We start from the raw sequence: 57,671 nt of genomic DNA on the forward strand, positions 1-57,671 counted from the left end.
AACGATTTATTTGCTCTTGATAACTACGATCCATTCAGTCAAGCCAATGTATTGTCTCGAGGGTTGATTGGTGGCACCACGATTACAGATGATACAGGAACAGCAAAAGAAGTGCTTTATGTGGCCTCGCCCATCTATAAGCAACGCTTTAACCTAGCTACTGGTCAATGTCTAGATGACGACAGTATTGTGCTAAATACTTATAAATTCAAACTTGATGGAAATAATGTGGTGGCAAACTACGAATAATAAGCGACGTTATCTCTAATTTGATATGTTATTCATAATTGCTATCTCAAAAATAAAAAACCCTTTGAATCTCAGATTCAAAGGGTTTTTTATTTTTGACAATTACGCTGAAATACCATGCATTAAACGTTTCAACATATCTAACAAAACTAAAAAGCGGCCAACTGTGTTTTTAGTTTTATTAGAAGTAGACTTTATGTCTTATGTCAATCCTCATGCATACATGGCTATCATAAGCGGCTGTTATGATAGCTCATGCCGCGTATAGATCTTTATACATGTGAGTTGCGCTTCAGGCCATATACTTGAAATTATCGTTTTAGAACGAATAATTTTTCCATAATACTCTAACGTCTCGCTCAGGGTCGTTAACAATTTTAGAATCAGTATCAAATACCATCGTTGCCCGATCTGCTAGTCGATAGTTATCCCATGGTGCTTGTCCAGAACGAGCAAACTCGATCCAGTTTCGATGCATGGTATCGGCAAGCTTTTGCGATGGTTGATCGCCAATAAAGCTTTTGGCTTGTTCACTATCAAGAGCGTTAAAGGTAAAAGGCACATCCACAAAATGCGCGGCGCCTAACTTTCCATCAAAGGCTGGTGAAAACCACGAAAAGTTATAATGCCAGACTTTATTGCCATTATTAACCAAGTGCTCAGCAATATGGACTGCAGGCATCCGAAAGGTATAATCAGACTGAATGTCAGCAAAGCTATCGCCAATAGATTTTTTATTCTTAATTGGCGCGTAAACATCACGCGATGCCCCACTCAAAGATAAATCACTCAACAACTGCGATCTTTGTGTTGCAGGAATTTGGTCGATAGCACCGCCTGGAACATAATACAGTCTAGCTTCTTCATCCGTACTACCCACGATAACGGGAATGGCTGGATCTGTATTGTTCGCCAAATCTCTCATAGGTGACTCTTTGATGACATCTCCATCAGCAACAGGCAAAAACGCTGTTCCACCCCAAGACATCATACCCCACTGGTCTCGATTCTTTATAGTGTTGCCGATATCAATAACTTCAGTGACTAACGTTTCAAGAGGAATTTGAGAGATATCGCTTATTGTTGCTGATACACCCAGCTCTTTAGCAAAAGTTTGGCTAACTCGATCTGCTTGCTCCATGGTCATAAATTGCATTGGTGGACTTTGCATGATTGCTTGTTGAAAGAGACCTTTTGCCTTATCTGTACCCAACAGTATGGCGACGCTTTCAGCACCTGCTGATTGACCGAACAAAGTAACGTTCTCTGGATTACCGCCAAAATTGGCAATGTTTTTCTGTACCCATTGTAATGCCGCAATTTGATCGAGAATACCTCTATTATCTGGCGCACCATCTAAATGCATAAACCCATCAACACCAACTCGATAATTCACAGTGACGACAATCGCGTCGTTTCTTGCAAAGCTAGTACCGTTGTACGCCTCTTCTCCTGCATCTGCCCGAATAAAAGCGCCGCCAGGTATCCACACCATCACAGGTAGCTGCTTATTTGATTTTAGAGCAGCCGTTGGTGCTCATATATTTAAGGTAAGGTCTCCTGCAGCACCGACAAGCTCAACTGTCTGCTCTCTTCCTGGCTGTGGAACTGGCGCTGTTTTTTTTGTGGCGTCCAAGACTCCCTCCCACTTTTCATAAGCCTGAGGAGCTTTAAACCTACGCGCTTTTGTAAAAGGATCATGAGCATAAGGAATACCATAAAATGACGTCACGTCGGCATTCACTTTACCTTGAACGTCGCCTTGATGAACAGAAACCGTCATCTGTTGTCCTTCTATATCGTTATTCGCTGCAAATGAAGATGCCATATTAACGCTTAAAATTATGACTGTCGCTTTGCAAAGCCTTTTTACCATATGGTTCAAAGCCATCATTATGATTCCTTTTTTTGTTTACTTGTCTTTCTTATGAGAGTGGTAATAGTGGATACCCAACCTGAAGCTTACTGTTCCTTAGAATAATACCGTGCTCTGATCAAAATTTTTATAAGATAAACGTAAGGGTTTGATAACGTGATGGTGAGCTCATATACGTCTAGGAAATGAAGACTAACGATTTGAGATGAAATTAAAAAGTAATATCTAGCCAAACTGAAAAGCTGACAACTGTGTTTTTAGCACTTGCTGGGAGTAAATCTTTTGGCCTTTGTCACATCCTGCTGCACCCACCGCTATCATAAGCGGTAACAAATGCTCTTCTGCGCCTAACGGATGTGAGTCAAGCGCGTGAGGAGCATTTTTCCAATTGGCCAAGGCCGTGAGTCGTTCATCCGAATCTGCTGATTCCACAGTATTCGTTAGCCATTCATCAAAACGCTCTGATGGTTCAGTAAAACTGATATCGCCATAACCGCGCATATTATGAAAGCTCATGCCGCTACCGACGATTAGCACACCCTCTGTACGCAGTGATGCCAGCGCTTGACCAGCAGCTAAATGCACTTGTGGATCTAAATCATGACGCAAAGATAGTTGGACCACTGGAATATCCGCCTCAGGGAACATTAGCTTAAGCGGTATAAATACCCCATGATCAAAACCGCGCTCCGCATCTTGTTTATTACCTACCCCTGCCTCTGTCAGTAGCCTACTGACTTGCTCCGCCAATGCTGGCGCGCCTAAGGCTGGATAAGCCAAACTATAAGTATGCTCAGGAAAGCCATAATAATCATAAATGAGATCAGGTTGCTTGCCAGCGGTAATACTAAATTCAGCCGTTTGCCAATGCGCACTAATGATTAAGATAGCCTTTGGTCGCTCAGGCAAACGAGCAGAAATGCTCTTTAAAAATGTTGCCATCTCATACCACGTATCTGCTGGTTGCCAATCCATAAAAAAACAAGGTCCTGCACCATGCGGTATAAACAGTACAGGCTGGCTGACTGGCTCATTAGATAAAAGTGTTGTCATGGCTTTCCCCTTGTTGCTTGTCTTAAATGGCTATTTTCAAATGGCTTTATTCACTAATAATTGAATAATCCCATTTACAATTATAAAACCTAGCCTAATTTTTCTGATAATACTTTATCCATACTGAGGGAGCCGCCACCTTGAATAGCTAAAGCAAGCGTAGCTACCATCAATGTTAGCGCGTATTCATAACCGCCATTATCAGCAAACAGCCCATTGCTAATATGGACAGAAAAAATAGCAACCAACATGGTAAAGGCTGCGGCTAAAGCAGCTGGTCTGGTTAGCAAACCTAATACCAGAGCCAGACCACCGAAGAATTCAGCACCGCCTGCTAGTATTGCCATTAAGTAGCCAGGCTCCATACCCATACTGCTTAACCATTGAGCCGTACCTGCTAGCCCATTACCACCGAACCAACCAAATAGCTTCTGGGCGCCATGGGCTGCTAAAATTAAGCCAACGGGTACACGAAGCACTAAAGCCGCCACTCCAGCTTTTGATGTCAAAATAGTATTTAATAGTGATGATTTCATTGATGCTTACTCCATAAGGTATGATTAGAATAAATAGTGTCGAAAATGATATAAGCACACTTTACTATCAACGCTATAAAAGAGTAAGCTCAGTTATATTGAATAATTATCAACATACTGTTTATAATTGATTTGATATTGAGAGAAATATAGGAATAAATATGGATAGAATCGATGCCATGCGCGCTTTTGTGGCGGTAGTGACAGAAGGTAGCTTTAGTAAAGCGGCTATTACGATGCAGCTCTCGCCGCAGCTAGTAAGCAAGTATGTGGCAAAGCTAGAGGAGGAACTGCATACTCGCCTGCTCAACCGCACTACGCGCAAAGTCAGCCTAACAGAAGCTGGCAGTCAATACTTTACACACGCGCAGCAGGTTTTATTGAGTATTGATGAGATGGCATCGCAGTTAGGCGGCTTACAGCAGCATCCCAAAGGCGTCTTGCGAATCAGTGCGCCCGTCTCCTTTGCCTTAAAGCATATGGCAAAACTCATCACTGATTTTCAGGATCGCTATCCGTCAGTTACCGTTGATCTGCAGTTGAGTGATCGAAAAGTAGATATCGTTGAAGAAGGCTTTGATATTGCCCTGCGTATTGGACAGCTCCAAAGCTCGTCGCTTATCGCTAAGCAGATTGCTCCGATTCGCGTGGTATTATGCGCCTCGCCCGAGTACCTCAAAGCTCATGGCACACCTAAGCAACTTGAGGATTTAGAATCGCATCGCTATTTGCATTATAGCTATATGAATGTCGAAACTAAGGGTCAAATCTACAAATACCTAAAGACCAAACAATTCAAAGAACGTAGCGTTTTCCATAGTAATAATGGCGACGTACTCGTTGAAGCAGCTATTGCAGGCGGAGGATTGATATTACAGCCGACTTTTATTGCTAGCGAAGCATTAAGTACTGGCAAGTTGGTTGTAGTGTTGCCAGAATATGAACCTAGCCCTTTAGGCTTGTATGCGGTCTATGCCCATAGAAAACTACTACCTCACAAAGTCAGATGCTTTATCGATTTTATGACCGACTACTATGGCATCCCGCCGTATTGGGATGAGAATATAGCGCACGCACCAAACGACTAATTACTCATCATATAGAAATCTGTTTCGTAGCATAACTGACGTAATTAACGTAATTAACAGGTTTGGTTTTATACTCCGCCCGCGCCGCGACTGGATGCTTCACTATTTTCAACCAATATAGCCGCTGCCGTTTTTTTGAGTATCGCCCATTGTTTGTCATCGACATAGATGCCCTCTTTCCATGCGCGCTGATGAGTTTCAAACAGCTCGTCTGTCGATATTTTACGATCGAAATGCTGGATATCATGTTCGATATCGAAGTTTTGAGTCGCAATCTCAATAACCATATCATTGGTATTATAATTTGACTGTGCCTTGTCAAAAAAGTAAAGGTCAGGATAGACAAACCCTTGATTCAATGTAAATAACGTGTGCTTGGGCACAGAGCCATTATCCCATTTGGCCAAACAAGCATAGCCTTTGGCCGCCAGCCCTACCAGCTCACTATAGGCCAGCCAGCGGTTATGACAATTCTGCAAGTAAATATAAAAATGTGCTGAATCACCCATTTTTTCAAGCGCGTAATCGATGATCGTCGGTAAGTGACACGCCAAGCTACTACCGTGCAAATCTAAACGCATCGCCTTAGCATCTTGATGGACGATATCAATTGGCGTATCGCTCTCGATTAGAATATATGGGCTAGCATTGTTAAAGTGTCTGACGCCATCCAAACCTGCCATCTGCAATTCAGCAACCATCGTAGCGATTACATCAGCCTCCCCAACTTCTCGATGCATCCCAGTAAAGGCTTTATACACCATTGCTACGATTTCATTATGCGATACGATCATGAGTCAAACCTCCCTGCTCTGTCGACAAATCTGGTAATAAAGGAAACAGCCATTCATCACTATGCACTTCTGCAAATAAAGGTGCGCCTTGAAACAAGGTGATTCGCACCCAGCGATCTGACCTCGGATCAAATTTGGTCGCACCAAACATCGACAATTTACACCGTAACAGATGCATAGGTAACGCGTCTTTGTGTAAGACATTCATCTGAATATCACCCAGCTGTTTATGCCCCATTGTCCAAACACGACGCGCGATTGAGCGATACTTTGGTTGGTTTAGAATAAACTCAGATATCAGTTGTTGAGCATTGACTTGTTTGAGCGCGAAGTACAGCTTGTTTGCTTGCCTTGCGATATCTAATGCAAGCTCACGATCTGCGCCTATCTCTTGCCCGCGCACACCTAGGCGTGGCTCTTCTTTATCCACCGAACGATACCAAAACCAATGACTATTCTCAGGCTGGCTAAAATCAATATTAATCGCCCATTGATAGTGGTGCTCCAGTACATCAATCAAATCTTGAATCACCTTGCCCTTCGGTAGCGACAAGGTTTCATCGGCATTTATTTTCTCTTGAAACGCATCAACACGCTCAGGATATAGCTCCATCAAGCAAGAAATGATGACCTCTTGGCTCTCAAGACTCAAATCATGGTGCGCTTGCAAGAACTCCGCCCATGTCACATAGTGATTGATAGTAGTCATCAAATTGTTTCGTAGTACCATTAATTCTGTGACGACCGTTTCATTGAGTTCTATTTGCTGCTCATTGATGGTAACAATCTCGCCAAAATGCTGAATAGCACGTTTGATTAAACTGGCAAAATGCGCCGTTTCTTTGGGTTCAATCTGACAAGTCAATGTCGCTTGCAGTGCTTCCTCACGGGTGGTCAACCATTGATCAACCACACAAGGATGATTAATCAAATACGGCGCCATACCCAAACCAGTGGCATTACCAATCCCCAAATAACGTTTAATCTCTGGATGCAGCGCAACCGCTTTACTACCGCCCTTTTTCTGTGCCAAATAATCGACCCAGTCTAGGCTAAACTCACGTAGTAGATACACAGCACACATCTGCGCGCGAAACGATTGGTCAAAGTCTTCACTATGCTCCAACGGCTTAAAATCATAAATACCAAACTTACCGTTGCCATAGACCGCCGTGGTACGCAAAATATAACCGACTTGCGCTAACACCTCTAAATCTGGTTGCTGACCGGCAGCGAGTGAGCTCACAATATGATCAAAGACTCGTACGCTCTTATTTGCGCGTGCCAGCACCATCAACATGTTAGAATTGCGACCTGCTTCTTGCAACGGCACATTGGCTTGTAAATTATCCAGTAACTCTCCGCTTATCTCGCCAAACACCAGACCAAATGTCACATCCCATTTTTGGGCAATGACTCTATCGTTACGCTCTTCATCAGCCAGCTCGTTGCAGAACACCACCAGATGATATAGATGCTCTGGCGTATGTAGACGATAGATAACTTTGCCATAACCGTGCTCATCTAAATCCCACAAATGAGTACTGAGCGTCCATTTTTCTTTATCAATCTTGCGTAGTAATGTACGCACAAAGCTAATACGGGTTTGATGCATCGCACCCAATCTTTGGGCATCCATAATCACATCACGAGTACGCAAACCTGTACCCAGTGAAGGCGGTTTGACATCGATACTTTTATTATTCACATTATTTGTATAAACCATATTCATAATTTCACTACCTTACCTAATATATCGAGCCAGCAGCTTCGTTAACAATGTCAATGATAATATCTATCGGTAAATAAGAAATCAGCAGTATAGATAGTGACCAATTTAGTATTTACCGTTTAGTAATCTAGAACATCACACAGTTTTTTACATCATGCTTTTTTATAAGCTTTTTTCTGCAGAGATTTTGTTTTCTGTAGACGCTTTAGCGAGTTTTTCTTCGCTGATTTTATGTCTTACCTCTACTTTGTTAGGACGATACAAGTCTTGCTCTCGTGCCATTTTTTGTGCGATTTGTGGACCATTCCACAATGAAGGCAGCAGCACAAAAGAAACTGGCACTGCCGTAATGACGATAAAGGACTGCAATGCTGTCACGCCACCTGAACCAAGCGAGATTAAAACAATCGCTGTCACACCCATCATGATGCCCCAAAAGGTACGAATCATGGCGTTTGGTTCACGCTCGCCACTGATGACCACGCTGATGGTATAAGTCATCGAATCGCCCGTAGTAACGATAAACACTGTGGTTAAAATTAAGAACAATATCGAGGTAATCAAAGGGAACGGCAGTTGCTGCGTGACGGCTAATAGCGCACCTGGCAAATTAAAACCCTCAAAGGCACTACTCACACTACCTGGATTGGCAATCTCAAAAGCCAGACCAGAGCCACCAACGACGGTGAACCAGAAGCAAGTCACAAGCGGCGCAATAATACAGACGGTGGTAATCAACTGGCGAATAGTGCGGCCACGTGAAATGCGAGCGATAAATATCGCCATCATCGGACCGTAACCCAAGAACCAACCCCAAAAGAATACCGTCCACCAGCTCAGCCATCCTTCATCACCGCGAAAGGTCGCCATTGGAACGAAGTTGTCGATCATCGTACCCACACCTTGGATATAACCATTGACAATAAAATTGGTCGGTCCGAAGAGTAAGATAAATACCATCAGTGCAAACGCCAACATAACGTTAAAGCGGCTAAGTAGCTGCATACCGCGCGTCAGTCCACTGATCGCAGACAACGTATAGAGCGCGATAGCAAAGACAATGATAATGAGCTGGGTAGTGAAGGTATCAGGAATGCCAAACAGGGTGTTCAGCGCATAACTGGTCTGCAAGCCTAAAAAACCAATGGGGCCGATAGTACCGGCGGCAACGGCAACGATACAGCAAGCATCGATGATTGCGCCTGTTTGACCTGTCAGCACACGCTCACCAAATACTGGATACAGCAACGTACGCGGCTTTAACGGCAAGCCCTTGTCATAATGCAGATGCATGATCACAATCGCGGTCAAACTGCCAACGATGGACCACGCCAAAAACCCCCAATGCATAAATGATTGAGACAATGCGTTAAAAGCGCGCTGTTGTAGATCGGCTGACTCACCGTATAAAGGAGGTGCTGAGACGAAATGTGCAATGGGCTCGGCGGCAGCCCAAAAAACCCCGCCCCCAGCCAATAGGGTGCAGAAAAGAATGGCCATCCATTTAAAACTGTCTATCTCAGGTACGGGTAAGTTACCCAATATCACACGTCCTGTACGACCAGCACCGACGGCCAAAGCAATGACAAAGGTCGCTAGTAGCAATATCTGCCAAAAAGGTCCAAATATTTTGACGGACCACGAGAAGCCCACTTCGACTATTTTTGCTAAGCGCGCTTCTGCAAAAATCGCCATCAAAACAAAGGCTACAATGAATCCGCCACTGTACCAAAATGCGGGGTTTTTAAGGCCTAACGTGTCGGTAGAAATAGTGGCGGCTTCGGACTCACTTATTCCTTGATTAATAGGAGTTGAGCGTCCTTGCTCACCTTGATTAAATCCCTTTAAATCGGCCATGATGTGGCTCCATATACTATGCTAACGTTGCGTTTTAGATCAGAGTGGTAGCAATGAGCGTGCGATAAAACAACCTCACTATACATACCTATCTAATTTAAATTACCTACTTCAAACAGATATACGCTATAACACGACTGTCGTCTTATAGCGATTTCGAGCAACCATTGACTAAAATGACTCTTTAAATAGCTAGTTAAGCTAAAGGCTTTAAACCTTGCTCTAAAAAATCGAACCAGTTTTGACCGATGACTTTCCCAGCATCACTTTCGTTAAAACCATGCTTTAGTAGACCGTTATAGATATTTTCCATACCGTCTTTGCCAGCGAACCATGGCAAGGTATCTGGCCAACCTGAATTACTGGCATTGCCTTCGCCATAGTCCATCGCTTTTGACCAACGTCCATTACGCATCCACTCAAGTACAGCTTGCGGTTGATTAAGACATAAATCACTGCCAATCGCCAAATGCTCCACACCATACTTATCAGCGCAATTGGCAATCATGGTACAGAAGTCATCGAGCGTACAGTCACTACCATTTGGCAAATGAAACGGGTATAAACTAAACCCTAACAATCCGCCTGCTTGGGTCAAGGCACTAATGACCGTGTCCGATTTATTACGCAGCGCATCATGAGCCGTGGTTGGATTGGCATGGCTGATACATATCGGACGCGATGACACTTCTATCGACTCAAGCGTTGAACGCTCAGCGCTGTGTGACATGTCAATAATCATACCGACACGATTCATCTCAGCGATGGCTTGCTGACCAAATCGGGTGATGCCACTGTCATTCTGCTCATAACAACCTGTCGCTAGTAAGCTCTGGTTATTGTAAGTCAGCTGCATAATCAATAGACCCAGACGACGCATCACACTAATCAAACCAATTTCATCGTCGATTGGTGAGCAGTTCTGCGCGCCAAAGAAGATGCCAACTTTACCCTGCTCTTTTGCCATTTTAATATCAGCCACTGAGTACACGGGTAATATAAGATCTGAGTTTTGCTCAAAGCGTGCATGCCATTCGCTAAAGCGGGTCATGGTTTGGCGAGCGTCTTCGTGATAGACCAAGGTGGCGTGTACTGCATTGATACCACTGGCTTGTAGCATCTTGAAGTAGTCACGATCCCAATGGCTATACTGTAATCCATCAATGACGATATGGTCTTGGTACATATCAATTCCTTTTAATACTTTTATCGATAGCCACTATCTTTAGCAAGTAAGCACCTTTTGGTACAGCACGTTCAGATAGCGACGAGTATTCTTGTTAAGACATCCCTAGTACGCTTTTTGATAAGCGGTCTTGACGATGGTATAGAACTCTTTGGCATATTGACCTTGCTCACGTGGACCAAAGCTTGACTGTTTACGACCACCAAATGGCACGTGATAGTCCGTACCTGCAGTTGCCAGATTGACCATGACACAGCCTGCTTGTACTTGCTCTTTGAACATCGCACTGCTGCGTAAACTTTGGGTTATGATGCCGCCCGTCAGACCAAATCGCGTATCATTGGTCATGGCAATCGCTTCTTCTAGGTTTTTGACACGCAAGACACACGCCAGCGGTGCAAACACTTCTTCTTGGTTGATATCCCAGCTGTTATCCGTCTCAGTAAATAACGTCGGCGACATATAGTAGCCGTCATGCGGCATCTCTAAACGCTCACCACCAAAGGCTAAATTGGCACCAGACTGTTTGGCTTTTTCGATCCAGTCCATGTTTGATGCCAGCTGCTTATCATCGACGACAGGACCCATAAAAATACCGTCATCAAGCGCATGGCCAACCTTTAAGGTTTTCATTTTGGCAATCACACCCTCTACAAACGCATCATGAATACCGTCCATCACGATGAGGCGTGATGAAGCCGTACATTTCTGTCCCGAACCGCCAAACGCACCAGCCACTGCTGCATCAATAGCAACTTGCAAATCAGCATCGTCAGCGATAACCAAAGCATTTTTGCTGCCCATCTCAAGCTGACAACGGATAAATTTTGGAGCAGTAGCAGCAGCGACTTTGCGACCTGTTGGTACAGAGCCGGTAAAGCTCACCGCATCAATATCTGTAGAATTAATAAGCGCATTACCGACTGACGAGCCGCCGCCCAATAGTAAGTTAAACGTGCCTTCTGGCAGGCCTTGACGATGAATAATTTCAGCCAACGCGACCGCGCTAGCTGGCGTTAAATTGGCAGGCTTCCAAATGACACTGTTACCAAAAGCCAAAGCTGGCGCGATCTTCCACACAGCAGTGGCAGTTGGAAAGTTCCAAGGCGAAATAATCGCGACCACACCGACTGCTTCGCGGGTAACTTCGACCTTGACACCAGGACGCACTGAATCAGCATTATCACCAATTTGACGCAGTACCTCAGCGGCATAGTAATGAAAGAATTGACCTGCGCGATAAATTTCACCACGACCTTCGGCGAACGGCTTGCCTTCTTCAAGAGACAATAGCGTACCTAGCTCATCACAGCGAGCAATCATTTCATCGCCAATGGCTTGTAGGATAGACTGCTTCTTTTCTAAAGAAGTCGCTTCCCACTTTGGCTGGGCATGGCGTGCCGCCGCGATGGCATCTTTGACTTGATCGCTACTGGCTTGCGCAAACTCACCGATAGTGTCAGTGATATCAGATGGGTTAATATTGGCAACGGTATTTACGCCTGCCTGCCATTCACCATTGATATAAAGTGATTTGGTTGGGTCTTGTTGCAATATCTTTTGAGTCGTTTGGGCTGACATAAGAGCTTCCTTGATAAAGTATTAAAAGATGGAATATTAAGATTAGATTTAAGGCACAGCGGCATATACGACCAGCTCAACCAGCATCTCTTCACGAGCCAATCCAGCTATCACCAGTGCTGCCCGATTTGGATAAGGTGCTTCAAAATATTCAGCATAAACTTGATTGACAGTTTTTAGATAGTCGCGGTCGGTTACGTAGATCATTACCTGTAGTACAGCGTCCATGCCAACATTGGCACATTCTAGCGTGTGCTTAAGATTGTCTAGCGTTTGGCGAGTTTGCGCTTCTATACCGCCTGCAACCACATCACCATTTTCATCGATAGGAATTTGAGCGGTGTATAAGGTTCCATTATTAGTGATGGCCCACTCCAAAGGTGCTTTAGACGCATAAAGCGAGGTTTTAACGGCCTGTTTGTTTGAGTGAGTCATCATATTGTCATGTCCTTTGATAAGTGGTTTCAGCAGTAAGTGATTTGAAATTTATTTAATCGCTGCCAATTGCTACATGACTTATCCTACTCAATTAGTAACGATAAATCTAACTAATTAAATTTGAATTTTGATAGATTTAACCTATCATTTAAGATAGATTATTAGAGAATAGTTTTAGATGGCCTGAATATGAAGCTACAGCAATTGCGTCATTTCTTATTTGTCGTGGAAGAAGGAGGATTTCGTGCGGCGGCTGATCGTGCCAATCGCTCGCAAGCTGCTTTGTCAGCCTCGATAAAGGAATTAGAAAAAACCTTAGGACAGCGATTATTTGAAGTAGGAAACAAAGCTCTACTCACGCCTTTCGGTGAAACCTGCTTACCAAAGATTGAGCAGTTTCTTAGCGTTTATCAAGCGCTAGAAGATGACTTAAAAGCCTCTGCATCCGGCGAAAAAGGTAAAATTAGGATTGCAAGCGTACCGTCGCTAGTGACTAAATTGTTACCTAGCGTATTGGTTGAATACTCAAAAAAATATCCTGATATTGAGATTGTACTGATAGATGATAATTCTGTCGGTGTGGCCAATCGATTATTGGCCGGAGAAATTGATTTGGCACTGGGCAATTGCACCAGTATTGATCAAACGAATATAGATTTTACTTTACTCATATCAGACCCAATTGGCGTGGTCTGTCTGAAAAGTAATGAGCTAAACAACCAGTTAAATCAGGCGCAAGGGGTGACATGGCAGCAACTCATGGCGCAGCCGTTTATTTATAATGGTACTTGTAGATTGCTCGAAAACACGCCAGCCGAAGCGACCAATCGCAGGGCAAGGTACACGGTAGAAAACATCACATCGCTGTTTTCTTTATTACGTAATGATCTAGGTATCACTACTTTACCCAAACTTGCCTTCCCTGCGAATGAGCCGGAACTCGTTTGGTTAGATTTAGTTGACCCTTCTTTAAACCGGCAAATCGGTATCTTTAAACTTGCTGATAAATCTATCTCTCCCCCAGCTCAAGCATTTTATGATCTCTGTATCGCCTATGTCCAAGAGAACTATTGGCTGTAAAGCTTAAGTATGTTTACTAGGGCGTGTCTTCAATTCACTCGATAGTCATCTAAATGGGCTAAAAATGGCTAAAGCTTGCCAAACATCGTCAAATAGCTGGCTAATATCCCGATATTATCTGCGCTATTTTTCTTGTTTGACGGCAATTTATCTCATTTTTATCACCATTTTCGAAACGAAGACAAGCCCTAATAGCTTTGAACATAGAGACATAAAAAAGCCACGATACATCATGTATCGTAGCTTTTGGTTCAAGCAAATTTAAGCGATCTGATTTGACGATCAGATCCAACCTTCTTCTAACAGGTGCTCAGTATTGCTGATTTTAAAATCATTGCATAAGTCATAGAACGCCATTGGGTCTTCAACATTATCGAGCAACTCTCGTTTATGCAGTGCCACAAACAGCGCCAACGCATACGCTGCACTATGGATAGATTTTTTAGGATTAAAGGTAATATCAGTGAAGCCCTGATATTGAATCACTTCTTTATGCAGCTGAGGGTTTTGCTTGAGCGCATTCACGTACAGCCAATCATAAAATGTTGTTAACGGCTCTACGCCCCATTCCATACCAAAGTAATTGTAACCAATGAGCTCGCCCGAGGTCATCAATCGCTCATCCTTTCTGGCTTGTCTTGGTGGCGCGGTAAGCAAATCCGTATAAGGACCACCATCTTCAAAGACCATACTGGCTTGAAAAGCATTTTCGACACTATATGGATTGCCATCATGCTCATCGGTAATCTTTAAACTAAACGGGCTTAGCGGAAAGCTTAGCTTATTACCAGATTTGCTAGACAGCTCTAACACGTGCTTAAATCCATACTTTTTGCGAATGACTTGCTGTAAGTCATTGATGGATTTTTTCTTTTGTCTGGTCGCAAATCCCACATGCCGCTCAAACATAACCATATCCGTTTTTACCAAATTGTCACTGTTGACTTTGGGCATGAATACGGGTCTTTGTTCTATCGTATTTGGTACTTCTTCCATAGTGATGTGCCTTAATATCAATGGTCTTGTATAAATATTTTGTGTTAACGGTGCTGATGTCACCTGCTGTTGACGGTGTACTCTGTCATTGCTAGCAGCATTTCTTATTATTGTTGTTTTATTCGCTAGCAGCCAAATACAGTGAATTGATCGAAAGCTATCGAGAGTTATCGAACCCTATCAGCGCTCGCTGGGCAGTTTATCTTATTCTTAGTCATTTATCCTGCCCTATTTTAGAATTAATGCCGCCATACCTTCAACAATAAACCATAATCGAGCTATTTTGAACTTAGCAACGAATATAAGACGCTACTATAAACGGGTTTAAAAATATTCAAAGAAATACGCTTGACCTTACCATGATGTCAACCTATATGCTGTCACTATAGATTTGAAAATAAGATTAAAAATATAGTTAAAAACGACAGAGGTTGTTATGAAAACAAAAAATACTAAAGCCCCTACTTATCAAGAAGTGCTGAGCATTGAAGGCATGAGTTGCGCGTCTTGTGTTGGGCGTATCGAAAAACAATTAAAAAATATTGAGCACGTTGAAAACGCCGAGGTAAATCTTGCCACTGAACAGGCGACTGTTTATTCATCTCAGCCTTTAGATGTCGCCCAGTTAAACAAAGCGGTAGAGCGCGCAGGCTATAAGGTGACTGAAACCAAGCCTACCGAGCTATCTATAGAAGGCATGAGCTGTGCCTCTTGCGTTGGACGAGTAGAAAAATCCTTGGCAAAAGTCGCTGGCGTGCAACAAGCCACGGTAAACCTTGCGACTGAACGCGCTTGGATTAAAGGCGATGCTCAAATACAAACGAGCGACTTAATTGAGGCCGTTAAAAAAGCGGGCTACGAGGCCAAACTGGTAGAACAAGACCAAAGTAATCGACAAGATAAGAAAGCCTCGGAGCAAAATCAGCTTAAACGAGATTTAGGGCTTTCTGCGCTGTTGTCACTGCCCGTATTCATTCTAGCAATGGGATCGCATATGATTCCCGCCTTTCATATGTGGGTAATGAATAACCTCGGCACTCAGCAAAGTTGGCTGATACAGTTTGTTTTGACCACATTGGTACTACTCTTTCCAGGCCGACGCTTTTATCAAAAAGGCGTGCCAGCCTTATTGCGTTTTGCGCCAGATATGAATTCGCTGGTAGCTATTGGTACCATCGCAGCGTATGGCTTTTCTCTAATAGCGACCTTTATCCCGCAAGCGTTACCTGAAGGCACGGTGCACGTCTATTACGAAGCCGCTGCTATGATTGTGAGCTTGATATTATTAGGTCGTTATTTTGAAGCAAAGGCTAAAGGTCGTACTTCTGGGGCCATTCAGCACTTAGTAGGTATGCAGGCAAAGACCGCTCGTGTACACCAAGATAGTAAAGTCATTGAAGTCCCTGTAGAAGATGTCACCGCAAAAATGATAGTTGAGATTTGTCCAGGCGAGCGTGTGCCTATCGATGGCGAGGTGGTTGACGGTCACAGTTATATTGATGAATCTATGATTACTGGCGAACCTGTCCCTGTGAAAAAACAAGCCGGCGATCAAGTGGTTGGAGGTACTATCAATCAAAATGGCACCGTGAATATTCGCGCAACGGCCATTGGTGAAGATTCTGTATTGGCACAAATCATTCGTATGGTAGAACAAGCCCAAGGCTCTAAATTACCGATTCAAGCATTGGTGGATAAAGTCACCCTGTGGTTTGTACCAGCGGTGATGTTTTTATCAGCATTAACCTTTATAGTTTGGTTGATTTTTGGCCCTGACCCTGCCTTGACCTTCGGCTTAATCAATGCGGTCGCCGTGCTCATTGTGGCCTGCCCTTGTGCAATGGGATTGGCCACCCCGACTTCTATTATGGTTGGTACGGGTCGTGGTGCAGAATTGGGCGTGCTATTCCGTAAAGGTGAAGCGCTACAAATGCTGCAGGACGTGAGCGTAGTTGCTGTTGATAAAACAGGCACATTGACTGAAGGCAAACCTACGTTGACAGATTTTCAAGTCCAACAAGGGTTTGAGAAAGAACAAGTCCTACGTGTGGTGGCATCGGTTGAAGCAAAATCTGAGCATCCCATTGCCTTGGCCATTGTACAAGCCGCAGAAGAACAGAATATTCAACTGCTCCCTATCACTGACTTTGAAGCGATGACGGGTTTGGGTATCCAAGCAAATGTGGCAGGACAAGTGATTCATATTGGGGCAGATCGTTACATGCAGCAATTGGGGCTTGATGTTGCACCTTTTGAACAAGACGCGCTACGTTTGGGGCAAGAAGGTAAAACCCCACTCTATGTCTCTATTGGCCAGCAGTTGGCCGCTATCATCGCCGTTGCCGATCCTATCAAAGAGACGACTCATGCCGCCATCGCTGCACTACATCAGTTAGGCTTAAAAGTGGCTATGATTACAGGCGATAATCGCCATACCGCTCAAGCGATTGCTGCAAAATTAAATATCGATCAAGTAGTAGCGGAAGTATTACCCGAAGGCAAAGTAGATGCAGTACGCCAGTTGCAAGAACAATATGGCCGAGTGGCATTTGTTGGTGACGGTATTAATGATGCCCCTGCATTGGCTCAATCTGATGTTGGACTGGCCATTGGTACAGGCACAGACGTGGCGATTGAGGCGGCTGAAGTGGTGCTAATGTCAGGTAGTCTACAAGGTGTGCCTACTGCGATTGCCTTGAGCAAGGCTACCATCAGTAATATCAGACAAAATCTGGCTTGGGCGTTTATTTATAATGTTGCTTTGATCCCGATTGCTGCAGGTGTCTTGTATCCCGCCTTTAGTATCCTGCTCTCACCCATTTTTGCGGCAGGCGCAATGGCGCTGTCATCTGTTTTTGTCTTAGGTAATGCGTTACGCTTGAAGTATTTCAAAGTACCCGTCATTACAAAGTGAATGTAGAATCGTAAAGGATATCCATATAGGGTTTAAACATTAATGCTTAAGCCCTTTCTAGGTTAGGAGGAAAAATATGAATATTGGTCAAGCATCAAAGCAATCAGGCATCTCTACCAAAATGATTCGCTACTATGAACAGATTGGCTTGCTAGAAACAGTCAATCGCTCGAACTCAGGTTATCGCTTGTACTCTAAAGACGATATAGACGATTTACGCTTTTTAAGACATTCTCGTGACTTAGGGTTCTCATCCAAGCAAATGAAAGAGTTACTGTATCTGCGCAAAAATGCCAACCGTCAGAGTGCAGATGTTAAGCAACTGACACAAGAGCATATTGAAACGTTAAACCAAAAAATCGCGCAATTGCAGGAGATGGTCGACTCGCTACAGAACTCTTTTGATCATTGCGCAGGCGATAATAATGCAGAGTGCGCTATTTTAGAGGATCTAGGGCAAGCTAAATAGAGCTCTTAACGAGCACTTCTCCACGAAGACGTTCTCGGTTATGTTGTTTTTTCACATCATTAAAAGAGAAGTGAGTATTAACACAGATCAAATATTAATAGTCATTTCAGTGCCATAAGCAGATATTCGGAACTTTAACCTATAGTTATATCACGACTTCACTTAAGTGAGTTTTTATTCACCCCTTAAATCTAAATGTTTCACGCTGATTATTTCACTATTATCTTCATTTAGTTCAAATACTGAGTCAGTAAAGTCTAGTTCTGAAATTTCAGCATTAGCTCTTATCCCACTCATGTAATCAATACTGACATAGGCTGAAAAAACTTCAGTATGTTTCTTCACAATATCGTTACGCAGTACAAACATATAAACTTTATCTTCAGGATCCCACGGTGAGCGACCGTAATCAGCAATTGAATAATAGGCCTTTAGAACAACCTCAAAATCTATTTCATACTCAACATTCTCATCTGACACCGAAATTATATTCTTGTGATTTATACAAACTGACTCAATATCTATTTGGTATATTTCATCATCAAATTCATTCATCTCGTCTGAATAGAATTCTGATGAATCAATTTTCTCTTTGGCATTTTCAATTAATTCTTCTTTCAGCTGCTCAAGAATACTATCTGCAAATTTGACAGGTTCTTTCAACTCTTCTTCTTTACGAACAACTAAATCCAAGAGATCATCAACTCTCCTTAAATGAATCAAATTATCTAAAGTGTTCGCATATTTCTCCATATCACCATCATCACTGATGACATATAAAGTATGCCCTCTATCTTTGCTTACCTTAGCTACGGCTTCGAGAACAAAGGCATCAGGAAATTCAGATTTTTTATTTGCTCCACCGAAGGGAGGTTCTGATTTAAAATATTTATCGAAAACACTAGACGCATTAACATTTTTTATGTCAACAATTTCAGCTGAACTTTTATCAAGAAACTCTTCAAAACTTGCTAAAGCAATTTGGTAAATCTCTTCGGCTTTGACTTTCTCAAAAATTCCATGGCAAGCAAGATTAGGAGTATTTCTCAAGAACATTGCATCTTTTTGTATTTTCTTTATAGCTCTTGCTGATTCTTCCGATTTTAATAATAAATGAGCTTTTATTTCATTAATTGTAATTTGAGTAATAAGGAGATGGAGCCTTTCAGATTCAAGAAAATCACAAAGCTTACCTAACGCATGTTCATTAAATTGGAAATTTTTGCTTTCATACGCAGAAGTATCAATAAATACCAATCTACTCTCTAGTTCTGTGCTCATGAGTTACCTTCTTAATATAACGCCTCAATAACCAGCGCAGCCTTACTGCGTATGGGCTTTCAAGAGCGTAGTTAATTTGTTTGTTATGACTTGAAAGTTCAGTGTCTTTAACTTGATAGTAGGAATCATACCAATGCAGAGTGCACGAGTGGCCTTTTAAGAGCATCACCGAATTGTATCATTCTAGAAGATCTAGGACAGAGCAAATAACTTATATCAGATGTACGAGATACATGATGAGGCTAATACAAATACTCAGCACATAAAAAACCCTTTAAGCGACAGATGATGCTTAAAGGGTTTATATTTTGTCTTAACCAAAACTACGTTAACTGTCTTTAACTACGAGTTAACTCAAAAATAGGTTGCCCGTATTCAACTTTCTGGTCATTTTCAACCAAAACTGCCGTGACCACACCTTCTTTATTACTAATCACTGGCTGCAAACGGGTCAACTCATTAATGAAGCAAACGGTCTGACCTTTTTGAATATGGTCGCCTTCTTTGACCAAATTGTCTGTTGCATCGTCTTCACTTAAGTAGACCTGCCCTACGTAGGTAGCACTTACTTGCAAGACATCACTACCCTGTTGTTCAGGCTCATGAGTAGTCGTGGCCTCTATAGGATTAGCGCTCACATTATTCTGCGCACCTAGATTATTAACGACCGTAATAGACTGCCCATTGTCTGCAATCGTGACTTCGTGCAGCTGACTGCTTTCAACCAGTTTGACCACACGTGTTATTTGCTCTATATCCATAATACATTCCTTATCTTAATTTTTTAGCTCATGCCCAGATATTTAGCAATGGTCATGACACTTAGGATACTCATCACGATGGCGATTAACCAACCAAATGCCGCAATCCAAATCGGATGCTTATAATTGCCAACGATATTCTTTCTGTAGGCGGCAATCAGGATAATGACCATAGCGATAGGTAGCACTAAGCCATTTAACGTACCAACCAATACCAATACTTGAGCCGGTTTACCGATAGTGGCAAACACCAACGTTGAGATAACGATGAAACCAATGATGAAGTAGCGTTTATAAGTCTCAATGAACGGATGAAAGTTGGTCATAAAAGACACAGAAGTATAAGCAGCACCAATCACCGAGGTCACAGACGCAGCCCAAATCACCATACCAAAAATAACTTTACCCGCATTTCCTAGAATGTACTGAAACGGCGACATGGCTGGGTTGGCGGGATCCAATGCAAAGCCTTGAGACACCACGCCTAATACGGCAAGGAATAAAAATACGCGAATCACAGAGGCAATCAAAATACCAGAGACTGAGCTTCTGGTTACTGATTTTAAATTCTCTTCTCCGCTGACGCCTGCTTCTAATAAGCGATGCGCACCTGAAAAAGTAATATAACCGCCAACCGTACCGCCAACTAGCGTCACGATAGCCACTGCATCAATTTTGTCAGGCATGATGGTTTTGCTGACGGCTTCTGCTAATGGCGGATCAGATTTAAAGACCACATAAATGACCAATACAATCAGGATAAAGCCCATTAACTGAGCGAACTTATCCATCATAGGCCCCGTTTCTCGGCCTAAAAATATGGCGACGGCAATCACACCACTGATCAGGGCGCCTGTGATGGGCGACATATTAAACATGGACTGCATGCCAAGTCCGGCACCGCCAATATTACCAATATTGAAAGCCAGACCACCCGCAACGATTAAGAAAGCGAGCAAGTAACCGACACCAGGGAACACCAAGTTGGCGATTTCCTGTGCACGCTTTTTGGAGACAGCGACTACTCGCCAAACGTTAAGCTGGACGCCGATGTCCATAACAATAGATATTAAGATAACGAAACCGAAACTTGCCATTAGGCTTTCGGTGAATGTGGCCGTTTGGGTCAAAAACCCTGGCCCTACTGCTGATGTAGCCATCAGGAAGGCCGCGCCTAAAATGGCGGTATTGTGTTTTTTTATAGTGCTCATAAACATCCTTGTGCTATATGGGATTATTTAATCAAATGATTAGGAAACGGATATTTAATGGGCAGATATAGTGATACCTTTGAGCTCTAGTTGTTTCTTTATTTCTTGCGCAAATAAAATAGCGTGCTCACCATCCCCATGTAGGCAGATACTTTGTGCTTCTACTAGTACGGTTTGACCGCAGACACTGGTGACTGTCCCTTCAGTGACCATTTGTAATACATGTTTAACGGCCTCGTCTGTGTCGGTGATTAAGGCATTGTCTTTAGTGCGGGAGACCAATGAGCCGTCTTTTTCATAGTTCCTATCGGCAAACACTTCTGATATCGAGGCTAAACCCTGTTTTTTGGCTGCTTTAACCAGATAACCACCAGACAGACCCATGACTTTTAGATTTGGATCAAATCGTTTGATTTCACTCACCAAGATATCTGATAAGTCTTCATCAATAGCGGCTTGGTTGTACAACGCACCATGCGGTTTTACATAGTCCAAAGTCACGCCGACTAAGTCACAAAGTGCTTTGGTTGCGCCCAGCTGATACACCAATAAAGCACGATAATCGGCTTCACTTAACGGCTGATGAATACGGCCAAAGTTTTCTCTATCGTTTAGACCAGGATGCGCGCCTACGCTCACGTTGTTTGCTTTTGCCAATTGCAACGTTGCTAGCATCTCGCTATAAGACCCAGCGTGCAAGCCGCAGCAGACATTCGCTGAGCTGACTATCGTCAATAATTTATCGTCTTGCCCGCAGCCTTCAGCCACATCAGCATTTAAATCAATTTTCATTGGCATACTCCTTTATTTGATCGATGTAATGTTGTCTTTTCTGTTGTTCATGCAGCGCCTGCTCTAACGACACAACGACGAACTGACAGGCTTTGCCAAATCTAATCTGTGCCATCAGACCTATGTCTGCTTGAATCACGGTTGCGATTTTAGGATAGCCACCCGTCGTCTGCCCATCTGCCATTAGGACAATCGGTTGTCCTTGTGGTGGTACCTGAATCATGCCAATATCAACGCCATGTGAGCTCATTTCTACTGGCTTACTAAATTCAAGCGCTGTAGCTCCCTCCAAACGGTAACCCATACGGTTGCTACTGCTTTGTAGTTTCCATGGCTGGGTCTCAAACGCTTGCTTAGACGACTCAGAGAAGCAATCATACTCACTGCTTTTTATCACTCTAATGACATCGGTTGGTGCAAGTCGAACCACCCCAATGACAGGCAGGTTTGATTCAGTTTTTACCGTTAAGCTGTCATCGGCTTTTAAATATCTGCCTTTAAATCCGCCAAACCCTGCTTTGAGATTGGTGCTGACTGACTGCAATACTGGCTCGATATCAAAGCCGCCGTGCACACATAAATAGGTATACATACCTTGTAGCGGACGCAAAAGTTTGAGCGTTTGCCCAACTGTTGCATTGATACGCCAATAGCAAGGAACACGCTTGTCGTCTAGATAGGCCTCGTATAAAGCGCCTGTTAAGCAAAAGCTGACGTTTTCTTCAAACTTTATGGTTAGCTCACCGAGCGCTATTTCAATAGCAGGTTCGTTGGCTTCGTTTTTCATCAAAGCATTGCCAGCTTGTAGCGCCCAGTTGTCCATCACGCCATTTCTACCCACGCCCATGCTTCGGTAACCCAGTCGTCCCGAATCTTGAATACTGGCAAGGGCACTTGCGGTTAAAATTTTCATTGATACCACCTGTTCATTTGTCTTTTTGATTCATGCATCTTTTATTTATCGCTTATTGATGAATATCAATCGCTTTAAATGTCAAAGTATCGCCTGCGTTAAGCAACGTCGGAGAAGACTTGGTTAAATCAAATAAAGCAGTATCCGTCTGGCCGAGTAACTGCCAACCGCCTGGAGACTCAAAAGGATAAACCCCTGTCTGCTCGCCGCCGATACCCACTGAGCCTGCGGGTACTTGAGTTCTAGGGATAGCGTGTCTTGGGAAATACAGCGACTCAGACAAGCCGCCAAGATAAGGAAATCCTGGCTGAAAACCGATAAAGTAAACGGTATAAGTGGCTTTGGTATGGAGCTCAACAACAGCTTCAACCGATAGGTTTAAGTTATTCGCCATGGCCGCTAGATCAGGGCCATACTTGCCGCCGTAATGCACTGGTATCTCGACGTGCTTGCCATGGATGGTTTTTGAAGGGATATCCTTGAGCAGATCTGACAGCTTATCTTTAAAGGTAGTAAGCTCAGCCCAAGTTAATGGCACGATGAATACACTGAGCGTATTCATACCAATCACCACTTCGATGACTTCTGGCATTTTCTGGATACTGTCTGATAAAGCCCAGCATTTTTGTTGTTTTTCTAAGGTGATCGGTTTAGGGAAAAACAACACTAGATTGGTTTCACTGCATAGTTGCCATTGTAGTTCCATTAGCACGTGCTCCATTATTTTATCTGCTATAGTCAAATCACCTATAAATTGGATACGGTGTCAGGCTCGCTTAGTCTACGACTTGTAGTACTTTCACTCGCCTTCCTCGTATCCAAATTATATTGAACCGACTATATCTTGATTCTGACGCTTCTGACGCTAATGTCAGATTTGGTTTTCATTTTTGCGGGCAAGACCTGATTTATATATTGTCTTGTATCCACTGTTCTAGATAATGAATACTCATTTGACCCTGACAAAACACCTCATCTTCAAACAGACGTTGATGCAGACCAATGTTGGTATCAATACCGGTGATTTGCGCTTCTGATAATGCCGCGCGCATTTTTTCTATCGCTTTTTCTCTTGAACGATCTTGTACACATATCTTGGCAATCAAACTGTCATAAGATGGCGGCACGGTGTAGTTCGATTCAGCATGACTATCCACTCTGATACCAAACCCTGCTGGCATGTGGCAGTAGTCTATGCGTCCAGCATTTGGTAAAAATGTCTGCGCGTTTTCGGCATTGATACGACACTCAAAAGCGTGTCCGGTAATGGCGATATCACTTTGCTTATATGCTAGCGTGAGCCCTGCCGCCACTCTGATTTGCTCTTGCACAATATCGACGCCCGTCACCATCTCAGTGATGGTGTGCTCAACTTGCACACGAGTATTCATCTCGATAAAGAAGAATTCGCCGTTTTCATATAAAAACTCAAACGTACCTGCGCCTCTATACTGCATTTGCTCGCAAGCTGTGACACAGGCTTGACCGATTTTCTGACGCTGCTCTTCGGTGATACCGGGTGCCGGCGCTTCTTCAATAACTTTTTGATGACGACGCTGCATAGAGCAATCACGCTCGCCTAAATAGATAGCATTACCATGAGTATCAGACATGACTTGCACTTCGATATGACGCGGTGCTTGTAGGTATTTTTCAAGATAGACAATGGAACTACCAAAATTGGCTTTGGCTTCTGTTTGTGTCATAGAAATCGCAGAGAGTAAGTCGGCTTCTTTTTCGACCACACGCATCCCGCGCCCACCGCCGCCGCTTGCCGCCTTGATAATGACTGGATAACCGACCTCACTGGCAATCTTGATAACTTGCTCTGAATCAGCAGGCAATGCGCCATTCGATCCAGGTACACAAGGCACGCCAGCCATCGTCATTTGTTTTTTGGCTTCAACTTTGTCGCCCATGTTTCTGATATTGTCAGCCGTTGGGCCAATAAACGTGAGACCTGAATCTTCAATCAAGGCCGCAAAATCAGCGTTTTCAGACAAAAATCCATAGCCTGGATGGATAGCTTGTGCGTTGGTAAGCTTTGCAGCAGACACAATCGCTCGTTGGTTAAGATAACTGTGTGTGGCATTGGCAGGCCCGATGCATACTGCTTCATCGGCTAGGCGCACGGGTAACGAGTCTTTGTCTGATTCAGAATAGGCAATGACGGACTTAATACCCAGCTGTTTGCAAGCTCGGATAATACGTAGAGCAATCTCGCCGCGATTGGCAATTAAGATTCTTGTGAACATGTTTATTCCCTTAAAAATATAGTGTCAAATACAGTGTTTGTGTAGCGTCTATACAATATTGAGTAGCTATTGAGTGACTTTAACTGTTTGGCTCTATAACAAATAAGGGCTGGGCGTACTCTACGACATCACCTTCATCAACCAAAATCTCTTTAAGAGTACACGCAGTTTCTGCTTTGACCTCATACATCATTTTCATGGCTTCAATGATGCATAGTGTCTGCCCTACTTCCACCTTATCTCCTACCTGAAAAAACACTTCTGCTGTCGGCTCAGAGCGAAGATAAAACGTACCTAGCATAGGCGCTATTACTTGGGATTTCTCCACCTCTGTAGTCACAGTTTTATCACTACGATCACTGTCTACATTGGTATTATTATCCGTACTGTTTTGAGTGGTTTCGGTTTGAGACTCTGAATGGGACGCCCTTGGGTTGGGAGTATGAGCGATATGATTGCCACTACTTTGGTTGTCGTCAGACTGGCAAACGATAGAAATACGTGCATCACCATCAGTGACTTCTAAAGATTTTATATCGGCGCATTCTGCAAGTTTGATCAGTTTTTCAAGATCCGTGAAATTGATATTCATATGATTGGCTATTCCGTTAGAGTAAAAGTGAACAATTATTTTTTATAAAAAATTCGTACCTAGTGATGTATGTAAAGTGTGATTGTTGAACGATATGTGACAATTTATTGATTGGCTTATTAAAATAGTAGTTTGAAATTAATTATCTCTATGCGTATTAAAAGTACTGTTGTCAGCAGAAATTATAGAACTGCCAAGTCTTCATCTCTTGGGTCGCAGATAAACATATGTCCTGGTGAATGCGTTATCATCAGCTCTGGCTTACTAGTCATAGCGATACTTTGCGGCGTCACACCGCAAGCCCAAAATACAGGGACTTCGCCTTCTTTTATGATGGATGCATCACCAAAATCAGGCGCATGAAGGTCGGTTATACCGATGACACTAGGGTCTCCGATATGAATAGGCGCGCCGTGGACTTGCGGAAATCGAGAGGTGGCTTGGACGGCTCTGGTGATTAATGGATAAGGTATTGGCCGCATGCTAACCACCATTTTCCCATGAAACTGTCCTGCAGGCTCAGTCTCTATGTTTGTGATATACATTGGCACATTGTGATTGTCTTCGATATGTCTGATAGGAATAGACGCATTTAGCATGGCAGACTCAAAGGAAAAACTGCATCCTAAAAGAAAGCAGACCAAATCCTCTCTCCAGTAGTCTTTTAGATCTGACACCTCAGCCACTAATTCGCCAAATTTGTATATCCGATACTTTGGGACATCAGATCTCAAGTCTGCGCCTTTTGCCATGAGACGTGGCTCTGCGCTACCGACATCTGTTACATCTAAAATAGGACAAGGCTTTGGGTTTCTTTGTGCAAACAATAAAAAATCATAGGCCAAATTTTTGGGCACTATGACTAGGTTTGCTTGTATGTGACCTTTACACATGCCGGAAGTCGGCTTGTTAAGTTCATTTTTACTGATTAACGCTCTGACCTCTGTCGGCGTCATATTTGCTAAATCTAACATTATTACAACCTCTTACGTTTTATTATTTTTAGCAGATAAAAGTTTATGATTTATTTTATATTGGTATGGCTATTTATAATTTTATTTCATATATCGAGAACTATAATTATCGTTATGTAACTTATCAGAACACCTTCGGTATGACAAGATATGAATGCAGAAATATGTGATGAACATAATGAGTGATCTTCTTGAACGCACAGTTAAGGATGTAAATCGAACTATGAGTAATGTTAAAAAAAAGGGCTCAAGCGTCGAGCGAGTTTTGCAAATCGTAGAAGTATTGGCCAAATCTGCTAAGCCTATGGGCGTTATTGATTTAGCAGAAACATTGGACATTCCTGTACCTAGTATGTACCGATTGTTAAATCAGCTACAACCGCTTCAATTTGTCCAATTAGATTTGCATGGAAAAGTAACCTGCGGAAAAAGAACGCATGACTTAGCTTTAAACCTATGGAAAAACAGTCCTTTTAAAGCAGAAAGATTGGCGATATTACAACAGCTTTCAGCCAAAATTGGTGAGTCAGTAGGGATTGCGGTGTTGCAAGACTTAGAAGTGGTGTATATCGATCGTGTGATATCTGACTGGCCTGTCCAAATACAGTTACCTACCGGAACCAATATACCTATCTGGGCCTGTGCCAGTGGCAAATTACTATTGACGCAGTTGGCAGATAATAAGTGCGAGCGTATTGTAGAAAAGCTATCGTTACAGGCGCTCACGACCCATACTCAGACTGACAAAAAACAACTCATGACGTCCATTGCTGAAGTACGTAAGACACAGATAGGGACAGATAATGAAGAGTTTATTCCTGGTATGGTCGCCTGTGCCGTCCCGATTCCGAATGGTGAACAGCCCGCATTTGCTACAGTATTTACTCATAGTCCTACTGTCAGAAAATCTTTGGATGAGCTACTGAGCTATGTGCCTGTCATGCAAGAGGCAGCCAACGAGCTATCTGTTATTTTCAATCAGGAATATAATGAGTAGCATGTCATAACATGCTATAACGTTTGCATTTCAAGCCTCTTAGGTGTTGATACGAATATGAATGCTTTGAGGTTATAGATGGGGTTGTAGATAGCACACTTCCCTTATATCAACGCTCATTTCCTACTTTTATCCTCTCAACCAAGAAATCGACAGCAGCTTTTACTTTTGGTACTAGATAGCGCTGCTTTTGATACAGCAGATATACGGCCATATCAGCGTGCTGCGTGATTGCTAATGGATGCTCAAATTTAATCTCTTGCAATGCGCCTGACTCAAGATATGAGGATAGTGCCCACCGAGTGGACATCAAAACCCCTTCACCATCACAAGCTTTTTTGGCAAGCCATGGTCCATTGTTTGAAATTGCCACTGCAGGTCCTGAGACATCATGCCACTGATCGTCGACATAGCAAAGCCAGGGCGTTGGCCCGTTTGGGGCTTTGAAATACAGGCCTTTATGTTCCTTTAATTCCATTACATGATTGGGTTCGCCATGCATCTTTAAATAACTGGGCGACGCAACCGGTATAAAGCCATTATCCATGAGCCTAATGGCAAGCACTCGCTCATTTGGCGCATAGCCACCGCGAATCGCAATATCGACATCGTCACGTCCTAATGCCGATAGCTCATCACTGAGACTGACATCTAGCACAATCTCTGGATACAACTCACCAAATTCATCCAGCAGTGGTAGCAGTATTTTTTCACCAAAACCCACCATAGAGCTGATGCGTAACCGTCCCATTGGTGTCGTTTGATAACTGCGTACTGTTTCTTTGCTTTGCTCGAGCTGATCTAATACTTGCTGCATATCGTCATAATAGACCTGCCCTACTTCGGTCAATTTAACAATTCGGGTCGAACGCTTTAATAATGTCGCGCCCAAGCTCTTTTCTAAATCAGATACTCGTCTTGATAGTGAGGATGGCGGCACTTTGAATGCACTTGCCGCCTTAGTAAAACTGCCCGTTTCTACGACTTTGCTGAAATACTTGATGGCACGTAATTGATCCAACTGACCTCTCCATTTAGATGAACATTTGAGTATTCTCGCTTTATTATTGTCTTAAAAGCAATAGTGATTCACGTTATTCCTTATATATAACCACATTAAAACCAGTAATAATGTGTTTAACTTAGGGCGTGCTTGATATTCGACCATGCACTGACAGAGACTATTTTTTAGACAGTTCGACGTTAAAAATAGTAAGTTTAGTCATTCTAAGCGTCTATGTTTTAACAATGAAGTGGCAAAAAATAGTCCTGTCTCCTTCTGTTTATATTGGAGCTGATGCTAAAACTGCCCCATACTGTGTTGTAAATCTAGTTAAGGCACGAGCATTACCGTCGTTTTACGCCTTGTCTGGAACCGTTTTAGCAATCAGCAGTGCCTATTTGTGAATATCAAACACGCCCTAAACGTTGCAATGAAAACACGATTAAAAATAACTTTTACGTCAACAATGGAAGAATGACTTATGATTACTTTGCACGGCTTTGCTGCAAGCAACTATTACAACATAGTAAAACACGCTCTTTTATATAAGGGTATCCCATTCCAAGAGGACCTTTTGTACGCTGGTAGTGATGATCTACTGACCGTCAGTCCAGTGGGTAAAGTACCTGCTATCACCATGCCTGACGGTTTTAATCTGTCAGAATCCAACGTGATTTGTGACTTTTTGGAAGAAACATATTCTGAAAAGCCGCTATATCCTACCGATGCAGCAGAACGCGCGACTGTACGTCAGATTATGAAAATAGCAGAGCTTTACTTTGAGCTACCAAGCCGCCGTCTAATTCCATATGTATTTTCTGACGTACAAGCACCTAACGCAGTCAAAGAGGAAGTCCGTCAAGTATTGGGCCGCGGTATTATTGCCATGAATCGCTTATGTCAATTTTCGCCTTGGATTGCAGGCGAGCAATTCACCATGGCTGACATCTATGTGCATCACGTCAACACTATTGTCAATGCTTTTGGCGCGACTCAGCTTGAGTGGGATGTACTGGCAGAAGTGGACGGCATGAAAGAATGGAACAAAGCCATGAGTGAAACCGACATTGCAAAAAGTGTTCAGGCAGACAGTCAAGCAAACATGCCTGAGTTTATGCAACACGTTAAAGCTCTAATCCAAGCCGCAAACGCTAAATAACCTGTGGCAATGTGGCTACTAAAAATGAGTCACATTAAGAAAATTACTAAAGCTCAATAACCTAAAGAACGGCCAATGCCGTAAAGGGATTGGTCTAAAAATCCAACTATTTGCAGGAGCAAATCTTATGACCGATAAAAATAAACAACTGGTTTCAACCATCAGTGATGACAACAAATTAACCCTGTCTTTAAAAGACATCGAGATGCCGCAACCCGGTGCTGACGAAGTTGTCGTTCGCATGGAAGCTATGCCATTGAACCCCTCTGACTTTGGTGTGATGTTCAGCGCCGCTGATATGTCAACCGCTGTACAATCAGGCACTGATGACAGCCCGATCATTACCGCTGATGTGCCTGCGAAATTCATGCCATCACTCAAAACGCGGGTAAATAAAGACACCCCTGTCGGTAACGAAGGCGCTGGTACAGTCGTCGCAGCAGGCTCATCAGAAGCCGCACAAGCACTCATGGGCAAAATGGTTGCGGTGATTGGTGGCGGTACATATCGTCAATACCACTGTGTCAATGTAAGGAGCTGCATAGAAATGCAAGACGGCACGACAGCTACCGAGGCCGCATCGTCTTTTGTAAACCCGCTCACCTCACTGGCAATGGTCGAAACCATGCGCGCTGAAGGCCACAAAGCCATCGTACATGCAGCAGCTGCTTCTAGCCTTGGTCAAATGCTAAACCGTATCTGTATGGCAGACGGTGTTGATTTGGTAAATATCGTCCGTAAAGACTCGCAAGAAAAGCTATTGCGCGATATGGGCGCAAAGTATGTGGTGAACTCAAGCAGCGAGACGTTCCTTGCTGATTTGACCGCCGCGATTACTGAAACAGGCGCTACGATTTCGTTTGACCCTATCGGTGGCGGTAAGCTCACCAGCGATATTCTAAACTGTATGGAAGCAGCCATTACTCGTGACGTAGAAGAATACAGCGTCTATGGCTCAGATACCTTTAAACAAGCTTATATTTATGGCGCCTTAGACCGTGGTCCGATCACCTTAAACCGTAACTTTGGTTTTGCGTGGGGCGTAAATGGATTCTTATTGTTCAATGCACTTGGCAAGCTTGGTAGTGAAACGGTTCAGTCCATGCGCAAACGCGTGGCAAAAGAAATCACCACCACCTTTGCGAGCAGCTATACGCATGAAGTGACCCTAGAAGAAGCGCTACAGTTAAAATCAATCGCCGCTTACGGTAAACAGGCGACTGGTGAGAAATATTTGATTACGCCTCAAGCTTAATAATGTTTGAAGCATAATATAGAAATAAAAAAAGCAGATATCTAGGATGTCTGCTTTTTTTATTGTTGATCAGATGCTATAGGTTGTTGTCACATTTTAAACTCATATCGTTATACACAGCAGATATAGTGGAGCTTTGCGGTATACAAGAAATATAAAAAGCGTAGGCAATTAATATATTGTATTTTTATATTAACTCAATTTCTTTCTTAAACTGTGAGCTATTAAAAGATGAGATATTAAAATTTCTAAATTTTGAACTTTCATCTTTTATCTTGTCTGCCCAAACATTACCCACTACCAACAATGTGTCACCAGCCAATATATTTTTTGTAAAATGCTCTTTGGCAAGACAAAATTTAGGTATAAAAATAAGATTTTCATTCTTATTATCTACGATTTGACTATAGCATTGGAAGCTCCAAGGAAAGTACTTTGCTTCTTTATAGAAAGCCACTTCGCTTTTAAGTGTGATATTTACTGCGACTGGATACCATACTTTATTCTTAAGAAGACGGTCAAACAGTATATTGTATCTAGTTTCATCATAATAAAAGTCATCCCAAGAGATAAACTCATCCTTATACTGTATCTTTATAAGCTTTTTTAATACTTCAACATCTGAACGTTCTTGGATGAGGGCTCGTAACTTCGTTATCCCTGCTGCGGAGCGAAAATATGAAGTTAATTGCTGTTCAGAACGAATATAATTTCTAGTTGACAATAAATGTTCACTTGATTCAAGCTCTTTGTCAGATTTTAAAAGATCCTTAGCCACCTTCTGGGCATCCATTAAAATATTCATTCTGAATAAATAACTTCCATCGTTCTGCGCCTCAAATATTGGACTAACATCTTCTACCGAATTCGAATCTGCTACTAAAAGATCAACAGCTCCTTCTACAGAGTAGCCACATTTATTAGTATGTTTATAGTCTTGCCATAGTTTTAAATATGCTGCAACAGGTTTATTGGATGCATTCCTTGTATAAGCGGATATATACTGGATATCAGTTCCACAATATCTACATCTGAGATTTCCATTATCTGATTTTTTCAGTTCGGAGATATGATAAATCTTGTCTCCGGAATCGTTTTTTTTAGAAAACTCCATCTTGATACCTTTACTCAATGCATACCTCCCAGTTTAATCATCATACACGTAACCTGTATTACGTCCCATCTCTATAATTTACAGCATTCAAAACAACTTATATTACATTTACTAATAATTCCACTAAACAACTTATTTGTAAACAATTGATTGTCAGTAACTATAAATTTAATGGTAATTGCTTGTAGATACTGGCAACGGTATCTGCTTTTTGTGTCTGGCTAAAAGTCATCACCACTTCGTATTTTCTCGCAATTTGTATAGATGTTATTAAGGATAATCTCGCCATTACAACCTCAAAATCGGACAACCAAATACCAAGAGCTATAAATTAACATCACTAACAAACCTGTGGTTGCATCTGACGTTTATTACGCCTAGTATTTCGCTCCTTTAAATAATTCTATTTTTAACAATAACACCTCTACAGGTTCGTCTACTCACAATAAAGAAGGATTCGTTATGCCAATAAACACAACCACAATTATTGATGGTGGCATGGGACGAGAATTGGCGAAGCGCGGTGCACCGTTTCGTCAACCTGAATGGTCAGCACTGGCAATGATAGAAGCGCCAGAGATCGTCCGTGACGTGCATCGCGCTTTTATCCAAAGCGGCGCGGCAGTCATTACGACCAACAGTTACGCGCTAGTACCCTTTCATATCGGCGAGGAGCGTTTTGCGGCGCAAGCACAAGATTTGGCAGCAGCGTCAGGTGAAATGGCACGTGCAGCAGTGACGCTGGAAGGCGCAGCAACCAAAGTAGCTGGCTCTATCCCGCCACTGTTTGGCTCCTACCGTGCAGACTTGTTTGATGCTGACCACGTAGAAGATATCGCCACCCCACTGATCAAAGGTCTAAATCCGTATGTCGATTTTTGGCTCGCTGAAACTCAGAGTCTAATCGCCGAGTCTATCGCTGTTCGTGAGCTACTTAGTACGTTAGATACGGACAATAAACCGCTATGGGTAGCTTTTACTTTAGAAGACAGTATGGATATCGATGTACCACGTCTGCGTTCAGGAGAAACCGTCGAGGAAGCCGTGGCAACGATGGCTGCTCTCGATGTCGAGGCGATACTCTTTAACTGCTGCCAACCTGATGTCATCGAGCAAGCATTAGATGTCGCACAAACTGTACTGCAAGCAAAACAAGCGCAGCATATCAAACTTGGCGCTTATGCCAATGCCTTCCCGCCACAACCAAAAAATGCCGCCGCAAATGATACGCTTAATGAAGTACGTGATGATTTGACTCCGCCTGCCTATCTGCTCTGGGCACAAAAGTGGCAAGCACAAGGTGCTTCATTAATCGGCGGCTGCTGCGGTATTGGTCCTGAACATATTCAAGAATTAAGCCAACATTTTACTGCTACTGCCTAGACATAGGCTGATCTGAATATAGAAAAATGTAAGATAATTAAAATATTGAGTTCATCATGCTGACGACCATCGAATGTTGTTTGATGGTCGGCATGTTTCTGGTCATGGAGCTAGGGCTGTAAGCGTATCGAAAAATTCAGTAGCAGCTACAGGCTTGAATGAAATTATCGACTAGCTTGTTATAAGTACGCGTATTGTATTCTTAACAGTCTACCCTCTTTCCCGCTACCCTGAAGTCTGTCTACCCGTTTGTATCAGTAGGACCCCACTTAAAATCAGTACCAACGCTATAATTTCTAAGCTGGTGATGTCCTCGCCAATTAACGCGCCAATGATGACAGCAACGACTGGAGCAATATAAGTAGCACCAGCAGCCCGCACTGAACCTAACGTCTCAATAATAAAATAATAAATCAAAAAAGCAGCGCCAGTACCCAAAGCACCCAGACCAAGTATCGTTCCCCACATTGCCCTAATATCTGTCGTCAGCTGGGTTATACCATCGAAATCGATGAGTATCGAAAGCGTTATGACAGCCAACCCCACTTGCCAAGTGGCCAATGCTAGTGGCGGCAACCTCAGAGGAGACAGATAGCGCCGCGCATATACAAAAGATGCACCCACACTCAGAGACCCTGCCAACATCCACAAAACGCCAACGAGAGAGACACCAGTAGCACCTTGCCATGGTCGCGCACTTAATGCGATACCAGCAAATCCTAGCGCAAGTCCAATCACCATTTGCTTGGTCGGACGCTCATCAGGTAAGAACAGCGCCGCGCCCAAAAAGGTAAATATAGGGATTGAACCACTTAATAGACCTGCGATACTACTGGGCAATAGCGCCGTACCTGCGACAAATCCATAATAGTAAAAAGACGTTGCGAGCACTGACATCACTATAAAGTGTGGCAAATGCTTTAACTGCGCTCGAGTAATCACTTTACTGTGCCAAGCAACGGCAACCAATGGCAAGAACCCAAATAGCAGGCGTAAAAATACGGTTTGTGAGGGGCTGATTAGAGCCGTCGCCCATTTCATAAAAATAAAATTCGACCCCCAGATGACACCGAGGAGTACCAGTGCAGTATATGCTCGAAACATAACATTGGCCTTAATAAATAGATGAGCTGCTTTTTTCAAACAGCTAGCGTCGATAGTGTTTTATTGCTTGTATTAACAGTCTGGTATTAACTATCTTGTATCAATAGTCTTGTACTGACTGACCCGTTACACAGAGCGAATGACGCCACCATCAACCCGTATATTCTGACCAGTGATATATCCAGCAGCTTCGGATAATAAAAAAGCAATCGTTGAGGCGATCTCTTCAGAGGTGCCATAACGTCCCATCGGCACACTCTCACGGCGCTCATCGACTTCAGGCAAGCTATCAATCCAGCCGGGTAAGACATTGTTAATGCGTATACCTTTTGCCGCATAATCGTCAGAGAATATCTTGGTAAAAGCGCCAAGGCTGGCACGAAAAGCCGTTGACGTGGGAAAAAGCGCAGTCGGCTGCGTTACCCAAGAGGTAGATATATTGACGATAGCACCGCTACCCTGTGCCACCATGATGGGCGTGACCAAACGAATTGCACGTACCGCACTAAGAAAATAAACCTTTAGCCCTTTATGCCAATCCTCATCACTGATGTCTAAGATAGGTGCACGCGGGCCATGACCTGCAGAGTTCACAAGGGCATCAATACGTCCCCACTGTTGCATCGCCAAATCAACCAAACGTTGTAAATCTTCATTAATAAGGTTGGAGCCAGTAACACCAATGCCGCCGAGCTCCTTTGCCAATGCTTCACCTTTGCCAGAGGAAGATAAAATAGCGACATGATAACCATCTGCTGCAAGTTTGCGAGCAGCGGCAGCACCCATGCCTGATCCACCTGCGGTGATAAGCGCTACTTTTTTTGTCGTTGTCGTATTATTCATCTGTCTTTCCCCATTAGTTATCGTTTTATCTATCATAACCAATAAAATCAAATTCCTAACATCATAATAAAAGATGCTAGACTGTAGAAAATCTATCGTCTAGGAAAACAAAGTGTCAAATAGCCATCGTACATTGCCACCGCTCAATGCCTTACGCGCATTTGAGGCTGCTGGGCGTCATCTTAATTTTCGGGTGGCGGCTGATGAGCTGTTTGTGACACAAGGCGCGGTCGCTCAGCAAGTAAGAATGCTAGAGGAGCATATCGGCTTTCCTTTGTTTCAAAGACTACCAAGAGGCGTAGCGCTCACCAGCCAAGGTTCTGTTTACTTTGCAGAAGTCACTCGCGCTTTTAAGATTTTGGATAAAGCAACAGCTCAGCTACTCAGAGACCCTAAGACTGTCACTATCAGCGTGACGCCGACTTTTGCCACTAAGCTATTATTGCCGCGCTTATCTGCTTTGACTGCTGCGGTCCCTGATGTCGAGTTGCGTACTGTAGCGACCGAGTCCGTTGCAAACTTTGACCGTGATCAGGTAGATATCGCGGTACGCCTGACGCGCCCACCATTCCCTGCGGCATTTGATACTCAGCTACTGTTTAAACAAACGCTTGTAGCTGTAGCCAGCCCCCACTTGATGGCCAATAGAGAACTGCCTATATCACTTGAAGCGCTACAAGAGATGCCATTGCTCCATGACTCACATCATCATTGGCCACGATTTTTTGGTACTACAGGTAAGCTGCCCGGCGCTGTATTTAATCAAACCGCTTTGGCTTTAGATGCAGCGCTAGCGGGTCAAGGCGTTGCGATTGCTTGTCAGGCTTTTGTACAAGCGGATTTGAATGCAGGGAGATTGGTGCAAGTGAGTGAGTCAACGCTAACAGTCGATCCAGATTATTATCTTGTTCGCAAAAAGAGTTCGTCATCATCACCAACTGTCGACGCTGTCTGGAACTGGTGTATCACTCATTTAGCACTGGCTTAGCACTGACTTGATTTAGTCAGGGCTAGCTAAGCATTAAGTTAAACGTCAATATAAATAATCTAATCTCAAACTTATTAACGTAGTTAGCTTCTGAAACTAACTACGATTTTAGTCGTGCTTTTCTATCCAATTACAGTCGTGCTTCAATATATTGATTCAGACCTCTCTACTTTTCTCTCCTCGTCTTTTTTCCTCGTTTTATCCTTTTACTAACTACCCTAACTCAAAAATAAAAAACAGTTACCTACCCCCTTCTCAATCAAAAAACGCCCTATTTTTACGTGATTAAAATACTAAGTTTTTATGTCACATTACGTACAACTTACACAGTTAATTTATCACAAACAATTATCGGCTAAATCATTACTTAATTTTGTATTAGTATGCATTGGTATTCATTAAATGACTGAGGATACAAGTACTTACATTACCTATAAGCATACTCTTCTTTATATAAATTTTAACTTGTTGTATATGCCTAAGGACCAGACATGACTGCTAACACACAAGAAGCTTTGACTAGCGCAGCACTCAGTTTTCAATTGATGACGCGAGCTGAGCCTCCAGAGTTGGTTATTGCCACGATAAAATCGTTATTAGCAGTAAAAGAAGTACACGATGAGATTTTGATTATCGATAACAATAATAAAGAGACGTCGTTATATGAGCCGTTGGCAGCATTTTGCCAGAGCTTAAACGCTGATTTGAATGTCCATTTTTATCACATCGATCGTGTCGAAGGATTCAAAGCGGGCGCTTTGAACTTGGCACTTGGGTTAATGAGTCCAGACTGTAGTCACATTGTGGTGGTCGATAGTGATTACCAAGCATTACCACATGCGAGAGCCTCTATTATACAGGCTATCGCCCAATATCCTGAGCATACCCTACTTCAGTTTCCGCAGTTTTATCGTAATGAAGGTCAGCTGGATGCGCATAGCGAGTTGAATCACTATTTTAATCATCATCTGTACCGCCCTTTTAATCGTAATCGCGCCTTATCAACGGGTACTTACGCAGTCATTCGACGCTCAGACCTTTTGAGCATAGGAGGTTGGTCAGGCGCTTCTATCACTGAAGATGCTCAGATGGGCGTGCTTATGCATCGACAAGGTTTTCGCAGTCAATTTGTGCCAGAAGTTATTGCCACGGGTTTACTGCCTAACACACTAGATGACCTAATATGTCAACGTCGACGTTGGATCTACGGCAATATGCAAGTGCTCACGGATTACCTGTCAGTTTCCTACAACTCTCCAGTTCAGTATGTCTCGCAATCGAAAAGTATAAGTGAACGTCTAGCATATATACGCGCTCATCTGTCTCAATTAAGTGCTTGGGTAAATTTCACAGGACTCTTTATCCTTTTGCATATCTTCTCATTATTGGTGATGGTTGATATGCTTCTGGTAAATAACGCTAACGTGTCGATGCTTACCCCTCTATATCTGGTTTATGCAGGCTATGCATTTTTTATCCTTAGACGGTTGTGGGCATATTGCCGTGATCAGTCGCCTCTTAATAAACAAATAGATGACGACCATCAGCCACGTTTTGGTAGAAAAATACGTGCATGGTTGATGCATTTAAACTTTTGGGAGATTGGTGCCTTATCATGGCTTCCGGTGCTATGGGGACGAGAGAAACCTTTTGTCTGTACGCCAAAACAAAACTATATCCAAAGTCGTCAGTCATTATTTCTTAAGAATATAGCGGCGTTACCAAAACTGCTGTTGGTGCTAAATATCATTACAGCCCTAGTCGTAGCACCGTTTTCACCGCTCTACTCACCAGTACTATTTATATGTGCAGCGGCAGTTTGTATTCTTAAACTAAGCGCAGCCAAGGTAGCAATGGATAATTTCTCTGATGCTCGAGCAGATATACCAAGTATGAGTAGGGTTCTGAGACAGACTTTAAAAGTAGCCCATGAAAAGAAGACGACTATCACGACATCTTATGCGACGTCTTTATTTAAAGATAAAAAAACCATCGATTCATAACAATCAGTGCTTATAAAGATAGCGATTCGTAAAAATTTGCGATTTATATAAGCCAATTTTGAACCAAGGTCATTCTATTGTCTTTTATCGTTTCTATACTAGGTCCCCTATATACCATTCTACTAACCATAACGCTTATAGCCATGATGCTTATAACTATAAAGGTCTTAAAAACATGATTAGGTCTTCGAATTCACCGCTACGTATTGCCATTATTGCGCATTCACTGTATCCCATTGCCCAACCTTACGCGGGTGGTCTAGAAATGATTACCCAATTGATTTGTGATGAGCTAGTGGCGCAAGGTCATGAGGTATTGCTTTACGCTCATAAAGATAGCGAGACGAAAGCAACGTTGGTGCCTTTATTGACTCGTCATGAGTTTAATAAGATGGTCTATGATAATGAGCATGAAACGGTCGCCATGGGCCGTGAAGAGATGTACCAATATCTCACCTATCAGATAGCCTTACGAGATATTATCGAACGTGATGAGCGTGGTGAGATTGATATCGTACATAACCATAGTCTGCATCACATTCCGATGATGACAGGCCAAGCGTTTGGCGAAAGGTTTTTTACCACTTTTCATACGCCTATTTTTCCACAGTTACGTTTGGCGCTTTTAACACTGCGCTCTGGTACAACCACTCAATTTACAGCGATTAGTAAGCACCAACAGCAGTTATTCGCCGAGTTTGTCCCTTCACAAGTGGTGTATAACGGCATTGATGTCGAATCCTTTATTGCCAATACAGAATCGCTTGGCAATACTAATGGTAGCGATTACGAGGTGTATTTCTGGTATGGACGCATCTGCCCTGAGAAAGGCACTCATTTAGCCATGCGGTACTGTATGGAAGCTGGGAAAAAACTTATCATAGCAGGACCTAAAAGCAACGAAGACTACTTTAATCAAAAAGTAGCCCCTTTACTATTTAAAGACAGTAAGAGTGGCGATGACAAACTATTCAGTTATGTGGGTCATGTCACCAAGGACGAGATTAATAATTACTTGTGCCAAGCAACTGCCATGCTATTTACCAGCACTTGGGATGAGCCATACGGATTGACCTTAGCTGAGAGTTTGGCATGTGGCACACCAGTCATTGGTTTCGATGCTGGAGCCAGTGCCGAAATTATTACTCCAGAGACAGGAGTCATCGTACCTAAAAAAGACAAAGCCGCCTTTATCAATGGCTTTGCTACGATTAAAAACCTATCACGCCAAGCCTGCCGTGACCGCGCCTTACAGTTTTGTTCAGTGTCAGCCATGGTAGACGGCTATCTGGAACTGTACCGAGCAGCGTTAAAAAATAGAACGGTGTTGATAGAAGACAATTCAGAAAGCTATATCAATAGTATTAACGGTATCAACAGCTATGAGCTGTCTGATTTAACAAAAGACTCCTTGCAATTTTTTAATCAAGCCATTCAAGCACCAGTTGAAACTGAGAATAATCTTGTTAGCTTTTCTGAGGGATCATAATGATGCGTATTGGATATTATGCTCATCATCACGGCTCAGGACATTGCCGACAGGCAGACAAACTGGCTGCATTGCTACCTAATAACGTAAGATCGCAATTAACGGTATTTACAAGCTTAGATATAGATAGCTATCGTTTTACCGCTATTAATGAACAACAAATCGTGCGTTTGAATGCAGAAGATGAACGACCCGATGACATATTAGCAGGTCGTGCGGGAGAATATTGGCAACCAGCCAGCCTACACTACTCGCCCGTAGGCAATACCGATATCCAAAAACGCAGTCACCAAATACTAGATACTATCTTTCAACATAAGATCGATCTGATGATTATCGATGTCAGCGTCGAGGTGGCCATGCTCTGCCGTGCGGCAAGTATTCCTTACCTTTACGTTAGGCTTCCGGGTATTCGCGACGATGCGCCACATTTGGGTGCTTTCGTTGGCGCGCTTGCCTTACTAGCGCCTTATCCTAAAGCGTTAGAGTCTGCCCAGACATCCGAATGGGTCTGTGATAAAACGCTCTATCTTGACTTTATCTACTCTCAAAAAACCGAGTCATACACTTATGAGAGCTTTATAGATATTTTGGAAAAATTAAGCGTAGGTGGCGAAACTTCTGATCTTAAATCTACAAACCTACCATCTATCAAGGCTCAATTAACATACAATTCCGGAGCTACAACACCTATTATCACCGTCATTAAAGGCTACGGTGGACATAAAGCGATTGACGAAAAATTACCAGATTTACGCTCACTGCTACCCGATGCATTAATTGTCTCTCTCGGGCCTATAGACGATGACAAACGATGTTATGTCGATATCTCAGCTGAGGTAGATGACGTCATACCATTTATTTGTCATAGCGATTATTTGATGATGGCCTGTGGCCTAAACGCTGTTGCGCAAGCGTATCATTACGATACGCCGCTCATAGTAGTGCCTGATGACAGGCCGCATAATGAACAGGCCGTCATGGCTGAAGCGTTAGTCGCTCAAAACAAAGCGCTAAATTGGCAGCAGTTTAAAACCTTAATGAGCGTCAATGATGGTCAATCTGAATCTATTGCCCAAACCATTCATGGCCGAAGCAAACCACACCTCACTACCTCGGTCGATAGCATTGAAAAGAATAACTTTGAGGAAGATAGCGGCGAGGAAACCAACGCAACTACGCTAACAGCTGCTCAAGCGTTTATGCATAGCACCACTGATTATCCTACTACTAAGCGTTGGTTTGAAAACTGGTTACTCCCTCGACTCAACTTAACACCCGAATCAACAATTAAATACTGACTGATTAAAAATAACTGGCATCACGATAGTGAGGTAAGGATAAGCAATGACCATTCAGCCAACGAGTAACGCTAGTACGACTTCTGATTCTGTACCGATGACCGTCATTACGACTTGCTATGGTCGTAATCGTCATCTCTACAACCTACTGAGCAGTCTAGAAAATAGTAGTGTAAAGCCAGCCGAAGTCATTATTGTCAACGACGACGCCGATCCCAATCGGTTAGCTGGATTTTCATTGAATATCGTGAAGTTACCGACTACGGTTAAATCAGCTGTAAATGATGGTAGCGATACTACAACTACAGAGTTTGACATCGGACATAATCGCAATCTTGGAGCGTTGCAGGCAACTCACGATATGCTGATTTTTTTGGATGTTGATTGTATCGTAGCGCCTGCGTTTATTGAGCAAATGTATAAGAAGCTTCTGCAATATCCTAATGCGCTTTTGATGGGTCAACCGCGCTATCTAACGCGACCATTATCAGTAGAAGAAAATGCACAATTAAAAATTAATCAGCTGCCTTTCTCTGTTTTAGACGAGCTATCTGTCTATAACCCTTATCGTTATAATTTTGATGAAGCTGACTCATATCCTACTGAAACAGAGCAAACAGCTATCAAGCAGACTGATGATTATGGTGCATTTTGGAGCCTGTGCTTCGCTATCAAGCGACAGACCTTTGATAAAATTGGCGGTTTCGACACCCAATATACAGGTTATGGCGCAGAGGATACCGATTTTGCTTTTACAGCACGTCGATTAGGTATCGATTTTTACCTTACTGCTGATATCGCTTATCATCAGCAGCATAGTGTCTACCGGCCACCACTCAACCATTTAGACAGTATCATTGTCAATGCCAATCGCTTCTATCAAAAATGGCACTGTTGGCCCATGGCAGGATGGTTGTCACAATTTTCCGGTATGGAACTGATTGATTGGACAGAGGAACAGTCGTTACCGATAGCTATACAACGAGAGCCTAACGATAACGAGATAAAGCGCGCTCGTTGCCCAGACGCTCCTTACGTTTAACTATTTCTAGCTAACGAAAACTTAGCTAATCAATATTCTAGTATCGATGAATAGTCACTCCTGTAGGTGGTCGACTCATTTCCTGACGTTCAAAAACCCAGTTATGCCCATGCCAAAAATGAGCAGTTTTATCATTGTCATTGAAACCGATCATTACTATCTCTAACGGTAGTTTCGTGTTTTGAATATGGTGTAAATATGCTCGAGCTGCCAGCATCAGCCGATATAACAGAAAACCTGATGAAGGTGCTGACGAATGAATATCGGTAAAGTATGGATAGTCAGTAACGACTTTGTGATGCTCTGATAGCACACTGTGGTAGATAGGGCTTGACCATAGTTTTTGCATGTTCGAAGGAATATCTAAGATACGTTGAGCAGTGATAGGATCATCATTGGGGCTTGGGTCATCAGCTAATGTTGGAAACTGATAAGGCTGGTTGCTCGTCAATATCCCTAGAGAGGCGGTCTCTGCCATTTGCTCCATCACTGATATATGATTGCTTCTAGGCGGTAGGCCAAAATGCAACTTACTGTCACCAATCTGACGAAAAAACAACAGCTTAGGTAGTGAATTAGCTAACTGATGGCTAGCAAAAAAATCATCATGAATAAAGTGATTAAATAACACTAAGACATCATTGGGCTGTAATAGCATCTCAAGCTGCGCCGTGGTCACGGCAGGATTATTTGCAATCAGAACAACTCGCTTAGCTTGCTCTAGTGCAGTCTGTATAACAACTGGTAGTGTTAAGAAAGCAGATTGCGCTGTGCTTATATTATCAAATGTATATTTGCTATTCTCTGACAGCGCGATACTCTGTTTAAGTGTTGGTTTTTTTGTATTGAACTCTTTATTAGACATAGCAACCTTAGTTAATGTAAATTTTTGATTGCTACTTTAGCATTATTAGCGATTTTTATAGAAAAAGCTTTACCTCTATTATACTCGGATAAAGCCTTATCTTAATAAAAGTCTGCCACTTCTTACTTATTCAACTCAAAAATCATATTTTGCCATTATTTCAATTTTCTGACCTACCAGAATGAGATAGTCGCAACATTTCATAGTAGATAAGTACTATTCGTTGGCACTTCTTCTAAATCATATAGAAAACCTTTCTATATCACTGATACTCTAATTGAGTCATTCCTAGATGACGATTCTTTTATTTAGTAGATGTTATATCATCAGCTATCTATCTCAGCTCATTGCCGTAACAACATCTTCCATTTATCTCACAATTAATCAGTAAGGAAACATAGGTTGATCTTCAGTAAGTATCATCTCTAGAGTGTTGCTAGTCTTCCGACCCTTAGCAAAAAGCTCCTAAGATTGTATTAATGGTTCAGTATCGACTAGAAAAAGTCACCTTTCTTTAACTTTCATAAAAGTACGTAACGCTATAACTCGCTATTATCTACTTATTCAATAGAACGACGTTCAATTCAGATACCTTCAACCATTAAATAAACACGCTTACTTATAATTAGCCTAAAAGGACCTTACTATGAAAAACTTCAACATGAAAAAAATCGCTATCAGCTCACTATTGGCTGTATCTACTTGTTTTGCTATGATCGGTCCAGCGAATGCGGCCCAACAAGTTGTCGTGGTCAAAGACAAACATCAAACAAAACAAGCGGTCGTCGTTAAAGCAAAGCCCAAAGCGAAACAAGTGGTCATGGTTAAAGCAAAACCTAAGGCCAAGCAAGTTGTCGTAGCGAAAGCGAAACCTAAAGCCAAAAAAGTAATCGTCGTTAAAGACAAACATCCAGCACAAAAAGTGGTCGTTGTGAAATCGAGATAGACCAAGCAAGACCGATACCCTATACAGCTTATATAGAACCAACTATATTAAGCAGGGAACACCACTACCTCATCGTCTTCCTGCCATGGCTGAAACTTAGTCATGGCTTGTACAAATAATGGGTGTTCCAACCAGTGTTGTAGCCACAGCTGTAGCTTGGGATAAGGCAAACTATAAAAGACATCACGATCTACATGGGCAAACTGGCGAACAAACGGCATGATACCAATATCAGCAACCGTCACGTTATTACCTAGTAGATACGTATTCTTAGTCAATAACGCTTCTAAATCCTGCAAAAAAATTTCACCTTTTTGTCTATATTCTATTTGAGTCATCTCAGGGTGACGATCGGCATATTTGTAGCGATCGAGCCACTGCTTAAACTCATTGTCATTTTGTGCTATCAGTACATTAGCTTGGGATGAAATCTTTCCATCTAGCAGTCCCTGAGGATCGTTTTGCTCAAGCGCCCACATCATGATCTCTGCACTCTCTTCAATGACGGTCCCATCCGCTAACTGTAAAACTGGCACCGTGCCTTTTGGACTAATCGCTAGCATCTGATCTGGCTTATTCTTTAACGTGATTTCCCGTAGCTCTACTGGCAACTCGGCGAATATTAGACCGAGACGAGCACGCATAGCATAAGGACAGCGACGAAAAGAGTACAAGCGAGGCAACGAAGTGTTCATAGATTCCTCCATAGTTGAATAGGAATTAAGCAATAGGTACAAAGCAAACAAAGAAGAATTAGCAGACGCAAACCTACTGACATCGATAGTTATTAAGACGCTGTTTAATAGGTGACAGATTCATAATTAGCTATAGTTTCTACTAACGACTTTGGCAGATAAGCATCTTTCAGGTGCGCGTGCGGATAATGCTGCTCAATCCACGATTGATAGTTATAGACAGTTAGCGTACCACAATATAATAAATATAAAACCTGTACACCGATGCTACGCGACAGACCCATTACGCAATGGAAATTGATAAGTGTGATGAGGCTATCCTCTACTTTATCTTTATTATTGGTGACAAATGCCTGTGTCTCAGCTGATCGTATTAAATCGTCAATTTGTTTAAATAAATCAATATAGTCTTCAAGCAATACGTCATTTAATGGCTGCAAATCCAACAAAGGCAAATACAAATAATGAACTGTCGTATTCATAATGCCGTTAGCGGCTATTTCAAGATTATGGGTGTGGCTAGATATCTCAGCGGCCAAATCAACAACGATAATCTGATAGCGAAATGCAGGCCGATTACTTTCTAACGGACTTGACCATTCTAATGAGCTGGAGCCAAACAACCAATACGTTAAATGACTACTTAGATCCGTCTGCATTAATCGAGGTGAAGCAACAACTTTGACCTTGTCATTAATAGCATACGGCGTGAGTGGATACTTTTGATTTTTGGAGAAAACTTTAAAATACCACTGCCCTAAAAGTGACATGCCATTATAAATAATAATGATTGGCGCAAACTTAATCCAAGTATGTACCGTGAGTCGACCGCTACTGGATTTTTGAAACCAGCGTATATCCCGTATTGGCTTGACCTGTTGATAGGCACAAGCCAACATCGTAAAACTGATCAACCAATATGAAGCAATAATAATAGCTAAGGTTTCTATAGATTTAAACGCCATCACAGTCATATTAGCAAAGTAAAACCCTGCTATCGCTATCAATAATAATCCTATTACTCCCAGTGTCAGATGCTTGATTACCAGTGCATTACGAATTCGATTTGAGATCATAAGCACCGAAACTGCCAACACTACCCCGCCAAACATATCTAGCAAATGGTGTTGATACGTCAACACTGTCGACAGGGCAATCAATGTACATATGCCAGTCAGCAACAGTCGATAAGCCGCTAAAATCCATCTCTTTTTAGACGCTACAACATCCCATAACGACAAACCAAGCAATATGGCATAACTGACATGCAATGATGGCAATTGATTAAATGGCTTGTCCACCAACTGCAAAAACTGATAGCCAAACTGCGTCCAATCATCAGGTATCGATCGATTGAATGAGAAACGAGCGGGATAGAGATAGAAAATCAAACAGGCAAAAATGGTCGTCAGAATCAAGCGGTAAGTCAATAAGGATAATTGCGTAGACGTCCTTACTAAGAAAAAACTAGCCATAAATAAAATCAACGACCAGCTATAAGGAACAATCATAGCTGGAATGAAAGGAACAAATTTATCAAACGGTGTGGCGAAATTATAAATTTGCGATGGGTATAGTGTATATAAAGATACGCTATAAACAGTCGTCAAATTATAAAGCAAATAAAATATCGATAACGCAAGACCTAGGTGTTTGAATCGATTTAAATTTGATGGAGTTTGCAACACCTAGTACCTCATTTGACTATTGAATAAATATTTCAAAAACTTTGGCAATATAATCATAGTTAAAGTTGTCATAATAGCAACTTATTGTTGGCTAAAAACTGCCCAAACCCATTGGAAATACAGTGGTTTTGAATTTATACTTGACTATTTTCCGGACTTAGAAGGATTTGAGAAATGCAGTTTTTGAGGATGATAAGTCAGCAGTTGAGTCGATTTACGGCATTGGTTATTATTTTAGCGGCCGCAGTGACATTTATAGAGCCTGCGACTTTTTCTTGGGTGACAGGTGATACCCAAGTCATCGTTCTGGGTGTCATTATGCTCGCAATGGGTATGACACTAGGTAAAGAAGACTATAAAGTGTTGGCCCAGCGCCCGCTTGATATTTTTATCGGTTCAATTATCCAATATACCATTATGCCGATTTTAGCGATTAGCGTGGCTAAATTGTTTGATTTATCACCTGGGTTGACACTGGGTCTAGTATTGGTTGGTACTTGTCCTGGTGGTGTGTCTTCAAACATTATGAGCTACCTTGCCAAAGGTGATGTGGCGTTTTCGGTAGGTATGACCACCGTATCGACCATCATTGCACCGTTAGTGACGCCACTTTGGCTCAATTATTTGGTTGGTCAGTCTGTAGAAATGGATGGCTGGGGTATGTTCCGCTTTATGCTATTAGTGACATTGTTGCCAGTCGCTATCGGCTCTATGTTAAACATACTATTTCAAAACAAACACTGGTTTAATGATGTACGTGCGGTGATGCCAGGCCTAGCTGTATTAGCTTTCGCCGCTATCGTCGGTGGCGTTGCCGCTGTATTTGGTGATCAGTTCTTGCAGTCAGGGCTAGTCGTTATCTTGGCCATTGCGGTACACAATATCGTCGGTTATGTATTGGGCTACTACTCAGGTGCCTTATTTGGTATGAGCAAACCCAAAAAACGCACCATATCTATTGAGGTTGGCGTACAAAATGCAGGTCTGGCCACTGGCTTAAGCACGAAATTTTTCCCTGGTAATGCAGAGTCCGCCATCGCTGCCGCCGTTGCTTGTATTTGGCACTCTGTTTCTGGCTCTATATTGGCCAATATCTTCGCTTGGTGGGATAAGCGTCAGGAAGCGAAAAATCCTACCGTCATCAAGATTGAAGAGACCGTAGAGCTTGGCAAACCAATTAGCAATCATTAGTACCAATAAAGGTAATATTGAACTAGGTGATATTGAACTAGCTCATAAAGGTAAAACGCTATGAGTTAAAATACTATGCTAGATTATTGTTTCTAGCATAGTATTTTCTAATAAAACACCTTCTAATATAGCGCTCTCGAGCATAGTATTTTTAACATAGCACTATCGATAATTTGCGTGAACTACTAGCCTCTCTTCTAGGTTCTCACTTAACGTAGTCTACCGTAACTCATTTCCAAAACGTTTACGCACCTGACGCAAGTATAAAGCTGGCGCAATACGCCACAGTAAACTGCCAAAGCGCGCGAGAGGGTCCGGCAATATCCAACGTTTGCGCCGCTGCAAACCTTGATCGATCTGTTCGGCCATCCACTCAGCACTACGCATATTACCGACCATTGAGCGTGGATGCTTTGCGATACTGCCATCACGGCCGAGCGCGTGGTTCTCGATAGGTGTATCAAGAAAGCTGGGATAGACCATAAGGATATGTATACCCTCAGACTCTAGCTCCAAGCGCAATACTTCAAAGAACTGGGTCAGCGCACCCTTTGCCGCACAATACGCTGCCCGTCCAGGAACGGGCATCTAGCCAGCCATTGAGCCGATACAGATAATTTGACCTTTAGATTCTCTTAGCATCGGTAGCGCAGCCATAGTCAGCTCCACTGCTCCTTGCCAATCTACCGCCATGATTTTGCGGAACACCGCAGGATTAGTCTGATGCGCTGGTGATCGATGGGTAATCCCAGCATTGTTCACCAATAGGTCAAGACGGCCAAAGCGCTCGCTAACTTGCTCAATAAGCGCAGCAATATCATTAACTTGAGTGATATCAGTGACGACTGTCATGACTCTAGCAGAGTCCTCTAACTCACGAGCGCGGGCGATCAGCGCTTGCTCATCTATATCAGCGAGTACTAAGTGATGTCCAGCAGCATACCAGTGCTGTGCCATTGCCCAACCAAGTCCTGATGCAGTACCAGTGATTAAAGTAACATTTATTGATGATATTGGTGGCATTGATAGCATTGATGATTATCTCCCTATTTGGATTTACGCAATCCATTACATTCGATGAAGTACTCGAAGGTTTCGGCAGACGTTTTTGCCAAAGAGTAACCAAACTCTTCTTTGAGTCGCCTGTTACTCAGTACTGGGCGATAACGCAAAAAATTAACCTGCTCTGGCCCTGTTGGCTTACCGCTCCATTTTGCCACTTGTAAAACAGCTTTAACCAAACCCACTGGCAGGGTCAATAACGGTTTGTTAAGTCGGTTTGCGATATCCTTCATCGTCAGTGCGCCATCGCCTGCCATGTTGTAGATGCCAGTTTTATCCTCGCGAATACCTATTTCCATAGCGCCGACCACGTCTTGATCCCAAATAAACACAAAGGGTGACTCACTGCCTTTGAGCGCAAGCACACGCGGCGCCATAAACAGACTGGTAATTTGATTGCGCGTATCAGCGCCTAGTACGGTGCCAGGTCGAAAGATCAGCTGCTGTAATTTTGGATGCTGCTCGCGAAAATCTGCAAGCATTTCCTCGACTTGTCTTTTGTGATCCGAGTAAGCGAACTCAGGGTTGCCGCGTAGTGCATCTTGCTCATCAATCCATTGAGGGTTGTCAGCGTGATAACCGTAGGCAGCACCCGAGCTGGTGAGCGTTATATGTGCGACATCTGCTTTAATGCAGCAATCAAGTACGTTGCGCGTGCCATTGACATCGATATCATAGTCACGAGCACGATCTTTTGACGCTTGTAAGATAGAGGCGAGATGCACGACATGAGTGATGCCCTCTTCTTTTAGTAGCGTTGCCAAACCCTCATCACGCACATCTAATACGTGAATTGGAAAGTCTAGATCATCACGCTTACGAATATCTGTACCGACTACATGATAATGAGCAGCCAGACGATTGCCTAACTGATGGCCGATGTAACCTGCGGCACCAGTGATTAATATACGTTTATTCACTATGCGTTTATTCATTGCGCTTTTATTCATAGGGTATCCGTGCCCAAATTTGTGAAAGTGTCAGTCCTGACACCAAATGCCATACGCCCCAGAACGCCGTGATCAGCATCATGCCGCCTGCCTCTGGAAAAAAAGTAAATAAAATAACCAGCCCTAGCCCTGAATTTTGTACTCCTACTTCTAGAGTCACCGCGCGCCGATCAGCGACTGGCAACTTGAGCATCAGCCCCATGCCATAACCTAAAGAAAGCGCCAAGAAATTATGGCCAACGACCAGCCAAAAGAAGCTATGAAAACGCTCTAAAAATAGCGCAAAATTGCTAGAAAAAGCGATTGCCACAAAAGCCATCAGCACGAGTAGGGAGAAAATACGTAATGGCTTTTGGATACGTACGACCAGATCAGGTAAGCGTCGCCCTGTTACCATCCCTAGCACTAAAGGTAACGCTAACACTAATAGAACCAGTATCAGAATACTGCTAGGCTCAATCGTTATCTTTGTCAGATACTCACGCGTGTATGGGTTGAGCCAACCATAAAAGGCAAAATTGACTGGCGTTAATATAGCCGCAGCGAGACTGGATACCGCTGTCATACTGACTGACACCGCAACATTACCGCGTGCTAGCCAAGTCATAATGTTAGAAAAAGTACCACCTGGGCAAGACGCGACCAAAATCATTCCTAACGCCAACTCAGGATCGATATTCAACGCCCACGTAAACAGACACGTGGCTAGGGGCAGTAGAAAGAACTGAGCGAACAGACCTGCTATCGGCGCAATAGGAGATAAAACGACACGCTTAAAATCTTCGAGGCGTAAGCTCAATGACACGCCGAACATCATCAGTGCCAAGATCAGATTAAGCAGAATCAAGCTTCGTGGCTCAAACGCCACTGCCGCTATCATACTTCTGATGCCAATACAGGCTGCTCTGTTTCGAGCTCAGCGATATGCTTGGACAGCGTCTCTAAGTATTCATCTTTGTTCACGTAATATGCCATACGCGCAAGCTTAATATAATCATAGCCACCATTGAGCGTTTTGCCAGCACGCTTGCGTTTCACTTTATTGAACTGTTTAACGGCTGCTGTATTTTTCTGACGCTGCTGAATATATAGTGCGACAAGCCTCGCTTGTTGATTTCGACCTTCCCAACCTAGTCCTGCTGCCTCAACCATACCCATCATAAATAAATTATCATGCTCAGGATGAAAGACATTCATATAAAGCTGGGGAGCGTCATGATTGGCAGGCCAATTAAGCTGCGCACGCTCAATAAATGGATAATCTAGTAAATACCCAGTCGCCATCAGAATCATATCATAATCATGACTTTCACCATCGCTAAAAGTCACCGTATGACCATCGATGCGGCGAATATCACGACGCGCCTTAATATCGCCATGACCCAAATGATGTAATACCAATGAATTGACCACAGGATGTGATTCGTACATGCGATAGTTTGGGTTTGGCAATCCATAATCAGAAGGTTTACCGATGACCATACGAATCATCGCCGCATCCATGCGCTGCTTAACTGGACGCGGTAATTTTAGTTTTCCGCCTAGTGTGTCAATCGGCTGACCCTTGATAAATTTGGGCAGAAAGTAATAGCCGCGGCGCAGACTGATATCGACTGATTTGGCATGATGTACCGCATCAACAGCGATATCAGCGCCCGAGTTACCGCAGCCAACGATCAACACACGTTTGTCATTAAACGCTGACGGGCTACGATATTCAGAAGAATGCATCAACGTGCCTGCAAACGTACCTGGCAAACTTGGGATATTGGGGGTGTGCAAAGTACCACTTGCCATGAGCACACCATCAAACAGTCGCGATTGCTTTTGACCATTACACTCACTGACTAAGCGCCAGCCGTCCCCTTCAGGCACCATGCTGACCACGCGCGTTGAGAATTCATAGTGTGATTTTAGATTGAACGTATCTGAAAAATCGCGGAAGTACTGACGGAGCTGGGTATGATGAGGATACGCCGCGACTGAGTCACTCATAGGAAACTCTTTGAACTCCGTCATACGTTTGGACGAAATCAAATGGGCACTTTCATACATGGTACTGTGCGGATTGTCGATATCCCATAGCCCCCCTACATCTGTATGTAGCTCAAAGCCGACAAAAGGAATATTGAGTTTTTGCAAATTTCGGGCTGCAGCGAGCCCCATTGGACCTGCCCCAATTACTGCGTACATAAGCGCCACCTTGAAAATCCATTTAAATTATATAAATCAGTCAATTCCGTTTGACTGCACCTCTGGTGGGCGATACCAGCGTACTCCATGCCCCTGATAAAACAATAGCATACATTGATACATGAACTGGCTCAAATGAATAAATTGTCCATATAGACTACTTATAATAGGTAAACCCATCCTCTGCTTTATACTTCTTTTTTGCTCGCTCTATACAGCCTAATCTTCTCCCAAATATAAGACTATAGTCCTATTTATAGACGATGTTATTAGCACCTTATCAAGCGATAGCCGTACCTTGCTCAAACATAGTATATTTAAAATTGATTCAGTAATTCATTGTAATAGAAATGATTATCATTATAATAACCATTTAAATTACATGCTGGAAATATTCATGCAACTGTCTCGCTTATCTGCTGCTTTGTTTCGTCTTAATTCTCTGAATGTGTTTGGCGCTTCTCTACGATTAGCGTCCATACCTTCACGCCTAGTATCAACGAAATCGCTACCTCTAAAATCTCTATGTTCAGTCATTATACTAACCACAAGTCACTCGGCATGGGCAATAGTAAATGATGCAGATGCTCAAACCACCCCTAATGTGGTACTTGATACTATCGTCGTAACCAGTAGTGCTGATGCGTCAGCAGATGGGTTACCTAGCGCATATGAAGGTGGCCAGGTGGCAACAGGCAGCCGCGTTGGACTCTTGGGCAACCAAGACATCATGGACACGCCGTTCTCTACCACCTCATATACCAATGAATATATCGCCAATCAGCAAGCGCAAAGTGTGGGCGATCTACTCAAAAAAGATCCTACTGTTCGTGTGGCAAGAGGTTTTGGTAACTTTCAAGAAGCCTACTTCATGCGTGGCTTTATCACCACATCAGATGACACCATGTACAATGGTCTATACGGCATCTTACCTAGACAATATATCGCAACTGAATTGTTTGAACGGGTGGAAGTCCAGCGCGGTGCCTCAGCGATGTTAAATGGCGCAGCACCCAGTGGCGGTAACGCAGGTGGTACGATTAACTTATTACCGAAACGTGCTGGTAACGAGCCACTACGTCAGCTAACGATTGGCTATGGTCAAGGCGACCAAGGTAAGGTCGCGGTAGATGTCAGTGATCGCTTTGGTAGCGATGATGCTATTGGCGTTCGTTTTAATGCTGCTTATCAAGATGGTGACAGTGCTATCGACGATGAATCATCGACCTTGGGTTTGGCTGCTCTTGGTTTGGACTATAGAGGGGATCAGTATCGCCTATCAGCAGATTTAGGCTGGCAAGACAATAAGCTGTCAGAGACTCGTCCTAGTGTCAATCTTGGTGGGGTGTCTAGTGTGCCAAATGCTCCAGACGGCTCAAAAAATTGGGCGCAGCCTTGGAGTTATTCAAACGAGGAGGATGTCTTTGGTACGATTCGAGGAGAATATGACTTTAATGACAATATTACCGCTTATGGTGCTTATGGTGTGCGAAATGGCGAGGAAGAAAACTCACTAGCCACTTTAACTGTCAACAACGTTGATGGTGCGGGTACAGTTTATCGCTTTGACAATACTCGAGAAGATAAAGTACAAAGCGCCGAGCTCGGTCTGCGTGGTAAATGGCAAACAGGTAAGATTGATCACAATTGGGTACTAGCCGCCGATCTTTATGATCAAGAGGAAAAAGGCGCTTACGCTTTTGACTTTGGTAATCAACCCGCGACTAATTTGTACCATTCTACCGACTACGCTGAGGTCCCTTTTACAAGCACAGCAATCTTCGGTGGTAACTTAGACGATCCAAAACTAACCAACAAAAAGCAGTTTCAAAGCTTTGCGTTAGCAGACACGATCTCACTGTTCGACGATAAGCTAAAAACTACGGTAGGCGTGCGTCATCAGAACTTAAAAACCACCAGCTATGATGCTAATACACAAGCAGAAACTGGTAGTTATGATGAAAGCGCATGGACACCAAGTGTCGGTATCGTTTATCAGCCAACAATGGACTGGTCTGTGTATGGTAATTATATCGAAAGTCTAGCACCAGGAAAAAGAGCGCCTCTAACTAACGATAATGGCGCTGTCACTAATGGTGGTCAAAATCTAGATCCGTACGTGAGTGAGCAAACTGAACTGGGTGTGAAATATGACAATGGCATGATTGGCAGTAGTCTCGCTGTCTTCCGAACTGATGAACCGCGTGGTTATATCAACAACTCAAATACGTTTACTGCTGCTGGAGAAAATCGTCATCAAGGTGTGGAGCTGACTGTCTTTGGTAGCCCAGGTGAAAATATGCGCCTCAATGCTGGTGTTACTTACTTAAGTGCTAAGCAAAAAGACACTGGTGATAGTGCATTAGATGGCAATCGAGTGATTGGTGTGCCTACTTTACAGAGCAATGTCAACCTAGAGTATGATTTAGCCGCAGTTGAAGGACTGACATTAACGGGTGATATTATCCACACAGGCTCTCGTTATTCGGATAATGCCAATACCTTAAAAGTTGATGGTTATACTACCTTAGACCTTGGTGCACGCTATCGCACTATGCTGGCAGGGCAAGACGTTACTTTAAAAGGTATGGTGACCAATGTCACAGGTGAAGATTATTGGCAGTCAGTGGGCGGTTATGCAGATTCAGGCTATCTAAATGCAGGTGAACCAACGGCCTTAAAAATATCGGCAACGTTCGATTTTTAAGATTTACTAGTATGCTTTATTAGCTTCCATAAAAGGGATTAGGCGCGACCTACTCCCTTTTCTGCTATCAAAAATTTATTTTATTACTGAGTTACTATGTCTTCTCGTACCACAGCGTCTTCTCATACCACAGTGTCCTCTCATACGACCGCTTCTTTATATCATATGATTTGGGCGAATTATCGTCTCCCTTTTCTCAAAGTCATTCTGCTAAATCTGGTCAATGCCGCTGTCAGCGTCGGTATAATTGCCTATATCAATCACACCTTTATCAGTCAGCCAGTATTTGACACTTTATCTTGGCTTAGCTTGGGGCAGTTTTCACTGCTAGTGTTGTTACTGTTAGTGACAACATTTTTGTCACAATATGCATTGACGCGATTGGGGCATCGATTTGTCTATGAGCTTAGAACCAAATTGGTCAAACAAATCATCGATACCGCCGTGCCTCAGGTAGATCATTTGGGTAGTGCACGCTTACTTGCCAGCTTATCCTCAGACATTCAATCAATTACCGTTGCTTTTGTTCGTATGCCAGAGCTGGTACAAGGTATCATTTTGTCTGTTGGCGTCGGGCTATATCTGGGCTGGTTGTCGTTGCCTTTATTGTTTATTGTCATGTTTTGGATTGTGATGACGATTTGGATAAGTACTATATTGGTCAAGCATGTCTATAAGCATTTGACTGAATTAAGAGAGATTAATGACGCGTTATATCAGGATTATCAATCGATAATAGAAGGTCGAAAAGAGCTAGCTCTTAATCAACATCGAGCAGAAAAACTGTATACAGATGATTTTTTGGCTCATGCCAAATCGTACGAGAAGACCGTAACCAAGTCTGATACTTTTCATTTATCAGCGGTGAACTGGTCCAATATTATGATGTTCGCATCGATTGGTATCGTGTTTGCAGTGGCCAATTATCTCGATATTCCGATGGGAGTTGCTACTACTTTTTCTTTGACGATTTTGTTTATGCAGTCGCCGCTCCTACATGCGGTTGGCGCTTACCCAACATTGCAGACCGCTCAAGTTGCGCTAGAAAAGATACAGTCTTTAGAATTGGCCGAGCATCAGCCAAGCTTTGCGACAGATACTGTTGCACAGGACTGGCAGTCCATAACTCTGAATAATATCAATTATCGCTATGTAGGTAGTAGTAGTCATGCACTAGACACAGCGGTTAATGATAATGCTCAAAATAGCGATAACAGTGATAACAATCAGAACCCTTCCGATAATATCTTAAAGTCCGTCAATTTAACCTTGTGCCGAGGTGACGTGGTTTTCTTAATCGGTGCGAATGGTAGCGGTAAATCCACCCTTGCCAAAATCATTACTGGTATCTTCACCCCCACTACAGGGACGGTACAAGTCGATGGACAAAACGTTAATTCAGAGAACAATGCCGATTTTAGACAGCTATTTTCTGCGATTTTTAGCGACCAACATCTATTTAAGCAACTGATTGGATATGAGGGCAATGAGCCTGATGCGGCCCTAGTGTCTGACTGGCTGCATAAGCTCAATCTACAAGAAAAAGTAAGTGTGTCTGACCATAAACTCTCTACAGATAAGCTGTCGCAAGGTCAGAGAAAACGCTTGGCCATGCTAATCGCTGTCGCCGAACAAAAAGACATATTACTGCTCGATGAGTGGGCAGCCGACCAAGACCCTGCTTTTCGTCGCGTGTTTTACCAAACGCTCATTCCTGAGCTAAAAGCCATGGGCAAGACACTGTTTATCATCAGTCATGATGACGGTTATTTTGAGCATGCTGATCGATTATTACTAATGAAAGAAGGCCGTCTCATTGAGCTAAATGCCGAAGAGCGACAGCGTGCCAGTAAAGATGCCATTGCTATGCTTAAGTAAGCAATGCGTTAACTACTAGCATGGACCGAGCTATTTCAAGCCCATAAAACGTTTGATCAACTTTAAGCTAAGTAGCAGTTAATCTGAGCATTTTTTGAAATAATCCGTTCTTAAAATCAGCATTTTTTAAGCAAAAAAAGGAGCGCCTTACTATAAGGCGCTCTTTTACTATATAAGGCACAACAGTATTCTGCTATTCGCTTATTTTAACCATTTCTGCAAAAACCCAACTCGAGAAATCACAAAGAAGTCTAATAGCGCGATAGCCACAATCGCAATAATAGCAGTCGGGAATATGATAGCCACAATTAATAAAGGAATAGCAAGCGGCCACCAGACGGAAACATTTAAGCCGCGAGCTGGTGGGTTTAATCCTACGTTATTACTCGCCTGACGAGGACGACGCTGCCACCACATGATATAGCCACTGACACAAATAGCGATTACCGCTAGGCAGAACAGCACATTAGCCAGTACGCTCCACCATCCGAGCGTGCCCATATGCAGCGCGATACCAGCCGCCATGAATTTACCAAACGCATTGTAATCATCAAAATGAATATCAGCTAAGACATTACCTGAATAACGGTCTATATGTACCGTACGATCTGCTGTCGGACTTTTCATATCATAGCTCATTGAATCTTGGCTAATGGTCCAGACGCCTGTACTACCTTGTGGTAGATTCAATTGATAACGCCCTTCAAAACCGATTTCACGAGCGTAGCGATCCACTGTATCAATCATAATCGGTATATTGGCGGCGATACCATCTTTGCCCTTGGTCGTGCCTGATACAGGCATTGGTGTCAACTCAAGTACCCAAGGAACTTCTTTGGTGTCGCTTGAGTTTAGAGCACTGCCATGCGTGGGTGCTTCAGTATGCGCTTCAGACGCTGCCGCACCATGTACATGCGGCGCTAGTGTAGACTCTTGCATCGTAGCGTGTTGACTGTGGTCAATCGATACCGGAACAGGCGCAACGCCCCACTTACCCGCAGGAAACTGGCTCCATGCTTGCACCACTCTTTCGCCCCATACACCTGCCCATGCCATGCCTGATATACAGAAAAACAGTAGCAGCACAGATATCCAACTACCCAATGTCGCATGGATCGTACGGATAAAAGCGCGTTTTTTCTTATTGGTTGCCCTCCCATTAGGTATCAACATCGCTTTGACTGATT

47 protein-coding genes and 2 pseudogenes (2 of these 49 running past the window's edge) are annotated in these 57,671 nt (G+C 43.0%); 18 read left to right on the plus strand and 31 right to left on the minus strand.

The features are described 5' to 3' along the window. Nucleotides 1-249: the 3' portion of a nitrite reductase small subunit NirD gene (gene nirD, locus ACHEVO_RS03915; protein WP_296210530.1), read on the plus strand. It extends 102 nt beyond the left edge of the window; the window shows 249 of its 351 coding nt (coding positions 103-351); its start codon lies off the left edge, out of view; its stop codon occupies nt 247-249. A gap of 319 nt (nt 250-568) precedes the next feature. Here nirD and ACHEVO_RS03920 read toward each other — a convergent pair. The 3 genes and pseudogenes from ACHEVO_RS03920 to ACHEVO_RS03930 form a co-directional block, all read right to left on the minus strand. Further along, nucleotides 569-2,143, minus strand: a pseudogene (locus ACHEVO_RS03920) (carboxylesterase/lipase family protein). 207 nt (nt 2,144-2,350) lie between these two features. Then, a complete protein-coding gene (locus ACHEVO_RS03925; protein WP_394123997.1) occupies nt 2,351-3,178 on the minus strand; it encodes a DODA-type extradiol aromatic ring-opening family dioxygenase in 828 nt (275 codons plus the stop codon). Nucleotides 3,179-3,267: 89 nt separating this feature from the next. Beyond that, nucleotides 3,268-3,714: a DoxX family protein gene (locus tag ACHEVO_RS03930; protein WP_114699946.1), complete on the minus strand. Its 447-nt coding sequence runs from the start codon at nt 3,712-3,714 to the stop codon at nt 3,268-3,270. Between the two features lie 161 nt (nt 3,715-3,875). On the opposite strand from ACHEVO_RS03930, the gene ACHEVO_RS03935 reads away from it, so the two are divergent. Continuing rightward, entirely contained in the window at nt 3,876-4,802 is a 927-nt protein-coding gene (locus tag ACHEVO_RS03935) for a LysR family transcriptional regulator (RefSeq protein WP_394123998.1), read from the plus strand. A 68-nt stretch (nt 4,803-4,870) separates the two neighbouring features. On the opposite strand, the gene ACHEVO_RS03940 is transcribed toward ACHEVO_RS03935, so the two are convergent. The 6 genes from ACHEVO_RS03940 to ACHEVO_RS03965 all read right to left on the minus strand — a co-directional run bounded on the left by ACHEVO_RS03940 (nt 4,871) and on the right by ACHEVO_RS03965 (nt 12,390). Next, entirely contained in the window at nt 4,871-5,596 is a 726-nt protein-coding gene (locus ACHEVO_RS03940) for a DUF3726 domain-containing protein (RefSeq protein ID WP_394123999.1), read from the minus strand. Further along, a complete protein-coding gene (locus ACHEVO_RS03945) occupies nt 5,580-7,328 on the minus strand; it encodes a hypothetical protein (protein ID WP_394124000.1) in 1,749 nt (582 codons plus the stop codon). The genes ACHEVO_RS03940 and ACHEVO_RS03945 overlap by 17 nt, the downstream gene beginning before the upstream one ends. Nucleotides 7,329-7,490: 162 nt before the next feature. Beyond that, a complete protein-coding gene (locus tag ACHEVO_RS03950) occupies nt 7,491-9,185 on the minus strand; it encodes a BCCT family transporter (protein ID WP_394124001.1) in 1,695 nt (564 codons plus the stop codon). Nucleotides 9,186-9,381: 196 nt separating this feature from the next. Continuing rightward, nucleotides 9,382-10,371 carry a membrane dipeptidase gene (locus ACHEVO_RS03955; protein ID WP_394124002.1) on the minus strand — a complete coding sequence of 330 codons (990 nt, stop codon included), beginning with the start codon at nt 10,369-10,371 and terminating at the stop codon, nt 9,382-9,384. Nucleotides 10,372-10,476: 105 nt separating this feature from the next. Beyond that, nucleotides 10,477-11,952 carry an aldehyde dehydrogenase family protein gene (locus ACHEVO_RS03960; RefSeq protein WP_394124003.1) on the minus strand — a complete coding sequence of 492 codons (1,476 nt, stop codon included), beginning with the start codon at nt 11,950-11,952 and terminating at the stop codon, nt 10,477-10,479. Between the two features lie 48 nt (nt 11,953-12,000). Then, nucleotides 12,001-12,390, minus strand: coding sequence for a RidA family protein (locus tag ACHEVO_RS03965; protein ID WP_394124004.1), 390 nt, complete (start codon nt 12,388-12,390; stop codon nt 12,001-12,003). 189 nt (nt 12,391-12,579) lie between these two features. On the opposite strand from ACHEVO_RS03965, the gene ACHEVO_RS03970 reads away from it, so the two are divergent. Further along, nucleotides 12,580-13,470 carry a LysR family transcriptional regulator gene (locus ACHEVO_RS03970; protein WP_394124005.1) on the plus strand — a complete coding sequence of 297 codons (891 nt, stop codon included), beginning with the start codon at nt 12,580-12,582 and terminating at the stop codon, nt 13,468-13,470. A gap of 282 nt (nt 13,471-13,752) precedes the next feature. On the opposite strand, the gene ACHEVO_RS03975 is transcribed toward ACHEVO_RS03970, so the two are convergent. Continuing rightward, the gene (locus ACHEVO_RS03975) at nt 13,753-14,466 is read right to left on the minus strand and encodes a DarT1-associated NADAR antitoxin family protein (RefSeq protein ID WP_394124006.1); all 714 of its coding nucleotides are present in this window, start codon (nt 14,464-14,466) and stop codon (nt 13,753-13,755) included. Nucleotides 14,467-14,902: 436 nt separating this feature from the next. Here ACHEVO_RS03975 and ACHEVO_RS03980 point away from each other — a divergent pair, with 436 nt between their 5' ends. Together ACHEVO_RS03980 and cueR are read left to right on the plus strand one after the other, a co-directional pair. Then, complete coding sequence (locus ACHEVO_RS03980) at nt 14,903-17,380, plus strand: heavy metal translocating P-type ATPase (RefSeq protein WP_394124007.1); 2,478 nt, start codon at nt 14,903-14,905, stop codon at nt 17,378-17,380. A 76-nt stretch (nt 17,381-17,456) separates the two neighbouring features. Next, nucleotides 17,457-17,849 carry a Cu(I)-responsive transcriptional regulator gene (cueR, locus tag ACHEVO_RS03985; RefSeq protein WP_394124008.1) on the plus strand — a complete coding sequence of 131 codons (393 nt, stop codon included), beginning with the start codon at nt 17,457-17,459 and terminating at the stop codon, nt 17,847-17,849. A 174-nt stretch (nt 17,850-18,023) separates the two neighbouring features. Here cueR and ACHEVO_RS03990 read toward each other — a convergent pair whose 3' ends face one another. The 9 genes from ACHEVO_RS03990 to ACHEVO_RS04030 form a co-directional block, all read right to left on the minus strand. Further along, complete coding sequence (locus tag ACHEVO_RS03990; RefSeq protein ID WP_296210484.1) at nt 18,024-19,130, minus strand: PIN domain-containing protein; 1,107 nt, start codon at nt 19,128-19,130, stop codon at nt 18,024-18,026. A gap of 338 nt (nt 19,131-19,468) precedes the next feature. Further along, entirely contained in the window at nt 19,469-19,891 is a 423-nt protein-coding gene (locus tag ACHEVO_RS03995) for an acetyl-CoA carboxylase biotin carboxyl carrier protein (RefSeq protein WP_394124009.1), read from the minus strand. A gap of 23 nt (nt 19,892-19,914) precedes the next feature. Continuing rightward, nucleotides 19,915-21,102 (minus strand): NRAMP family divalent metal transporter, encoded by a 1,188-nt coding sequence (locus ACHEVO_RS04000; RefSeq protein WP_394124010.1) that lies wholly within the window; start codon nt 21,100-21,102, stop codon nt 19,915-19,917. A 54-nt stretch (nt 21,103-21,156) separates the two neighbouring features. Then, entirely contained in the window at nt 21,157-21,894 is a 738-nt protein-coding gene (gene pxpA, locus ACHEVO_RS04005) for a 5-oxoprolinase subunit PxpA (protein ID WP_394124011.1), read from the minus strand. Beyond that, the gene (locus ACHEVO_RS04010; protein ID WP_394124012.1) at nt 21,884-22,807 is read right to left on the minus strand and encodes a 5-oxoprolinase subunit C family protein; all 924 of its coding nucleotides are present in this window, start codon (nt 22,805-22,807) and stop codon (nt 21,884-21,886) included. Before ACHEVO_RS04010 ends, pxpA begins: the two co-directional genes overlap by 11 nt. Before the next feature lie 52 nt (nt 22,808-22,859). Beyond that, nucleotides 22,860-23,528 (minus strand): 5-oxoprolinase subunit PxpB, encoded by a 669-nt coding sequence (gene pxpB / locus ACHEVO_RS04015; protein WP_394124013.1) that lies wholly within the window; start codon nt 23,526-23,528, stop codon nt 22,860-22,862. A 187-nt stretch (nt 23,529-23,715) separates the two neighbouring features. Continuing rightward, entirely contained in the window at nt 23,716-25,062 is a 1,347-nt protein-coding gene (gene accC / locus ACHEVO_RS04020; RefSeq protein ID WP_394124014.1) for an acetyl-CoA carboxylase biotin carboxylase subunit, read from the minus strand. A gap of 79 nt (nt 25,063-25,141) precedes the next feature. Continuing rightward, complete coding sequence (accB, locus tag ACHEVO_RS04025; RefSeq protein WP_394124015.1) at nt 25,142-25,654, minus strand: acetyl-CoA carboxylase biotin carboxyl carrier protein; 513 nt, start codon at nt 25,652-25,654, stop codon at nt 25,142-25,144. Nucleotides 25,655-25,836: 182 nt separating this feature from the next. Continuing rightward, nucleotides 25,837-26,628, minus strand: a complete 792-nt coding sequence (locus tag ACHEVO_RS04030) for a putative hydro-lyase (RefSeq protein ID WP_394124016.1) — start codon at nt 26,626-26,628, stop codon at nt 25,837-25,839. Nucleotides 26,629-26,851: 223 nt separating this feature from the next. On the opposite strand from ACHEVO_RS04030, the gene ACHEVO_RS04035 reads away from it, so the two are divergent. Beyond that, nucleotides 26,852-27,625, plus strand: coding sequence for an IclR family transcriptional regulator (locus tag ACHEVO_RS04035; RefSeq protein ID WP_394124017.1), 774 nt, complete (start codon nt 26,852-26,854; stop codon nt 27,623-27,625). A gap of 109 nt (nt 27,626-27,734) precedes the next feature. Here the strand turns inward: ACHEVO_RS04035 and ACHEVO_RS04040 are convergent, their stop codons facing one another. After that, a complete protein-coding gene (locus ACHEVO_RS04040; protein ID WP_394124018.1) occupies nt 27,735-28,646 on the minus strand; it encodes a LysR family transcriptional regulator in 912 nt (303 codons plus the stop codon). 463 nt (nt 28,647-29,109) lie between these two features. Here ACHEVO_RS04040 and ACHEVO_RS04045 point away from each other — a divergent pair, with 463 nt between their 5' ends. Beyond that, nucleotides 29,110-29,787, plus strand: a complete 678-nt coding sequence (locus ACHEVO_RS04045; protein ID WP_394124019.1) for a glutathione S-transferase family protein — start codon at nt 29,110-29,112, stop codon at nt 29,785-29,787. 127 nt (nt 29,788-29,914) lie between these two features. Then, complete coding sequence (locus ACHEVO_RS04050; protein WP_394124020.1) at nt 29,915-31,042, plus strand: zinc-binding dehydrogenase; 1,128 nt, start codon at nt 29,915-29,917, stop codon at nt 31,040-31,042. Nucleotides 31,043-31,229: 187 nt separating this feature from the next. Here ACHEVO_RS04050 and ACHEVO_RS04055 read toward each other — a convergent pair whose 3' ends face one another. After that, nucleotides 31,230-32,156 (minus strand): hypothetical protein, encoded by a 927-nt coding sequence (locus ACHEVO_RS04055; protein ID WP_394124021.1) that lies wholly within the window; start codon nt 32,154-32,156, stop codon nt 31,230-31,232. Nucleotides 32,157-32,618: 462 nt separating this feature from the next. Between ACHEVO_RS04055 and ACHEVO_RS04060 the strand changes: the two genes are divergently transcribed. Next, nucleotides 32,619-33,539 (plus strand): homocysteine S-methyltransferase family protein, encoded by a 921-nt coding sequence (locus ACHEVO_RS04060; RefSeq protein ID WP_394124022.1) that lies wholly within the window; start codon nt 32,619-32,621, stop codon nt 33,537-33,539. Between the two features lie 225 nt (nt 33,540-33,764). Here the strand turns inward: ACHEVO_RS04060 and ACHEVO_RS04065 are convergent, their stop codons facing one another. Next, nucleotides 33,765-34,643 (minus strand): DMT family transporter, encoded by an 879-nt coding sequence (locus ACHEVO_RS04065; RefSeq protein WP_394124023.1) that lies wholly within the window; start codon nt 34,641-34,643, stop codon nt 33,765-33,767. A 126-nt stretch (nt 34,644-34,769) separates the two neighbouring features. Next, nucleotides 34,770-35,486, minus strand: a complete 717-nt coding sequence (locus ACHEVO_RS04070) for an SDR family oxidoreductase (RefSeq protein ID WP_394124024.1) — start codon at nt 35,484-35,486, stop codon at nt 34,770-34,772. A 112-nt stretch (nt 35,487-35,598) separates the two neighbouring features. On the opposite strand from ACHEVO_RS04070, the gene ACHEVO_RS04075 reads away from it, so the two are divergent. The 5 genes from ACHEVO_RS04075 (at nt 35,599) to ACHEVO_RS04095 (ending at nt 42,309) form a co-directional block, all read left to right on the plus strand. Then, a complete protein-coding gene (locus ACHEVO_RS04075; RefSeq protein ID WP_394124025.1) occupies nt 35,599-36,474 on the plus strand; it encodes a LysR substrate-binding domain-containing protein in 876 nt (291 codons plus the stop codon). A 491-nt stretch (nt 36,475-36,965) separates the two neighbouring features. Next, the gene (locus ACHEVO_RS04080) at nt 36,966-38,477 is read left to right on the plus strand and encodes a glycosyltransferase family 2 protein (protein ID WP_394124026.1); all 1,512 of its coding nucleotides are present in this window, start codon (nt 36,966-36,968) and stop codon (nt 38,475-38,477) included. Between the two features lie 175 nt (nt 38,478-38,652). Next, on the plus strand, nt 38,653-39,966 hold the full coding sequence (locus tag ACHEVO_RS04085) for a glycosyltransferase (protein ID WP_394124027.1): 1,314 nt from the start codon (nt 38,653-38,655) through the stop codon (nt 39,964-39,966). Beyond that, a complete protein-coding gene (locus ACHEVO_RS04090) occupies nt 39,966-41,267 on the plus strand; it encodes a hypothetical protein (RefSeq protein ID WP_394124028.1) in 1,302 nt (433 codons plus the stop codon). The genes ACHEVO_RS04085 and ACHEVO_RS04090 overlap by 1 nt, the downstream gene beginning before the upstream one ends. Nucleotides 41,268-41,313: 46 nt before the next feature. After that, nucleotides 41,314-42,309, plus strand: coding sequence for a glycosyltransferase family 2 protein (locus ACHEVO_RS04095; protein WP_394124029.1), 996 nt, complete (start codon nt 41,314-41,316; stop codon nt 42,307-42,309). Between the two features lie 37 nt (nt 42,310-42,346). On the opposite strand, the gene ACHEVO_RS04100 is transcribed toward ACHEVO_RS04095, so the two are convergent. Then, on the minus strand, nt 42,347-43,174 hold the full coding sequence (locus tag ACHEVO_RS04100) for a hypothetical protein (protein ID WP_394124030.1): 828 nt from the start codon (nt 43,172-43,174) through the stop codon (nt 42,347-42,349). 646 nt (nt 43,175-43,820) lie between these two features. Here ACHEVO_RS04100 and ACHEVO_RS04105 point away from each other — a divergent pair. Continuing rightward, nucleotides 43,821-44,120, plus strand: coding sequence for a hypothetical protein (locus ACHEVO_RS04105; protein ID WP_290179020.1), 300 nt, complete (start codon nt 43,821-43,823; stop codon nt 44,118-44,120). A 47-nt stretch (nt 44,121-44,167) separates the two neighbouring features. Here ACHEVO_RS04105 and ACHEVO_RS04110 read toward each other — a convergent pair whose 3' ends face one another. Beyond that, entirely contained in the window at nt 44,168-44,815 is a 648-nt protein-coding gene (locus ACHEVO_RS04110) for a glutathione S-transferase (RefSeq protein WP_394124031.1), read from the minus strand. Between the two features lie 104 nt (nt 44,816-44,919). Then, nucleotides 44,920-46,290 carry a phosphatase PAP2 family protein gene (locus ACHEVO_RS04115; RefSeq protein ID WP_394124032.1) on the minus strand — a complete coding sequence of 457 codons (1,371 nt, stop codon included), beginning with the start codon at nt 46,288-46,290 and terminating at the stop codon, nt 44,920-44,922. A gap of 387 nt (nt 46,291-46,677) precedes the next feature. Here ACHEVO_RS04115 and ACHEVO_RS04120 point away from each other — a divergent pair, with 387 nt between their 5' ends. Beyond that, entirely contained in the window at nt 46,678-47,694 is a 1,017-nt protein-coding gene (locus tag ACHEVO_RS04120) for a bile acid:sodium symporter family protein (RefSeq protein WP_394124033.1), read from the plus strand. A gap of 219 nt (nt 47,695-47,913) precedes the next feature. Here the strand turns inward: ACHEVO_RS04120 and ACHEVO_RS04125 are convergent. From ACHEVO_RS04125 to ACHEVO_RS04140, 4 genes and pseudogenes are all read right to left on the minus strand, one after another. Beyond that, nucleotides 47,914-48,726 (minus strand): annotated as a pseudogene (locus ACHEVO_RS04125) (SDR family oxidoreductase). 14 nt (nt 48,727-48,740) lie between these two features. Next, nucleotides 48,741-49,706 carry an SDR family oxidoreductase gene (locus tag ACHEVO_RS04130; RefSeq protein ID WP_394124034.1) on the minus strand — a complete coding sequence of 322 codons (966 nt, stop codon included), beginning with the start codon at nt 49,704-49,706 and terminating at the stop codon, nt 48,741-48,743. Beyond that, nucleotides 49,699-50,586: a bile acid:sodium symporter family protein gene (locus tag ACHEVO_RS04135; protein WP_394124035.1), complete on the minus strand. Its 888-nt coding sequence runs from the start codon at nt 50,584-50,586 to the stop codon at nt 49,699-49,701. Before ACHEVO_RS04135 ends, ACHEVO_RS04130 begins: the two co-directional genes overlap by 8 nt. Next, nucleotides 50,583-51,899 carry a flavin-containing monooxygenase gene (locus ACHEVO_RS04140; protein WP_394124036.1) on the minus strand — a complete coding sequence of 439 codons (1,317 nt, stop codon included), beginning with the start codon at nt 51,897-51,899 and terminating at the stop codon, nt 50,583-50,585. The genes ACHEVO_RS04135 and ACHEVO_RS04140 overlap by 4 nt, the downstream gene beginning before the upstream one ends. Nucleotides 51,900-52,296: 397 nt before the next feature. Here ACHEVO_RS04140 and ACHEVO_RS04145 point away from each other — a divergent pair, with 397 nt between their 5' ends. Continuing rightward, nucleotides 52,297-54,606 carry a TonB-dependent receptor gene (locus ACHEVO_RS04145; protein ID WP_394124037.1) on the plus strand — a complete coding sequence of 770 codons (2,310 nt, stop codon included), beginning with the start codon at nt 52,297-52,299 and terminating at the stop codon, nt 54,604-54,606. Nucleotides 54,607-54,702: 96 nt separating this feature from the next. Beyond that, nucleotides 54,703-56,484, plus strand: coding sequence for a multidrug ABC transporter permease/ATP-binding protein (locus tag ACHEVO_RS04150; protein WP_394124038.1), 1,782 nt, complete (start codon nt 54,703-54,705; stop codon nt 56,482-56,484). A gap of 201 nt (nt 56,485-56,685) precedes the next feature. Here the strand turns inward: ACHEVO_RS04150 and ACHEVO_RS04155 are convergent, their stop codons facing one another. Then, nucleotides 56,686-57,671, minus strand: partial view of a PepSY-associated TM helix domain-containing protein gene (locus ACHEVO_RS04155; protein ID WP_394124039.1) — the 3' portion only. 520 nt of this gene lie beyond the right edge of the window; only the last 986 of its 1,506 coding nucleotides appear in the window; its start codon lies off the right edge, out of view; its stop codon occupies nt 56,686-56,688.

The organism is Psychrobacter nivimaris (assembly GCF_043419765.1).
GTDB lineage: Bacteria > Pseudomonadota > Gammaproteobacteria > Pseudomonadales > Moraxellaceae > Psychrobacter.

What these genes read in the sequence shown, in the direction of transcription:
- ACHEVO_RS04010 (WP_394124012.1), bottom strand. Translation starts at nt 22,807, where the DNA reads ATGAAAATTTTAACCGCAAGTGCCCTTGCCAGTATTCAAGATTCGGGA.
- ACHEVO_RS03945 (WP_394124000.1), bottom strand. Translation starts at nt 7,328, where the DNA reads ATGAATATGGTTTATACAAATAATGTGAATAATAAAAGTATCGATGTC.
- ACHEVO_RS03955 (WP_394124002.1), bottom strand. Translation starts at nt 10,371, where the DNA reads ATGTACCAAGACCATATCGTCATTGATGGATTACAGTATAGCCATTGG.
- pxpB (WP_394124013.1), bottom strand. Translation starts at nt 23,528, where the DNA reads ATGGAGCACGTGCTAATGGAACTACAATGGCAACTATGCAGTGAAACC.
- ACHEVO_RS03990 (WP_296210484.1), bottom strand. Translation starts at nt 19,130, where the DNA reads ATGAGCACAGAACTAGAGAGTAGATTGGTATTTATTGATACTTCTGCG.
- ACHEVO_RS03980 (WP_394124007.1), top strand. Translation starts at nt 14,903, where the DNA reads ATGAAAACAAAAAATACTAAAGCCCCTACTTATCAAGAAGTGCTGAGC.
- ACHEVO_RS04130 (WP_394124034.1), bottom strand. Translation starts at nt 49,706, where the DNA reads ATGAATAAAAGCGCAATGAATAAACGCATAGTGAATAAACGTATATTA.
- ACHEVO_RS03930 (WP_114699946.1), bottom strand. Translation starts at nt 3,714, where the DNA reads ATGAAATCATCACTATTAAATACTATTTTGACATCAAAAGCTGGAGTG.
- ACHEVO_RS04140 (WP_394124036.1), bottom strand. Translation starts at nt 51,899, where the DNA reads ATGTACGCAGTAATTGGGGCAGGTCCAATGGGGCTCGCTGCAGCCCGA.
- ACHEVO_RS04065 (WP_394124023.1), bottom strand. Translation starts at nt 34,643, where the DNA reads ATGTTTCGAGCATATACTGCACTGGTACTCCTCGGTGTCATCTGGGGG.
- ACHEVO_RS04085 (WP_394124027.1), top strand. Translation starts at nt 38,653, where the DNA reads ATGATTAGGTCTTCGAATTCACCGCTACGTATTGCCATTATTGCGCAT.
- ACHEVO_RS03970 (WP_394124005.1), top strand. Translation starts at nt 12,580, where the DNA reads ATGAAGCTACAGCAATTGCGTCATTTCTTATTTGTCGTGGAAGAAGGA.
- ACHEVO_RS03995 (WP_394124009.1), bottom strand. Translation starts at nt 19,891, where the DNA reads ATGGATATAGAGCAAATAACACGTGTGGTCAAACTGGTTGAAAGCAGT.
- ACHEVO_RS04050 (WP_394124020.1), top strand. Translation starts at nt 29,915, where the DNA reads ATGACCGATAAAAATAAACAACTGGTTTCAACCATCAGTGATGACAAC.
- ACHEVO_RS04095 (WP_394124029.1), top strand. Translation starts at nt 41,314, where the DNA reads ATGACCATTCAGCCAACGAGTAACGCTAGTACGACTTCTGATTCTGTA.
- cueR (WP_394124008.1), top strand. Translation starts at nt 17,457, where the DNA reads ATGAATATTGGTCAAGCATCAAAGCAATCAGGCATCTCTACCAAAATG.
- accC (WP_394124014.1), bottom strand. Translation starts at nt 25,062, where the DNA reads ATGTTCACAAGAATCTTAATTGCCAATCGCGGCGAGATTGCTCTACGT.
- ACHEVO_RS03925 (WP_394123997.1), bottom strand. Translation starts at nt 3,178, where the DNA reads ATGACAACACTTTTATCTAATGAGCCAGTCAGCCAGCCTGTACTGTTT.
- ACHEVO_RS03965 (WP_394124004.1), bottom strand. Translation starts at nt 12,390, where the DNA reads ATGATGACTCACTCAAACAAACAGGCCGTTAAAACCTCGCTTTATGCG.
- ACHEVO_RS04070 (WP_394124024.1), bottom strand. Translation starts at nt 35,486, where the DNA reads ATGAATAATACGACAACGACAAAAAAAGTAGCGCTTATCACCGCAGGT.
- ACHEVO_RS04090 (WP_394124028.1), top strand. Translation starts at nt 39,966, where the DNA reads ATGATGCGTATTGGATATTATGCTCATCATCACGGCTCAGGACATTGC.
- ACHEVO_RS04000 (WP_394124010.1), bottom strand. Translation starts at nt 21,102, where the DNA reads ATGAGCACTATAAAAAAACACAATACCGCCATTTTAGGCGCGGCCTTC.
- ACHEVO_RS04150 (WP_394124038.1), top strand. Translation starts at nt 54,703, where the DNA reads ATGTCTTCTCGTACCACAGCGTCTTCTCATACCACAGTGTCCTCTCAT.
- ACHEVO_RS03950 (WP_394124001.1), bottom strand. Translation starts at nt 9,185, where the DNA reads ATGGCCGATTTAAAGGGATTTAATCAAGGTGAGCAAGGACGCTCAACT.
- ACHEVO_RS04055 (WP_394124021.1), bottom strand. Translation starts at nt 32,156, where the DNA reads ATGGAGTTTTCTAAAAAAAACGATTCCGGAGACAAGATTTATCATATC.
- ACHEVO_RS04135 (WP_394124035.1), bottom strand. Translation starts at nt 50,586, where the DNA reads ATGATAGCGGCAGTGGCGTTTGAGCCACGAAGCTTGATTCTGCTTAAT.
- ACHEVO_RS04110 (WP_394124031.1), bottom strand. Translation starts at nt 44,815, where the DNA reads ATGAACACTTCGTTGCCTCGCTTGTACTCTTTTCGTCGCTGTCCTTAT.
- ACHEVO_RS04115 (WP_394124032.1), bottom strand. Translation starts at nt 46,290, where the DNA reads ATGGCTAGTTTTTTCTTAGTAAGGACGTCTACGCAATTATCCTTATTG.
- ACHEVO_RS04035 (WP_394124017.1), top strand. Translation starts at nt 26,852, where the DNA reads ATGAGTAATGTTAAAAAAAAGGGCTCAAGCGTCGAGCGAGTTTTGCAA.
- ACHEVO_RS04120 (WP_394124033.1), top strand. Translation starts at nt 46,678, where the DNA reads ATGCAGTTTTTGAGGATGATAAGTCAGCAGTTGAGTCGATTTACGGCA.
- ACHEVO_RS04100 (WP_394124030.1), bottom strand. Translation starts at nt 43,174, where the DNA reads ATGTCTAATAAAGAGTTCAATACAAAAAAACCAACACTTAAACAGAGT.
- ACHEVO_RS04080 (WP_394124026.1), top strand. Translation starts at nt 36,966, where the DNA reads ATGACTGCTAACACACAAGAAGCTTTGACTAGCGCAGCACTCAGTTTT.
- ACHEVO_RS03940 (WP_394123999.1), bottom strand. Translation starts at nt 5,596, where the DNA reads ATGATCGTATCGCATAATGAAATCGTAGCAATGGTGTATAAAGCCTTT.
- ACHEVO_RS04030 (WP_394124016.1), bottom strand. Translation starts at nt 26,628, where the DNA reads ATGTTAGATTTAGCAAATATGACGCCGACAGAGGTCAGAGCGTTAATC.
- ACHEVO_RS04105 (WP_290179020.1), top strand. Translation starts at nt 43,821, where the DNA reads ATGAAAAACTTCAACATGAAAAAAATCGCTATCAGCTCACTATTGGCT.
- ACHEVO_RS03960 (WP_394124003.1), bottom strand. Translation starts at nt 11,952, where the DNA reads ATGTCAGCCCAAACGACTCAAAAGATATTGCAACAAGACCCAACCAAA.
- ACHEVO_RS04060 (WP_394124022.1), top strand. Translation starts at nt 32,619, where the DNA reads ATGCCAATAAACACAACCACAATTATTGATGGTGGCATGGGACGAGAA.
- ACHEVO_RS03935 (WP_394123998.1), top strand. Translation starts at nt 3,876, where the DNA reads ATGGATAGAATCGATGCCATGCGCGCTTTTGTGGCGGTAGTGACAGAA.
- ACHEVO_RS03975 (WP_394124006.1), bottom strand. Translation starts at nt 14,466, where the DNA reads ATGGAAGAAGTACCAAATACGATAGAACAAAGACCCGTATTCATGCCC.
- ACHEVO_RS04145 (WP_394124037.1), top strand. Translation starts at nt 52,297, where the DNA reads ATGCAACTGTCTCGCTTATCTGCTGCTTTGTTTCGTCTTAATTCTCTG.
- ACHEVO_RS04045 (WP_394124019.1), top strand. Translation starts at nt 29,110, where the DNA reads ATGATTACTTTGCACGGCTTTGCTGCAAGCAACTATTACAACATAGTA.
- accB (WP_394124015.1), bottom strand. Translation starts at nt 25,654, where the DNA reads ATGAATATCAATTTCACGGATCTTGAAAAACTGATCAAACTTGCAGAA.
- pxpA (WP_394124011.1), bottom strand. Translation starts at nt 21,894, where the DNA reads ATGAAAATTGATTTAAATGCTGATGTGGCTGAAGGCTGCGGGCAAGAC.